This window comes from Roseateles cavernae (assembly GCF_040187885.1).
Lineage (GTDB): Bacteria > Pseudomonadota > Gammaproteobacteria > Burkholderiales > Burkholderiaceae_C > Roseateles_E > Roseateles_E cavernae.
In genome coordinates this window covers 165,369-219,394 of the sequence record NZ_JBDPLH010000008.1, presented here as the reverse complement: position 1 = coordinate 219,394, position 54,026 = coordinate 165,369, and the positions used below count along the sequence as shown (strand labels likewise).

57 protein-coding genes and 3 tRNA genes (2 of these 60 cut by a window edge) are annotated in these 54,026 nt (G+C 68.3%); 25 read left to right on the top strand and 35 right to left on the bottom strand.

The window, feature by feature from the left end:
* Positions 1-117, top strand: the end of a protein-coding gene (gene rpmB / locus ABGI63_RS19930) for a 50S ribosomal protein L28 (RefSeq protein WP_137945616.1). It extends 117 nt beyond the left edge of the window; 117 of the gene's 234 nt are visible here — the last part of the coding sequence; its start codon lies off the left edge, out of view; its stop codon occupies positions 115-117.
* Between the two features lie 30 nt (positions 118-147).
* Complete coding sequence (gene rpmG, locus ABGI63_RS19925; RefSeq protein ID WP_025564431.1) at positions 148-318, top strand: 50S ribosomal protein L33; 171 nt, start codon at positions 148-150, stop codon at positions 316-318.
* A 53-nt stretch (positions 319-371) separates the two neighbouring features.
* Here rpmG and ABGI63_RS19920 read toward each other — a convergent pair whose 3' ends face one another.
* From ABGI63_RS19920 to ABGI63_RS19910, 3 genes are all read right to left on the bottom strand, one after another.
* Complete coding sequence (locus ABGI63_RS19920) at positions 372-866, bottom strand: DUF3016 domain-containing protein (protein WP_349744169.1); 495 nt, start codon at positions 864-866, stop codon at positions 372-374.
* A 104-nt stretch (positions 867-970) separates the two neighbouring features.
* The gene (locus ABGI63_RS19915) at positions 971-2,191 is read right to left on the bottom strand and encodes a DesA family fatty acid desaturase (protein WP_349744168.1); all 1,221 of its coding nucleotides are present in this window, start codon (positions 2,189-2,191) and stop codon (positions 971-973) included.
* 120 nt (positions 2,192-2,311) lie between these two features.
* A complete protein-coding gene (locus ABGI63_RS19910) occupies positions 2,312-3,571 on the bottom strand; it encodes an RsmB/NOP family class I SAM-dependent RNA methyltransferase (protein ID WP_349744166.1) in 1,260 nt (419 codons plus the stop codon).
* A gap of 25 nt (positions 3,572-3,596) precedes the next feature.
* On the opposite strand from ABGI63_RS19910, the gene ABGI63_RS19905 reads away from it, so the two are divergent.
* Positions 3,597-3,836 carry a DUF1653 domain-containing protein gene (locus tag ABGI63_RS19905; RefSeq protein WP_137945619.1) on the top strand — a complete coding sequence of 80 codons (240 nt, stop codon included), beginning with the start codon at positions 3,597-3,599 and terminating at the stop codon, positions 3,834-3,836.
* Positions 3,833-4,486 carry a DUF1345 domain-containing protein gene (locus ABGI63_RS19900; protein ID WP_349744164.1) on the top strand — a complete coding sequence of 218 codons (654 nt, stop codon included), beginning with the start codon at positions 3,833-3,835 and terminating at the stop codon, positions 4,484-4,486. The genes ABGI63_RS19905 and ABGI63_RS19900 overlap by 4 nt, the downstream gene beginning before the upstream one ends.
* Here ABGI63_RS19900 and purN read toward each other — a convergent pair.
* Positions 4,479-5,105 carry a phosphoribosylglycinamide formyltransferase gene (gene purN, locus ABGI63_RS19895; protein ID WP_349744163.1) on the bottom strand — a complete coding sequence of 209 codons (627 nt, stop codon included), beginning with the start codon at positions 5,103-5,105 and terminating at the stop codon, positions 4,479-4,481. The genes ABGI63_RS19900 and purN overlap by 8 nt on opposite strands.
* Before the next feature lie 45 nt (positions 5,106-5,150).
* Between purN and trpS the strand changes: the two genes are divergently transcribed.
* From trpS to ABGI63_RS19880, 3 genes are all read left to right on the top strand, one after another.
* Positions 5,151-6,182, top strand: a complete 1,032-nt coding sequence (trpS, locus tag ABGI63_RS19890; protein ID WP_349744161.1) for a tryptophan--tRNA ligase — start codon at positions 5,151-5,153, stop codon at positions 6,180-6,182.
* Between the two features lie 82 nt (positions 6,183-6,264).
* Positions 6,265-6,720: a DUF3717 domain-containing protein gene (locus tag ABGI63_RS19885; protein ID WP_349744159.1), complete on the top strand. Its 456-nt coding sequence runs from the start codon at positions 6,265-6,267 to the stop codon at positions 6,718-6,720.
* The gene (locus ABGI63_RS19880) at positions 6,717-8,096 is read left to right on the top strand and encodes an MATE family efflux transporter (RefSeq protein ID WP_349744155.1); all 1,380 of its coding nucleotides are present in this window, start codon (positions 6,717-6,719) and stop codon (positions 8,094-8,096) included. Before ABGI63_RS19885 ends, ABGI63_RS19880 begins: the two co-directional genes overlap by 4 nt.
* An 18-nt stretch (positions 8,097-8,114) precedes the next feature.
* Here the strand turns inward: ABGI63_RS19880 and ABGI63_RS19875 are convergent, their stop codons facing one another.
* A complete protein-coding gene (locus ABGI63_RS19875; RefSeq protein ID WP_349744153.1) occupies positions 8,115-8,321 on the bottom strand; it encodes a hypothetical protein in 207 nt (68 codons plus the stop codon).
* Positions 8,322-8,450: 129 nt separating this feature from the next.
* Between ABGI63_RS19875 and ABGI63_RS19870 the strand changes: the two genes are divergently transcribed.
* Positions 8,451-8,657, top strand: coding sequence for a hypothetical protein (locus ABGI63_RS19870; protein WP_349744151.1), 207 nt, complete (start codon positions 8,451-8,453; stop codon positions 8,655-8,657).
* 61 nt (positions 8,658-8,718) lie between these two features.
* On the opposite strand, the gene ABGI63_RS19865 is transcribed toward ABGI63_RS19870, so the two are convergent.
* From ABGI63_RS19865 to uvrC, 7 genes are all read right to left on the bottom strand, one after another.
* Positions 8,719-8,794: transfer RNA gene (locus ABGI63_RS19865), tRNA-His, on the bottom strand.
* Between the two features lie 80 nt (positions 8,795-8,874).
* Positions 8,875-10,788, bottom strand: a complete 1,914-nt coding sequence (locus ABGI63_RS19860) for a SurA N-terminal domain-containing protein (RefSeq protein WP_349744150.1) — start codon at positions 10,786-10,788, stop codon at positions 8,875-8,877.
* A 145-nt stretch (positions 10,789-10,933) separates the two neighbouring features.
* Positions 10,934-11,009, bottom strand: a tRNA-Val gene (locus tag ABGI63_RS19855).
* A gap of 17 nt (positions 11,010-11,026) precedes the next feature.
* Positions 11,027-11,299 (bottom strand): HU family DNA-binding protein, encoded by a 273-nt coding sequence (locus ABGI63_RS19850; protein ID WP_137942461.1) that lies wholly within the window; start codon positions 11,297-11,299, stop codon positions 11,027-11,029.
* Positions 11,300-11,539: 240 nt separating this feature from the next.
* Complete coding sequence (gene pgsA, locus ABGI63_RS19845) at positions 11,540-12,106, bottom strand: CDP-diacylglycerol--glycerol-3-phosphate 3-phosphatidyltransferase (RefSeq protein ID WP_349744148.1); 567 nt, start codon at positions 12,104-12,106, stop codon at positions 11,540-11,542.
* A 74-nt stretch (positions 12,107-12,180) separates the two neighbouring features.
* Entirely contained in the window at positions 12,181-12,729 is a 549-nt protein-coding gene (locus tag ABGI63_RS19840; protein ID WP_349744146.1) for a hypothetical protein, read from the bottom strand.
* Positions 12,716-14,707, bottom strand: a complete 1,992-nt coding sequence (gene uvrC / locus ABGI63_RS19835; protein ID WP_349744144.1) for an excinuclease ABC subunit UvrC — start codon at positions 14,705-14,707, stop codon at positions 12,716-12,718. The genes ABGI63_RS19840 and uvrC overlap by 14 nt, the downstream gene beginning before the upstream one ends.
* 32 nt (positions 14,708-14,739) lie before the next feature.
* On the opposite strand from uvrC, the gene earP reads away from it, so the two are divergent.
* The gene (earP, locus tag ABGI63_RS19830) at positions 14,740-15,795 is read left to right on the top strand and encodes an elongation factor P maturation arginine rhamnosyltransferase EarP (protein WP_349744143.1); all 1,056 of its coding nucleotides are present in this window, start codon (positions 14,740-14,742) and stop codon (positions 15,793-15,795) included.
* Between the two features lie 125 nt (positions 15,796-15,920).
* Entirely contained in the window at positions 15,921-16,475 is a 555-nt protein-coding gene (gene efp / locus ABGI63_RS19825; RefSeq protein ID WP_137942436.1) for an elongation factor P, read from the top strand.
* Between the two features lie 47 nt (positions 16,476-16,522).
* Here the strand turns inward: efp and ilvB are convergent, their stop codons facing one another.
* A complete protein-coding gene (ilvB, locus tag ABGI63_RS19820) occupies positions 16,523-18,250 on the bottom strand; it encodes a biosynthetic-type acetolactate synthase large subunit (RefSeq protein WP_349744141.1) in 1,728 nt (575 codons plus the stop codon).
* A 99-nt stretch (positions 18,251-18,349) separates the two neighbouring features.
* On the opposite strand from ilvB, the gene ABGI63_RS19815 reads away from it, so the two are divergent.
* Positions 18,350-18,811 (top strand): Lrp/AsnC family transcriptional regulator, encoded by a 462-nt coding sequence (locus ABGI63_RS19815; RefSeq protein ID WP_137942434.1) that lies wholly within the window; start codon positions 18,350-18,352, stop codon positions 18,809-18,811.
* A gap of 3 nt (positions 18,812-18,814) precedes the next feature.
* Here ABGI63_RS19815 and ABGI63_RS19810 read toward each other — a convergent pair whose 3' ends face one another.
* From ABGI63_RS19810 to ABGI63_RS19770, 9 genes are all read right to left on the bottom strand, one after another.
* A complete protein-coding gene (locus ABGI63_RS19810) occupies positions 18,815-19,660 on the bottom strand; it encodes a 2OG-Fe(II) oxygenase (protein WP_269840738.1) in 846 nt (281 codons plus the stop codon).
* Between the two features lie 20 nt (positions 19,661-19,680).
* Complete coding sequence (yaaA, locus tag ABGI63_RS19805) at positions 19,681-20,463, bottom strand: peroxide stress protein YaaA (RefSeq protein ID WP_349744139.1); 783 nt, start codon at positions 20,461-20,463, stop codon at positions 19,681-19,683.
* A gap of 37 nt (positions 20,464-20,500) precedes the next feature.
* The gene (locus ABGI63_RS19800) at positions 20,501-21,394 is read right to left on the bottom strand and encodes an EamA family transporter (RefSeq protein ID WP_349744137.1); all 894 of its coding nucleotides are present in this window, start codon (positions 21,392-21,394) and stop codon (positions 20,501-20,503) included.
* A 151-nt stretch (positions 21,395-21,545) separates the two neighbouring features.
* Positions 21,546-22,922 carry a TolC family outer membrane protein gene (locus ABGI63_RS19795; protein ID WP_262968098.1) on the bottom strand — a complete coding sequence of 459 codons (1,377 nt, stop codon included), beginning with the start codon at positions 22,920-22,922 and terminating at the stop codon, positions 21,546-21,548.
* Between the two features lie 80 nt (positions 22,923-23,002).
* The gene (locus tag ABGI63_RS19790) at positions 23,003-23,344 is read right to left on the bottom strand and encodes a rhodanese-like domain-containing protein (RefSeq protein ID WP_349744136.1); all 342 of its coding nucleotides are present in this window, start codon (positions 23,342-23,344) and stop codon (positions 23,003-23,005) included.
* 5 nt (positions 23,345-23,349) lie between these two features.
* Positions 23,350-24,000: a protein-L-isoaspartate O-methyltransferase family protein gene (locus tag ABGI63_RS19785; RefSeq protein WP_349744134.1), complete on the bottom strand. Its 651-nt coding sequence runs from the start codon at positions 23,998-24,000 to the stop codon at positions 23,350-23,352.
* Between the two features lie 41 nt (positions 24,001-24,041).
* The gene (locus ABGI63_RS19780) at positions 24,042-27,275 is read right to left on the bottom strand and encodes an efflux RND transporter permease subunit (protein ID WP_349744133.1); all 3,234 of its coding nucleotides are present in this window, start codon (positions 27,273-27,275) and stop codon (positions 24,042-24,044) included.
* Positions 27,276-27,281: 6 nt separating this feature from the next.
* Positions 27,282-28,406 (bottom strand): efflux RND transporter periplasmic adaptor subunit, encoded by a 1,125-nt coding sequence (locus tag ABGI63_RS19775; RefSeq protein ID WP_349744132.1) that lies wholly within the window; start codon positions 28,404-28,406, stop codon positions 27,282-27,284.
* Complete coding sequence (locus ABGI63_RS19770) at positions 28,403-29,086, bottom strand: TetR/AcrR family transcriptional regulator (protein WP_349744131.1); 684 nt, start codon at positions 29,084-29,086, stop codon at positions 28,403-28,405. The genes ABGI63_RS19775 and ABGI63_RS19770 overlap by 4 nt, the downstream gene beginning before the upstream one ends.
* 143 nt (positions 29,087-29,229) lie before the next feature.
* Here ABGI63_RS19770 and ABGI63_RS19765 point away from each other — a divergent pair, with 143 nt between their 5' ends.
* The 7 genes from ABGI63_RS19765 to ABGI63_RS19735 are packed head-to-tail and all read left to right on the top strand — an operon-like array spanning position 29,230 to position 36,223.
* Positions 29,230-30,054: an undecaprenyl-diphosphate phosphatase gene (locus ABGI63_RS19765; RefSeq protein WP_349744130.1), complete on the top strand. Its 825-nt coding sequence runs from the start codon at positions 29,230-29,232 to the stop codon at positions 30,052-30,054.
* A 30-nt stretch (positions 30,055-30,084) separates the two neighbouring features.
* Complete coding sequence (gene map, locus ABGI63_RS19760) at positions 30,085-30,891, top strand: type I methionyl aminopeptidase (protein WP_137942423.1); 807 nt, start codon at positions 30,085-30,087, stop codon at positions 30,889-30,891.
* Positions 30,892-30,895: 4 nt separating this feature from the next.
* A complete protein-coding gene (locus ABGI63_RS19755; RefSeq protein WP_349744129.1) occupies positions 30,896-33,505 on the top strand; it encodes a [protein-PII] uridylyltransferase in 2,610 nt (869 codons plus the stop codon).
* Complete coding sequence (mnmH, locus tag ABGI63_RS19750) at positions 33,502-34,560, top strand: tRNA 2-selenouridine(34) synthase MnmH (protein ID WP_349744128.1); 1,059 nt, start codon at positions 33,502-33,504, stop codon at positions 34,558-34,560. The genes ABGI63_RS19755 and mnmH overlap by 4 nt, the downstream gene beginning before the upstream one ends.
* Before the next feature lie 48 nt (positions 34,561-34,608).
* Positions 34,609-35,382: a DUF2189 domain-containing protein gene (locus ABGI63_RS19745; protein ID WP_349744127.1), complete on the top strand. Its 774-nt coding sequence runs from the start codon at positions 34,609-34,611 to the stop codon at positions 35,380-35,382.
* 5 nt (positions 35,383-35,387) lie between these two features.
* A complete protein-coding gene (locus tag ABGI63_RS19740; protein WP_137942419.1) occupies positions 35,388-35,606 on the top strand; it encodes a DUF2788 domain-containing protein in 219 nt (72 codons plus the stop codon).
* A complete protein-coding gene (locus ABGI63_RS19735; RefSeq protein ID WP_349744126.1) occupies positions 35,603-36,223 on the top strand; it encodes a YitT family protein in 621 nt (206 codons plus the stop codon). Before ABGI63_RS19740 ends, ABGI63_RS19735 begins: the two co-directional genes overlap by 4 nt.
* A 3-nt stretch (positions 36,224-36,226) precedes the next feature.
* On the opposite strand, the gene ABGI63_RS19730 is transcribed toward ABGI63_RS19735, so the two are convergent.
* Positions 36,227-37,108, bottom strand: a complete 882-nt coding sequence (locus ABGI63_RS19730) for an alpha/beta hydrolase (RefSeq protein WP_349744125.1) — start codon at positions 37,106-37,108, stop codon at positions 36,227-36,229.
* A gap of 137 nt (positions 37,109-37,245) precedes the next feature.
* Between ABGI63_RS19730 and ABGI63_RS19725 the strand changes: the two genes are divergently transcribed.
* Positions 37,246-37,321, top strand: a tRNA-Ala gene (locus tag ABGI63_RS19725).
* Between the two features lie 60 nt (positions 37,322-37,381).
* Here ABGI63_RS19725 and ABGI63_RS19720 read toward each other — a convergent pair.
* Positions 37,382-38,539, bottom strand: a complete 1,158-nt coding sequence (locus tag ABGI63_RS19720) for a serine hydrolase domain-containing protein (RefSeq protein WP_349744124.1) — start codon at positions 38,537-38,539, stop codon at positions 37,382-37,384.
* A 163-nt stretch (positions 38,540-38,702) separates the two neighbouring features.
* On the opposite strand from ABGI63_RS19720, the gene ABGI63_RS19715 reads away from it, so the two are divergent.
* The gene (locus ABGI63_RS19715; RefSeq protein ID WP_349744123.1) at positions 38,703-39,377 is read left to right on the top strand and encodes a response regulator; all 675 of its coding nucleotides are present in this window, start codon (positions 38,703-38,705) and stop codon (positions 39,375-39,377) included.
* A gap of 47 nt (positions 39,378-39,424) precedes the next feature.
* A complete protein-coding gene (locus ABGI63_RS19710) occupies positions 39,425-40,777 on the top strand; it encodes an ATP-binding protein (RefSeq protein ID WP_349744121.1) in 1,353 nt (450 codons plus the stop codon).
* 76 nt (positions 40,778-40,853) lie between these two features.
* Here ABGI63_RS19710 and ABGI63_RS19705 read toward each other — a convergent pair whose 3' ends face one another.
* Both ABGI63_RS19705 and ABGI63_RS19700 read right to left on the bottom strand, forming a co-directional pair.
* Positions 40,854-41,201: a DUF1090 domain-containing protein gene (locus ABGI63_RS19705; RefSeq protein ID WP_349744119.1), complete on the bottom strand. Its 348-nt coding sequence runs from the start codon at positions 41,199-41,201 to the stop codon at positions 40,854-40,856.
* 239 nt (positions 41,202-41,440) lie between these two features.
* The gene (locus ABGI63_RS19700; protein WP_349744118.1) at positions 41,441-41,728 is read right to left on the bottom strand and encodes a hypothetical protein; all 288 of its coding nucleotides are present in this window, start codon (positions 41,726-41,728) and stop codon (positions 41,441-41,443) included.
* 317 nt (positions 41,729-42,045) lie between these two features.
* Here ABGI63_RS19700 and ABGI63_RS19695 point away from each other — a divergent pair, with 317 nt between their 5' ends.
* From ABGI63_RS19695 to ABGI63_RS19680, 4 genes are read left to right on the top strand one after another with little or no spacing between them, the layout of a single operon-like run.
* Positions 42,046-44,208, top strand: a complete 2,163-nt coding sequence (locus tag ABGI63_RS19695; protein ID WP_349744117.1) for a TonB-dependent siderophore receptor — start codon at positions 42,046-42,048, stop codon at positions 44,206-44,208.
* A gap of 16 nt (positions 44,209-44,224) precedes the next feature.
* On the top strand, positions 44,225-44,530 hold the full coding sequence (locus ABGI63_RS19690) for an iron uptake protein (protein ID WP_349744116.1): 306 nt from the start codon (positions 44,225-44,227) through the stop codon (positions 44,528-44,530).
* 25 nt (positions 44,531-44,555) lie between these two features.
* A complete protein-coding gene (locus ABGI63_RS19685; protein WP_349744115.1) occupies positions 44,556-46,220 on the top strand; it encodes a PepSY-associated TM helix domain-containing protein in 1,665 nt (554 codons plus the stop codon).
* On the top strand, positions 46,213-46,530 hold the full coding sequence (locus tag ABGI63_RS19680; RefSeq protein ID WP_349744114.1) for a DUF3325 family protein: 318 nt from the start codon (positions 46,213-46,215) through the stop codon (positions 46,528-46,530). The genes ABGI63_RS19685 and ABGI63_RS19680 overlap by 8 nt, the downstream gene beginning before the upstream one ends.
* 10 nt (positions 46,531-46,540) lie before the next feature.
* Here ABGI63_RS19680 and ABGI63_RS19675 read toward each other — a convergent pair whose 3' ends face one another.
* The 9 genes from ABGI63_RS19675 to ABGI63_RS19635 all read right to left on the bottom strand — a co-directional run.
* Positions 46,541-47,026 (bottom strand): hypothetical protein, encoded by a 486-nt coding sequence (locus ABGI63_RS19675; RefSeq protein ID WP_349744113.1) that lies wholly within the window; start codon positions 47,024-47,026, stop codon positions 46,541-46,543.
* Positions 47,023-47,217 carry a hypothetical protein gene (locus ABGI63_RS19670; protein ID WP_349744112.1) on the bottom strand — a complete coding sequence of 65 codons (195 nt, stop codon included), beginning with the start codon at positions 47,215-47,217 and terminating at the stop codon, positions 47,023-47,025. Before ABGI63_RS19670 ends, ABGI63_RS19675 begins: the two co-directional genes overlap by 4 nt.
* Positions 47,218-47,362: 145 nt before the next feature.
* Complete coding sequence (locus ABGI63_RS19665; protein WP_349744111.1) at positions 47,363-47,914, bottom strand: hypothetical protein; 552 nt, start codon at positions 47,912-47,914, stop codon at positions 47,363-47,365.
* Between the two features lie 234 nt (positions 47,915-48,148).
* Positions 48,149-49,339, bottom strand: a complete 1,191-nt coding sequence (locus tag ABGI63_RS19660) for an MFS transporter (protein WP_349744184.1) — start codon at positions 49,337-49,339, stop codon at positions 48,149-48,151.
* A gap of 5 nt (positions 49,340-49,344) precedes the next feature.
* Positions 49,345-51,123, bottom strand: a complete 1,779-nt coding sequence (arsN2, locus tag ABGI63_RS19655; protein ID WP_349744110.1) for an arsenic resistance N-acetyltransferase ArsN2 — start codon at positions 51,121-51,123, stop codon at positions 49,345-49,347.
* 3 nt (positions 51,124-51,126) lie between these two features.
* A complete protein-coding gene (locus tag ABGI63_RS19650; RefSeq protein WP_349744109.1) occupies positions 51,127-51,606 on the bottom strand; it encodes a MarR family winged helix-turn-helix transcriptional regulator in 480 nt (159 codons plus the stop codon).
* A gap of 108 nt (positions 51,607-51,714) precedes the next feature.
* Complete coding sequence (locus ABGI63_RS19645; protein ID WP_349744108.1) at positions 51,715-52,803, bottom strand: ArsO family NAD(P)H-dependent flavin-containing monooxygenase; 1,089 nt, start codon at positions 52,801-52,803, stop codon at positions 51,715-51,717.
* 6 nt (positions 52,804-52,809) lie between these two features.
* Entirely contained in the window at positions 52,810-53,541 is a 732-nt protein-coding gene (arsH, locus tag ABGI63_RS19640; RefSeq protein WP_349744107.1) for an arsenical resistance protein ArsH, read from the bottom strand.
* Positions 53,534-54,026 carry the 3' portion of an aquaporin gene (locus ABGI63_RS19635; protein WP_349744106.1) on the bottom strand. 203 nt of this gene lie beyond the right edge of the window, so only the last 493 of its 696 coding nucleotides appear in the window; its start codon lies beyond the right edge, outside the window; it ends in the stop codon at positions 53,534-53,536. The genes arsH and ABGI63_RS19635 overlap by 8 nt, the downstream gene beginning before the upstream one ends.

Here is a 54,026-nt window from a genome sequence, read left to right as displayed (position 1 = left end):
CTGGAAACTGAAAACCGCTGGGTGCGTCTGCGCATCAGCAATGCGGCTCTGCGTTTGATCGACAAGGTCGGCATCGACCAAGTCGTCGCTGACCTGCGCGCCAAGGGCGAGCTGTAAAAAGTCCACTAGGAATTAAGGAGCATCACCATGGCATCCAAAGGCGGACGCGAAAAGATCAAGCTGGAATCCACTGCGGGTACCGGCCATTTCTACACCACGAACAAGAACAAGAAGACGACGCCCGAAAAGCTCGAATTCATGAAGTTCGACCCCAAGGCTCGCAAGCATGTCCTGTACAAGGAAATCAAGCTGAAGTAATTCGGCCCGGTCTTGCGGCCAAGAAAAACCCGCCTTCGGCGGGTTTTTTCGTTTCAGGGCTTGCGGGCCGCGTCAGCCGCGAACTCGCCGGCAAACCATTCATCCAGCATGCGCTTCTCGTAGCGCAGCGGCTCGCCGCTGGTGTAGCGGTTGAGGCCCCACATATAGTTCATGTCGGACAGACTCACCTTGCCCTCTCGCAGCGTGGCCTGGCCATCGCTGAGCACATAACGCAGCTCGATGCTCGGCCAGGTCACCGAACGCAGCACGCGGATGCGATCCATCATCGCGCCGCGAGGTTCGAGCTGGCCCGCCAGATTCAGGTCCAGCACCTCGATCAACAGCTTCTGCGACGCCGGCACGTTTTTCTCGGCCAGGCTGCGCAGATGCGCCTCCAGCATCTCCAGCGTGCGCTCGCGATCGATGATCGACTCGCTGGCATCCTGGAACTTCTCGGGCTCAACGAACTTCACCTCGACCGCCGCCTGCGCCGACAGACACAAGCCCATCAGCAATCCCAGCATCGAGGCCTTGAACATTCTTTGCATGACGCGCTCCTGAACTGCTTGCTACGCACAAAGTATAGGCAGCCGCCATGAAAAAGGCGCCGACTCGCGGCGCCCTTTACCCGGGGGAAACCTGCCCGACAAGTTCAGGCACGCGCCGTGCGCAGCCCCATCGAGAAGGCCCTCAGCTCGGCAATGCCGCTCTCCTCGGCCCGGTGGCACCAGGCTTGCAGATCGCTGACCAACTGCTCGGCGGAGACATTGGTGCGGGTCCAGAGCTGGCGCAGCTCTTCGCGCATCAGCAGCAGCTTGTCCAGCGCCGGGCTGGCGGCGCGCACGCTGGCGATCTCGGCCCGATAGGCCTGCGGGATGCGATCCTGATCGCGGTGCAGCCAGCGCTTGGCCAGCTTGAACTGCTGCCACTTTGCGCTGTGCTGCTCACCCTGGGCCTTCAGCCGGGCGAGCTCGGTGGTGCAGGCCTCTTTCAGACCGCGGCCGTAATGGGCCATCACCTCGTAGCGGTTGGCGATCAGCGCCTCCAGCGTGTCCTTGTCGGCCGGCCGGATCGCGCCCAGACGCAGCTTGGGCGCGGTCTTGCGCACCTTGGCCCAGCCCACCATCTCCATCGCCCGGATATAGGCCCAACCGATGTCGAACTCGTAGGGTTTGATCGAGAATTTGGCCGAGGTCGGATAGGTGTGGTGGTTGTTGTGCAGCTCCTCGCCGCCGATGACGAGGCCCCAGGGCGAGATATTGGTCGACGCGTCCTGGGCCTCGAAGTTGCGGTAGCCCCAGAAATGGCCGATGCCATTGACCACGCCGGCCGCCCAGATCGGGATCCAGGCCATCTGCAGTGCCCAGATGCTCGCGCCGATGGCACCGAACAAGACCATATTGATGATCAACATCAGGCCCACGCCCTGCCAGCTGAAGCGGGTGTAGAGATTGCGCTCGATCCAGTCATCGGGCACGCCATGGCTGTACTTGGCGAGCGTCTCCTCGTTCTTGGCCTCATGGCGGTACAGCTCGGCACCTTCGCGCAAGACCTTCTTCAGGCCGCGGGTCTGAGGGCTGTGCGGGTCGTCTTCGGTCTCGCATTTGGCATGGTGCTTGCGGTGGATTGCGACCCATTCCTTGGTCACCATGCCGGTGGTCAGCCACAGCCAGAAACGGAAGAAATGCGAAGGAATCGGCCCCAGGTCCAGCGCCCGATGCGCCTGGGCCCGATGCAGGAAGATCGTCACCGCCGCGATGGTGATATGGGTCACGACCAGGGCATAGGCCACGACCTGCCAGATGCTGGCCTCCAGCAGGCCGAAGCCCAGCCACTGGACCAAGCCATCGTGGAGGCTCATGAGAAAGTTCATTCGTTCCTTACCCTGCCCGCAGCGGAGCGTTAACAGAAAACCACAATCCGGCTCGATTGTAGGCGGGTCGTGTTAAGAGTTTCTGTACGCAAGCGCGCACGCGACCTGCCGGCCTGCCATTCAACTCCGCTCCCAGACGGCGGCAAAAAAGCCATCGGTCTGGTGCTGATGCGGCCACAGGCGCAGATAGCCCCGGTCGACCAGGCGCTCGGCCTGCGCCACATGGGCCCGTGCCAGTTGCTCGCCGGCATCCAGCAGCTTGAACTCCGGATGGGCGGCACTGAAGGCCTCGGCAATGCTCTCGTTCTCCGCATCCAGCAGGCTGCAGGTCGCATAGACCAGGCGGCCGCCCGACTTCAGCAGGCGCGCCGCGCTGTTCAGGATGGCCGTCTGCTTGGCCTGCAACTCGGCAATCGCCTGGGGCGACTGGCGCCATTTCAGATCGGGGTTGCGCCGCAAAGTACCCAGCCCCGAACACGGCGCATCGACCAGCACGCGATCAATCTTGCCGGACAGGCGCTTGATGCGCTCGTCGCGCTCATGCGCGATCTGGGTCGGGTAGACATTGGACAGGCCGCTGCGCGCCAGCCGCGGCTTCAGCGCCGCCAGTCGGTGGCCGGACACATCGAAGGCATAGAGCCGGCCGGTATTGCGCATCGCCGCACCCAGCGCCAGCGTCTTGCCGCCGGCGCCGGCACAGAAGTCCACCACCATCTCGCTGCGCTTGGCATCGAGCAGCAGGGCCAGCAGCTGGCTGCCCTCGTCCTGCACCTCGACCGCGCCGCTGGTGAAAACCTCCAGCTTGTTCAGCGCCGGCTTGCCCTGCACGCGCAGGCCCCAGGGCGAGAACGGCGTGGGCTCGGCACTGACGCCGGCCGCACGCAGCGCCTCCTGGACCTCCTCGCGCTTGGCCTTCTGCACATTGGCGCGCAGATCCAGCGGCGCGCCCTCGTTCATGCTGGCGGCCAGCGCCCAGAATCCCTCATCGCCCAGGCGCTGCAGCAGCGGCTCGGCCAGCCATTCGGGCAGGTTGTGGCGCAGCTTGGGGGCCAGGCCGCTCTTGTCGATGGCCTGGACCTGGGCCAGCCATTGCTGCTCGGTCGGGCTCAGCGCGCCGCGCAGAAAGGTCTCGCTGCCCTGCCAGGCCAGGATGGCCAGGCGGCGCTCCAGCGGACCGGTGCCGGACTGGGCCAGATGCTGCAGCTGCAGGCGCTGGCGCAACACGGCATAGGTGGTCTCGGCCAGCGCATGGCGCTCGCGTTGGCCCAGGGCCTTGTTCTTGCGGAAAAACGCGGACACCACGCCATCGGCGGGTGCGTCCATTTTGAGCACCGCGCGCAGCAGCTCGCAGCTCATTTCTAGAAGGGCATTAGGATGCATAGCCCCGATTATCCCCGGCCCGCCCATGAGCGCTGACGATCTGCCCGAGCTGCCCCCGACACCGACCGGCCGCTACCGCCATTACAAGGGCGCCGACTACGAGGTCATCGGCGTGGCCCGCCATAGCGAGACGCTGGAGCCGCTGGTGGTTTACCGCCCGCTCTACGGGGCCGGCGGCCTGTGGGTGCGACCCCATGCGATGTTCTTCGGCATGCTGGACGTCGACGGCCGGCAGGTCGCCCGCTTCAGCGCCGTCGACCCATGAAGCTGCTGCGCCAGCTGCGCCTGCGTCCGCGCCTGCTGTCGGCCCTGGCCGTGGGCGTGGTCGTCGGCCTGACCCTGCCCGCCAGCCTGCCGGCGCTGACGCGCAGCCTGATCGGCTGGAATGTCGGTGTCTGGCTCTATCTGGGCCTGGCCTTGCAGATGATGTGGCGCTCCGACCATCTGCATCTGCAGCGCCAGGCACGCGCCCGTGCCGACGGCATGGCGGCGATGCTGCTGCTGGCCGTGGCCAGTGCGGCGGCCAGCCTGGGGGCGATTGCGCTGGAGCTGTCCCAGGTGCGGCATGGGCCGGGCGCCCCTCAGAGCTGGGCCTATCTTCTGCTGGCCATCACGACAGTGGCCGGTTCCTGGTTGCTGCTGCCGTTCGAGTTCGCGCTCGCCTATGCCAGCCTCTACCACAGCGGCGACGAAAGCCCGCATGGCCTGGAGTTCCCTGGTGACGAGCCGCAGCGCGACTATGTCGACTTCATGTATTTCGCAGTCACGCTGGCGGCCACCTCGCAGACCTCGGACGTGGCCGTCAGCTCGCGGCCCATGCGCCGCCTGGTGCTGCTGCACGCGGTGCTGTCCTTTGTGTTCAACACCGTCGTGCTGGCACTGACGATCAACATCCTGGCCGGCCTGATCAGCTGAAGAACTGGGCCTCGCCGGCCAGTTGCCGCACGCGGCCGTCCTCGACCACCAGCTGCCCCTGCACGAACCAGCGCACCGCGCTCGGGTACATGCGGTGCTCCAGCTTCAGCACCCGTGCGGCCAGCGCGTCCGCGTCGTCGCCATCGAGCACCGGCGCCACCGCCTGCGCAACAATGGCGCCGTGATCGAGCTCGGCGGTGACGAAGTGCACCGTCGCACCGACGAATTTGCAGCCCATCTCCAGCGCGCGCTGGTGGGTGTGCAGCCCGGTGAAAGCCGGCAGCAGCGAGGGGTGGATGTTCAGCATGCGATCCGCATAGTGGGCGGTGAAGGCCGGCGTCAGGATGCGCATAAAGCCCGCCAGCACCAGCAGATCGGGGGCAAAGCCATCGATCACCCGCTGCAGCTCGGCGTCAAATGCCTCGCGGTTCGCGAAGGCCTTGTGATCGAGCACAGCGGTCGCGATGCCATGCGCGGCCGCGAAGTGCAGCCCGGCCGCGCCGGGCCGGTTGCTGATCACCGCCGCAATGCGCGCCGGCCAGCCCTCGGCCGCGCAGGCTCGCACAATGGCTTCCATATTGGAGCCCCGCCCCGAGATCAGGATCACGATATTCTTCATCGGCCGGCAGTGTAACAATGCGCCTCCCCGCCCGAGCCGACCGCCATGAACCCCGAGATCGAATCCCAGCCACGCCCCCGCGTCCTCTCCGGCATGCGCCCGACCGGCGCTCTCCATCTGGGCCACTATCACGGCGCGCTGAAAAACTGGGTGCGGCTGCAGTCCAGCCATGACTGCTTCTTCTTCGTCGCCGACTGGCATGCGCTGACCACCCAGTACCAGGATCGGCAGAACCGCAACAGCATCGAACGCAATGTCTACGACATGGTGGTCGACTGGCTGGCCGCCGGCATCGACCCCGAGCAGGCCACCCTCTTCATCCAGAGCCGCATGCCCGAGCATGCCGAGTTGTTCACGCTGCTGGCGATGAGCACGCCGCTGTCCTGGCTGGAGCGCATCCCCAGCTACAAGGACCAAGTGGAGAAGAGCCGTCCGAATGCAGAGGGCGCCACCTACGGCCTGCTTGGCTACCCGCTGCTGCAGGCGGCCGACATCCTGATCTACAAGGCGGCCCATGTGCCGGTCGGCGAAGACCAGAGCGCCCATGTCGAGGTGACCCGCGAGGTGGCGCGCCGCTTCAATCGCATCTACAGCCCGGACCGGGCCATCCTGCCCGAGCCGCAGGAACTGCTGACCGAGACCGCCCGGCTGAGCGGTCTGGATGGCCAGAAGATGAGCAAGAGCTATGGCAATGCGATCGCGATGCGCGACGAGCCGGCCGTGGTCGAGGAGAAGATACGCACGATGCCTACCGACCCGCAGCGCGTGCGCCGCAGCGATGCCGGCGACCCGGCACGCTGCCCGGTCTGGCCGCTGCACCAGCTCTATACCGACGCCGCGACACGCGCCGACCTGCAGCAGGGCTGCACGAGCGCCGGCATCGGCTGCCTGGACTGCAAGCAGCCGCTGATCGAAGCGATCCAGCGCGAGCAGCAGCCCTGGCGCGAGCGCGCGGCCGACTACCTGGCCAACCCCAAGCAGGTGCACTGGATCGTCGAGGTCGGCACCGAGCGCGCCCGCGCGGTGGCCCGCAAGACCTTGCGGGAAGTCCGCAGCGCGATGGGCCTGAACTATTGAAGATCATGAACCCCCACGCTCACTTCGTTCACTGTCCCCCAAGGGGGCGCTCAGCGCCCTTCGGGCGGCCGGGCGGGCGCTGATGGCCGGCATCCACATCACCGACATCGAGTCCGCGATCAACTGGTGGCGGCAGCGCCAGCCTTCGCCCGACGGCGTCAGCGCCTGCGCCGAGGTGCGCGCGCTGGCCGAGATCTACGCCTTGATGGTGTACTACCGCGAGGACGACTGCGACGAGGACAGCATGCCGGCGCGGGCCAAGGAGGCCTGGCTGGCCTGGTATGCCAGCACGCCCGATGCGCCCTGCATCGCGATCTGCTCGACCAGCCAGGGTGACGAACTGTGCAAGGGCTGCGGCCGCACCTTCGACGAGGTCCAGCACTGGCCGGTGATGACGCCCGGCGAGAAACGCAGCACCTGGCGCCGCATCTCGATCGAGGCCACGGCCTGGCGCTTCAACCGCTATGCCGAGCGCGCCCGCGAACTCAGCGGCATCGATCATCCCCAGGATCCGGACAACACCGGGGTCAAGTCTTGAGCCAGGCCCACCTGGACAGCCTGCGCCGCATCGCGCCGCTGGCCTGGCCGGTGTTCGTCGGCCAGATCGCCGTGCTGGCCTTCAGCACGGTGGACACGGTGCTGGTGGCGCGCCACTCGGCCATCGATCTGGCGGCGCTGTCGGTCGGCGCGGCCGTCTATATGAGCGTCTTCGTCGGGCTGATGGGCGTGGTGATGGCGGTGGCGCCGGTGGCCGGCCAGCTGTTCGGCGCCGGCAAGCTGCGCGAGGCCGGCGATCAGCTGCACCAGGGCGCCTGGCTGGCGCTGGCCCTGCTGCTGCTGGGCGAGGCCGTGCTGCTGTTTCCCGACCCGCTGCTGGCGATCGCCCGCACCACGCCCGAGGTCGAGGCCAAGGTGCGAGCCTATCTGCAGACCCTGGCCTTCAGCCTGCCGGCCGCGCTGATCTTCACCGCCTATCGAGCCTTCAACACCGCCGTCTCCCGCCCCAAGGCGGTGATGGCGCTGCAGCTTTGCGGCCTGGCGCTGAAGGTGCCGCTGAGCGCGCTCTTCCTGTATGGTTTCGCGGTCCCGCTGACGCCCTGGCGCGTGCCGGAACTCGGCGCGGTGGGCTGCGCCGTCGCCACCGCCCTCGTGATGTGGAGCCAGTTGTTGATTGCGCTGCTGGTGCTGCGCCGCGATCGTTTCTACGCTCCCTTCGGCCTGAACACCGGCCGGCTGCAGCCGCCGCGCTGGGCCGATATCCGGCGCTTGCTGAAGCTGGGCGTGCCGATGGGCGGCGCCATCCTGATCGAGGTCACCGGCTTCACCTTCATGGCCATCTTCATCGCCCGGCTGGGGCCGACGGCGGTGGCCGGTCACCAGCTGGCCGCCAATCTGGTGGCCTTGATGTTCATGATGCCGATGGCGCTGGGCAATGCGGCCGGCACCCTGGTCGCGCAAAGCATCGGCGCACAGCGCCTGGCCGAGGCCCGGCGATTGGGCTGGCACGGGCTGGAGATCGCACTGGCCCTCTCCTGCCTGGTCGGCGCGCTGGTGTTCTTCGCGCGCGAACAGGTCTTGGGTCTGTACACGCCCGACGCCACCATCATCGCGGCTGCCCTGCCCCTGCTGCTATGGGTCTGGCTGTTCCATGTCGGCGACGCGGTGCAGACCGTCGCCGCCTTCGTGCTGCGTGCCCATCACATCGCCACCGCGCCAATGCTGGTCTATGCGCTGGCGATCTGGGGCGTCGGCATGGGCGGTGGCTACTGGCTGGCCTTCGGCAGCACCGCGCCGGCCTCGCTGCAGGGCGCCAGCGGCTTCTGGTCGGCCGCCACCGCCGGCCTGTTGATCGCGGCCGGTGGCCTCAGCGCCGTGCTCGCCTGGGTGCACCGCAAGGAAGCTGCGGGCGACTGAGCCCGCCCGGCGCCCGGCTCAGCGCGGATCGCTGTTGATCAGACGTTCCCACTCCGCCCAGGTCGATTCGCTGACCTCCAGGCCCTGCAGGGTCGGCGCTTCGACAGGCAGGCGGCGGCGAAACAGCTGTTCGCTGGCCCGCTTGAACTGCGCCAGCACCTGGCCGGCATCGAGTGGTCGGGCCGCTTGCGGCGGGCTGATCAGTGTCAGTTTCTCGTTTGGCATGCCGCCAGCATCGGTCATCCCGGCCGCCAACCCAATCCCGCTGGGGTGGGCCTACTTTTGGGGGAGCTCGCTTGAGCGGCTGGCCGCACGGCAGTGGTAAGGTGCGCGCCTTGATTCAGAGCCCATCCGATGAACCCGACCGACACTCCCCCGACCATCACGCTGACCCCCGAGGAGCGCACCGCGCTCTACTACATCCCCCAGGCACCGGGCGGCCGCGTCGTCTCCGAGGAACTGCAGCAGCGCCTGCAGGATCTGGGACTGGCCGCAAAACGCCCCGACGGCACACGCTGGCTGACGCAGCTGGGCGACCAGGTCAGGCAAGGCAAGCGCTGAGCAGCGCGAGCACAAAGCAAAACGCCGACAAGCAGGCTGCTTGTCGGCGTTTCTTATTTCTTGGGGTGGCTGATGGGACTCGAACCCACGACAACAGGAATCACAATCCTGGACTCTACCAACTGAGCTACAACCACCGCTGAGCCTATGATTATAAGCAGACTTCAGCGGTATGAGAAGAGATTTACCTCCAAACCGCCAAAATTTATTCAATCCATCAAGGAGCGGGTGCCGATGCGGCGGCAGCGGCAGGCACCGTGACCTTGGTCTTGTAGTGGGTCTTCAGCGCCTTGTAATAGGCCTCCGACTCGGCCGCCGTCCAGGCCTGCGCGTACTGCTGGCTGGCGCGTTGCTCGTCGATCACGACCGGGTCGCGCGGCAGCAGCTTGTTGATGCGCACCAGCACATAGGCGCCCTCGCCGCTGTCGACGCCGACATAGGCCGGCAGCTTGCTGGCATCGGCGCGCAGCACTTCGTTCAGCACCTTCTGCGACAGATTGGCCGGCTTGGCACGGGAAACGACGACGGGCGCATCCAGGCCGGCGGCATCGCCGGACTTCTGCAGCGCCGCCAAGCGCTCCTGGCCCTGCTTGATGGCCAGCTCGGTGGCGCGCTTTTGCATCAGCTGGGCGCGCACCTGCGGCTTCACATCGGCCAGGGCCGGCAGGCGGGCCGGGTTGTGCTGCACCACGCGGGCGGCCGTCAGCTGGTTGGGCGCCGTCTCGACCGCCTCGGTATTGCGCTTGTTGCGCAGCGCCTCGTTGCCGAACACGGCCTCCAGCAGCTTGGCCGAAGCCAGCGGACCGCTAGCGCCGGGCGCCGGAGCGCGCTGCACGATGGCGGTCTGGATGCTCAGCTTGAGCTTGTCGGCCGCCGGCTTCAGGCTGTCGGACTGCTCATAGACGGTGTTGCTGAACTGCTCGGCCACCTCGGTGTAGCGCTTTTGCGCCTGCTGGCGGCGCACCTCGTCTTCGAGCTCGGGACGCACCGCCTCGAAGCTCTTCTTGTCGCCGCCGCGCAGGCCGGTCAGCTGGATCACGTGGTAGCCGAAATCGGACTCGACCACATTGCTGATCTCGCCCTGCTTGAGCGCATAGGCGGCATCTTCGAAGGGCTTGACCATGGCGCCGCGGGCAAAGAAGTCCAGATCGCCGCCATTGGGCGCCGAGCCTTCGTCCTGCGAATTCTTGCGGGCCAGATCGGCGAAGCCGGCCGGGTTCTTGCGTGCCTCGGCCAGCAGTTCCTCGGCGCGGGCCTTGGCCTTGCTGCGCTCGGCGGCGGGCGCGTCCTTGTCGGCCTTGATCAGGATATGGCTGGCGCGGCGCTCCTCGGCCACGGTGTAGCGCGACTGGTTCTCGGCGTAGTACTTGCGCAGATCCTCGTCGCTGACGCTGACATCGGACTTCAGCGCCTGCAGGTCCAGCACCAGGTACTCGATGCTGGCGGTCTCGGGCAGCTGGAAGCGCGCGTTATTGGCCGGTTCCTTGTAGAAGGCCTCGATCTCGGCATCGCTGGGATTGACCTGGGCCAGGAAGTCCTTGGCCTCGATGCGCTGCAGCTGCAGCTCGCGCTGCTGCAGCAAGGCATCGAAGGCCACCGCCGCATTGGCCTTGCCGGCCAGCGCCGAGCCGCCCACACCCATCATCACCTGGCGCAGGGTCAGGTCTTGACGCAGGCGCTGGGCGAACATCTCCGAGCTCATGCCCTGGGCGATCAGCAGATTCTTGTTGACGGTGCCGTCCGGGTTGCGCAGGAAGGCGAACTGCGGGTCGCTGCGGAACAGCTGCTGCAGGCGCTCGTCGCTGACCACCAGATGCTGGCCCTGAGCGGCCGCCTGCATCACGCGCTCACGCACCAGCGAGTCCAGCGACTGCTGGCGCGCCTCGGGCGAGTCGAACAGTTTGACGTCGAGGTTGGGCATCTGGGCGCGCATGCGCTCCATCTGCTCGCGGTGCGTGGCGTCCCACTCGGCCTGCGTGATCTTGCGACCATTGACGCTGGCCACGCCGGCATTGCTGCCATCCATGAAGCTGCTGTAACCCTCCAGGCCGACCAGCACGAAGGCGGGCACGATCAGGATCAGCAGGATGAACTGGAACAGGCGATTGTGCTTACGGACGAATTCAAACATCAAGGACCTCAAACAGGCATTGCGGTGCGCGCCGGCATGGCCACGACCGGGCGCTGCTCAAACACGACAAAGGCGAACCTGGGTTCGCCTTTGCATCGGATGTGATTCTAGCCTCGGCCCGCGCCACCTCGGGGCGGGCAAGACTTGGTGGGTGCTAACGGGCTCGAACCGCTGACCTACTCCGTGTAAGGGAGCCGCTCTACCAACTGAGCTAAGCACCCGGTATATCCGGGATTCTTCAGTTCACCGCGTCCTTGAGCGCCTTGCCGGGACGGAACTTCGGGACCTTGGCCGACTTGATCTTGATCGTGTCGCCGGTGCGCGGGTTGCGACCCGTGCGCGCGGCGCGCTTGGTCACGCTGAAGGTGCCGAAGCCTACCAGAGAAACGCTGCCGTTCTTCTTCAGCGTCGTCTTCACACCGCCAATCAGCGCCTCCAGCGCACGCCCCGCCGCCGCCTTGGAGATGTCGGCCTGCTTGGCGATGTGCTCGATCAGTTCGGACTTGTTCACAAAGAATCCCCTCAAAAGGTTTTGCAAAAACGCGGCAACGAAGGCGACGTCCTGTCTGGGCCGCCAGGACACCTTGCCGCGTCCATCCTGGCACGCCAGCGCCGGCGAACCTGCGGGGAAGCGGATTCTAGACGCAATCATCCGGGCTGCTGAGCCGGGAAAAGTCCCGATACAAATGAGTGCGTCGGCGGTCGCCCAAGCGCCCAGAAAGCGCCCAACGGACAGCCCCAAAGCGCAGACTCACTTGGCCTTGGCGCGGATCTCGGGCAGGGCTTTTTGCAGGTAATAGACCATGGACCAGATGGTCAGCACGACGGCCGCATAGATCAGCCAGGTGCCCCACTCCCGGGTCGGAATCAGGTCGAACAGGCGGCCGTCATAAAGCAGGAAGGGGATGGCCACCATCTGCACCGTGGTCTTGAGCTTGCCCACCATGTGCACGGCCACGCTGCGCGAGGCGCCGATCTGTGCCATCCACTCGCGCAGCGCCGAGATGGTGATCTCGCGACCGATGATGACCAGGGCGACCATGGCATTGACGCGCTGCAGCTCCAGCAGCACCAGCAGGGCCGCGCAGACCAGGATCTTGTCGGCCACCGGATCCAGGAAAGCGCCGAAGGCCGAGGCCTGGTTGAGCTTGCGGGCCAGATAGCCATCCAGCCAGTCGGTCAGCGCGACCACCACGAAGAGCACGGTGGCAAACAGATTCTGGTGCGCCGGCAGCAAGTCGAGGTAGTAGACCCCGACGATCAGCGGGATCGCGAGGATCCGGGCCCAGGTGAACAGGGTTGGCAGCGTGAAGAACATGCGGGCATTGTGCCCAATTACCGTGCAGCGCCCGAGACGGGCACCGACTTTGTCTCATTAATGCCGAGCCTGGCTCACTGATCGAGCGTGCGCGGTTTGAACTTGCGCTGGTTGTTGAACAGAAAGGTCTCGCTGAACTTCCAGGGCTTGGGCATGCGCGAGACATCGCCGAACGGTGCGGCACGATGCACCGCATCGATCGCCAGCTGCACCGTGTCCAGCGCCTGGCCGGGCTTGCGCAGCACATGGATGTGCTTGACGCGACCGTCGGAAAACAGCTCGATCTCCAGCACCGGGATCGCCAGCAAGGGCTCGGGCACCTCGCCCATATAGACACGATCCGGGTTCGCGACGATCAGCCGGTAGGCCGCCTGCAGGCGCAGCTCCACGGCGCTGCGCACCGGCTTGGGCGGCTCCAGCACCAGCGGCGCCGGCTGGCCCGGCGCCTTGCCTGGCAGCTCGGGGCTGGCGACCGACGGTGCCGAGCCGCTGGGCTGGGCGCTCGATGCCGGCGGCGGCACCGGCGCGCGCGGGCCCGAGCAGCCGACCAGCGCCAGCAGCGCTCCCAGGCCCAGCCCGCGTGCGGCGCGTTGCCAGCGGCCCTCTTGTTCAGTGCAAAACACGATAGATCTCCTCTGCCAATTCTCTTGAGACGCCCTTGACCGTGCAGAGCTCGTCGACGCTGGCGCCGGCCACGCCACGCACACCGCCGAAACGCTGCAGCAGCTGCGCGCGCTTTTTCGGCCCCACACCGGGCACATCCTCCAGCTTCGAGCCGCCGGTGCGCACCGCCGCGCGCTTGGCGCGCATGCCGGTGATCGCAAAGCGGTGCGCCTCGTCGCGAATCTGGGCCACCAACATCAGCGCCGCCGAGTCGCGGCCCAGGTAGACCTTGTCGCGGCCGTCGGCGAACACCAGCTCTTCCAGCCCGACCTTGCGGCCCTCGCCTTTCTCGACGCCGACGATCAGCGCCAGATCCAGGCCCAGCTCCTCGAACACCTCGCGCGCCATCGAGACCTGGCCCTTGCCGCCGTCGACCAGCACCAGATCCGGCAGCCGGCCCGTGCCCAGCTGGGCGGCCTCGGCCATCTTGTTGTAGCGCCGCGTCAGCACCTGGCGCATCGCCGCATAGTCGTCGCCGCCGGTGATGCCCTCGATGTTGTAGCGCCGGTACTGGCCGCTCTGCATCTGGTGGCCCTCGAACACGACGCAGGAGGCCATCGTCGCCTCGCCGGCCGTGTGGCTGATGTCAAAGCACTCGATGCGGAATTTGTCGAGCTCCTGCACGCTCAGGTCCAGCGCCTCGATCAGGGCCTGGGTGCGGGCCTGCTGCGAGCCTTCCTGCGACAGCAAGCGTGCCAGCGCCAGCTCGGCGCCCTTGACGCACATCTCCTGCCAGATGCGGCGCTGGCCGCGCGGCTGGGCCTGGGTCGTCACCTTGTAGCCGGCCTGCAGGGTCAGGGCCTCGGCCAGCGCGGCATCGACCTCGTCGCTGACGACGATCAGCGAGGGCACCTGCGCGTCCAGATAGTGCTGGGCCATGAAGGCCTCCAGCACCTGCCGTTCCGGTGACTGGGCGGAGCGGCGCGGTGCCTGCCCCTCTTCTTCATCATCGGCCAGCGCCACCGCGGTGGCGTCCTCGACATGCTTGGGGAAATAGGCCCGGTCGCCCAGATGCCGCCCTCCCCGCACCATCGCCAGATTGACGCAGGCCCGCCCGCCCTGCACCTTGACGGCCAGGATGTCGACATCGCGGTCGCGCCCGGTGGCGCTGTTTTCGTCCATCGCCTGCTGCTGCAAGACCTTGGACAGCGCACTGATCTGGTTGCGCACCTCGGCCGCCAGCTCGAACTGCAGCGCGTCCGCATAGGCCATCATCTGCGCCTGCAGCCCGTCCATCACCTCCTGCGTCTCGCCCAGCAGAAAGCGCTCGGCATTGCGCACATCGCGACCGTATTCCGCCCCCTGCCCCTCGGGCACACAAGGCCCCGAGCAGCGCCGGATCTGGTACAGCAGGCAGGGCCGGCTGCGGTTGTTGAAGACCGTGTCCTCGCAGGTGCGCAGCCGGAACACCTTCTGGATCAGCTGTATCGATTCCTTGACCGCCCAGGCGCTCGGGAATGGCCCGAAATAGCGGTGCCGCTTGTCGACCGCGCCGCGGTAATAGCTGACCCGCGGGTAGTCATGGCCGCTGAGCTTCAGATAGGGATAGCTCTTGTCGTCGCGAAACAGGATGTTGAACTTCGGGTTCAACGTCTTGATCAGATTGTTTTCCAGCAGCAAGGCCTCGGCCTCGGTGCGCACTACCGTGGTTTGCAGCCGCGCGATGCGCGCGACCATCATGCCGATGCGGGTGCCGCCATGGTCTTTCTGGAAGTAACTCGAAACCCGCTTCTTCAGGTTCTTGGCCTTGCCGACATAGAGCACCTGGTCCTGGGCGTCGAAATAGCGGTAGACGCCCGGCAGGCCCGGCAAGGCTGCCACCTCGGCCAATACAGCGGCCAGCACCTGGGCGCGCAGCTCGCGTGCGGCCTGCTCGGCGTCGGCCGGCTCGGGCGTCGCTGCGGTATCGGTTTCGGAGGGGTTGCTGCTGCCTTGCATGGGGCGCGATTGTGCCGCCAGATAATCCGGCGATGAGATTGCAATGGGATCTGTTCTGCCGCGTGATCGACAACTATGGCGATATCGGCGTGAGCTGGCGGCTGGCCCGCGATCTGGCGGCGCGCGGCCAGACCGTGCGGCTGTGGCTCGATGATGCCTCGGCGCTGGCCTGGATGGCGAGCGACGGCGCGCCGCAAGGTATCGAGGTGTTGGCCTGGGACAGCGCCGATAACGCAGCGGCGGTCGGCGATGTCGTCGTCGAGACCTTTGGCTGCGAGCTGCCGCCGGCCTTTGTCGCGCGCATGGCGGCCCGGCCGGCGCCGCCGCAATGGATCAATCTGGAGTACCTCAGCGCCGAGCCCTATGTCGAGCGCAGCCATGGCCTGGCCTCGCCGCAATTCAGCGGCCCCGGCGCCGGGCTGTCCAAGCGCTTCTTCTACCCCGGCTTCACGCCGCACACCGGCGGCCTGCTGCGCGAGCCCGAGCTGCTGCAGCGCCAGCAGCGCTTCGACGCCCCCGCCTGGCGGGCCGCCCAAGGCATCGCGCCGCGGCCGGGCGAGCGCCTGCTCAGCCTGTTCGCCTATGCCAACCCGGCGCTGCCGGCGCTGCTGCAGGCACTGGCCGACACGCCGACCCTGCTGCTGGTCTGCCCCGGTGCGGCCCAGGCCCAGATCGCCGGGCTGGCGCTGCCGCCGACGCTGCGCTGGCAGGCCCTGCCCTACCTGAGCCAGCCCGAGTTCGACCACCTGCTGTGGGCCTGCGATCTGAACTTCGTGCGTGGCGAAGATTCCTTTGTGCGTGCCCAGTGGGCAGCGAAGCCCTTTGTCTGGCAGATCTATCCCCAGCACGACGGTGCCCATGGGCCCAAGCTGGAAGCCTTCATGGACTTGTGGCTGGCCGATGCGACGCCGGAGCTGGCAGCGGCCAGCCGTGGCCTGTGGCGCGCCTGGAATGGCTTGGCGGCCTGGCCGGCCGGCCTGCCGCAAGCCGAAGCCGCGCAGCGCCATGCGCAAAGCTGGCGTGCGCATTTGGCAGCGCAAGCCGATCTGAGCGCCCAGCTGCTGCGTTTCGTCGGCGTTTCAGGCTAAAATCTCGGGCTTTGCCGCGCCATGGGAGTTTTCGGGCGCGCGCTGGGCACCTGCTTTCACCTGTCCGAGAGCAAGCCAGCCCCCAACCACGACTCCAACGACTCCCTCAACGGACCCGAACACTCATGAAGATCGCTCAAGAAATCCGCGCCGGCAATGTGATCATGCACGGCAAGGACCCGATGGTCGTGCTGAAGACCGAATACAGCCGCGGTGGCCGCAATGCCGCTACCGTGCGCATGAAGCTCAAGAGCCTGCTGAACAACTCCGGCACCGAAGTCGTGTTCAAGGCCGACGACAAGATGGACCAGATCATTCTGGAAAAGAAGGAGTGCACCTACTCCTACTTCGCCGACCCGATGTACGCCTTCATGGACGCCGAATACAACCAGTTCGAGGTGGAAGCCGAGAACATGGGTGACGCCCTGTCCTATCTGGAAGACGCGATGCCCGTGGAAGTGGTGTTCTACGAAGGCAAGGCCATCTCGGTCGAGCTGCCGACCAGCCTGGTGCGCGAAGTGACCTGGACCGAGCCGGCCGTCAAGGGCGACACCTCGGGCAAGGTGCTCAAGCCTGCCAAGATCTCCACCGGCTTCGAAATCCCGGTGCCCATCTTCGTGGCCCAGGGCGACAAGATCGAAATCGACACCCGCACGCACGAGTACCGCAAGCGCGTCTAAGCACTCGCGATCCATGACAAGGGCACCTTCGGGTGCCCTTGTTCATTTCAGGCCATGTACTGGCGGCCCTTGCCGAGCAGAACCTCGTGATGCCCCGCGCCAGCGGGAATCATCGGGAAGCAGTTCTCCTCGGCCGCCACCACCACGTCCAGGAAGAACGGCCCCTCGCTGGCCAGGCACTCGGCCAGCGCCGCGTCCAGTTCCTCGCGCCGCTCGACCCGTCGTGCCTGCCAGCCGAAAGCCTGGGCCAGCGCGACAAAGTCCGGCAGCGCCTCGGTATAGCTGTGGCTCAGCCGGTTGCCGTGGATCAGCTCCTGCCACTGCCGCACCATGCCCATGCGGCCGTTGTTGCTGAGCACCACCTTGACCGGCGTGCGGTGCTGGGCCGCGGTCGACAGCTCCTGGATATTCATCAGGATGGACGCATCGCCGCTGACGCAGACCACCAGGGCCTCGGGGTGCGCGATCTGCGCGCCGATCGCGGCCGGCAGGCCATAGCCCATGGTGCCGGCGCCACCCGAGCTGAGCCAGCGGCCGGGCCGCTGCTGGCGCAGGTATTGCGCGGCCCACATCTGGTGCTGGCCCACATCGGTGGCGACGATGGCATCGCGGTCGGCCAGCTGCGCATCGAGCCGGCTCATCAGGGCCTGCGGCAGGATGCAATCGCTGCGGTCCTCGAAAGCCAGCGAGCGCTCGGCACGCCAGCCCTCGATCCGCGCCCACCAGTCGCCCAGATCACAGCCCCCCTGCCAACCCTGCTCCAGCGCCCGCAGGCTGGCGCCACAGGCACCCAGAAGGGCCACGTCGGCCTTGACCACCTTGCCGATCGAGCGCGGGTCGATGTCCAGATGGATGACCTGGGCCTGCGGACAGAAGGCATCGAGCCGGCCGGTCACACGGTCGTCGAAGCGCGCACCGACGCAGACCACCAGATCGGCATGGTGCATCGCCAGATTGGCCTCCAGGCTGCCGTGCATGCCCAGCATGCCCAGCGACTGCGGATCGTCGGCCGGGAAGGCGCCCAGCCCCATCAGGGTCAGCGTGCAGGGCGCGCCGCTGGCCCGCACCAGGCGCGTGAAGACCGCACAGGCCGCCGAGCCGGCATTGATCAGCCCGCCGCCGCCATAGAAGACCGGCCGGCGCGCCTGCGCCAGCAGGGCCAGTGCGGCCTGGACTTGAGAGGCCGCCGGCAGCACAGGGGCAGCCATGGGCAACACCGGTGCCCGCCACGCCGCCACCGGCGCCAGCTGCACATCCTTGGGCACATCGACCAGCACCGGCCCCGGCCGCCCGCCGGCCGCCTTGGCATGGGCCAGCGCCAGGGTCTCGCTGAGCGCGGCGGCCTCGCGCACCTGCACATTCCACTTGGTCACCGGCCGCGAAATCCCCAGCGCATCGCATTCCTGGAAGGCGTCGGTGCCGATGGCCGTGGTCGCGACCTGGCCGCTGATGCACAGCACCGGGATCGAGTCGCACAAGGCATCGAGCAGGCCGGTGGTGGTGTTGCTCATGCCCGGCCCCGAGGTCACGAAGACCACCCCGACCCGGCCGGTCGTGCGCGCATAGCCCTGGGCCGCATGGACGGCGGCCTGCTCATGGCGCACCAGCACATGGCGCAGCCGCGGCTCGGCGTACAGCGCGTCGTACAGCGGCAGCACCGCGCCGCCGGGATAGCCGAACACGGTGTCGACGCCCAGGCTCAGCAAGGTCGCGATCAGGGCCTCGGCGCCATTGGCAGGCATGGCGTGGGGCAGGTCTTGGAGAACAGCATTCATGCCCTCACTGTGCCCAAGCTCGCCCAGAAATTGCTGCTGAAATTTCCTGCACAAGACTTCAATTCAGGAAAACTTCCTTGATGAATAGAATCCGGCAGCATGAAACTCGATAAATTCGATCTGGCCATCCTGACCGAGCTGCAGCGCGACGCCCGCATCAGCCTGCAGGAGCTGTCCGGCAAGGTCGGCCTGACCAGCTCGCCCTGCTGGACCCGCATCAAGCGCATGGAAGAAGCCGGCGTCATCGAGGGCTACTCGGTGCGCGTCAATGCCGCCAAGATCGGCCTGGCCGACACGGTGATCGTGCAGGTGACCCTGAACGATCATTCGGACGCCGCGCTGTTCGAGTTCGGCCGCGCGCTGGAGCAGATCCCCGAGGTGCTGGAGGCCTTTCTGGTTTCGGGCGACTACGACTACTACGTGCGCATCGCGGTGGCCGACACCCGCGACTACGAGCGCCTGCTGCGCGAGCGGCTCTACAAGATCCCCGGCATCCGCCACAGCAAGAGCAGCTTTGTGCTGCGCCAGCTCAAGCAGAGCCAGCTGCCGCTGAATCGCTAGCGGTCATTCGAAGCGCCGTTCGCGCAGCCATTTGGTCGCCACCCATTTCTCGCCGGCCAGCACCGGCGCGCCGCCATGCAGGCTTTGCGTGATCGGGTGCGGCCGGTCATAGCTGAAGAACACCGCATTGCCCTTGATCGGCGCGACCTCCAGGCCGATGTCGGGAAAGATCGTCGCGCCGCCCTGCTCGGGCGTGTTCAGGTACATCACCAAGGTGGCGACCCGCTGGCCGCCGCGCTGCAGGATGGGCGGCGTGCTGGTGTGGCGCGGGTCGAAGTAGTCGTAGTGCGGCAGGTACTCGGCCCCGGGCCGATAGCGCAGCACCTGCAGGCCCTCGCCGTTCTCGACCGGCCAGTTCAGCAAACGGGCGATGCGGGCCTCGACCCGCCGGCAGATCTCGTTCTCGCCACGCTCGAAGAACATGCCCTCGCTGGTGCGCGCGGCATTGACCTCGCTGCCATCGGCCGAGGCCGCCACCGTCTCCGAGCGGGCCAGGCGGCTGGCCGCCGCCGCGCGCATCAGATCGCACTCCTCGTCGGACAGCAGGCCGCCGAACACCAGCAGGCGCGGCAGTTGCAGGCTGACCAGCACGCCGACCGCGCGGTCGCCGGCATTCAAGAGCGGCGGCGCACCGCTCAGGTCGGGCTCGGGCACCGCGCTGGGCACCGGCAGGACCAGGCCCTGGCCCGGCACGAAACCGGCGACGCTCTGCGCCAGCGCCTGGGCCGCGACGGTCTCGTCCCAGCCGCTCTTGAGCATGGCCTGCAGCACCTGTTCGGCCGTCAGCCCGGCCTTGGCCTGCTCGACGATCCAGCGCTGCAGCTCGGGCGTGATGGTCTGGGCACTCATGGTGGACTCCTCCGGCCCTTTCAGCCCAGGCGGCGGCGAAACAGCAGGCGCTCGGGCGTCGACAGCTCGGCCTGGTAGGCATAGCCGTCGAGATCGAAGTCCCTCAGGCCGGTCGGCGTATCAATGCGCCGCGTGATCGCATAGCGCGCCATCAGGCCGCGCGCCCGCTTGGCGAAGAAGCTGATGATCTTGTACTGGCCGTTCTTCCAGTCCTCGAACTGGCACTCGATCACGCGCGGCTGCAAGGCCTTGCGATCGGCCGCCTTGAAATACTCCTGCGACGCCAGATTGACGATCACCGGCACCTGCTGCTGGGCCGCGCGCGCATTCAGGTGCTCGGCCAGCGTGTCGCCCCAGAAGCCGTAGAGATGGCTGCCGCGCTCGGTGGCCAGCTTCGTGCCCATCTCCAGGCGGTAGGGCTGCATGCGGTCCAGCGGCCGCAGCGCGCCGTACAGCCCGGACAGGATGGCCAGATGCTGCTGCGCCCATTGCAGGTCCTCGACAGCCAGGCTCTTGGCGTCCAGACCGTCATAGACATCGCCGTTGAAGGCCAGCACCGCCGGCTTGCTATTGGCCTCGGTGAAGCGAGGCTGCCAGGCGTGGTACCGGTTCACATTGAGCTCGGACAAGGCCGGGCTCAGGTCCATCAGCGCGGCGATATCGGCCGCCGTCTTGGTCTTCAAGACCTTGATCAAGGCCTTGGACTGGGGCAGGAACTGCGGCTCGGTGGCGAGCTTGAGCAGCGGCGCGGCGACCGGGGTGTCGTAGTCCAGCGATTTGGCGGGCGAGAGCAGATAGAGCATGGCGCCATTTTGCCCGCTTCGGCAAGGCCTGACGGGGTCAGGCCTTGCGCCCGCGCAGCAGCAGCACGACGCCGACCAGCACCACCAGGGCCGCCAGCCACTCGTAGCCGCTGACCACCTCGCCGGCGATCACCACCCCGAGCAGCATCGCGATCACCGGATTGACGAAGGAGTAGCTCGACGCCAGGCCGGCCGGCGCCTCGGCCAGCAGCACCATATAAGCATTGAACGCGATCAGCGAGCCGAACACCACCAGATACAGCCAGGCCCAGACCGCCTCGCCGCGCAGCGGCAGGCTCAGGGTCTCGCCGCTGAGCAGGCTCAACAGCATCAGCACCGCACCGCCGGCCAGCATCTCGCTGGCAAAACCCATGGGCCCGGCCGCCAGCGCAAAGCCGCGCTGCGACAGGACGCTGCCCAGCGCCCAGCAGGCGCAGGCCGTCGTGATCGCGACCAGGCCCTGCGGCGAGGCGCCGAAACCCTGGCCCTGGGTCAGCATCAGCACGCCGAACAGGCCCACGACGATGCCGGCCAGCTCCAGCCGGCTGGGCAACACCCGCCACAGCAGGTTCAGCGCCGCAATCATCAAGGGCATCACCGCGATGAAGGCGACCACCAGGCCCGAGCCGACGGTCTGCTCGGCCGTCGCCGTGCCGCCCATGCCGCCGCCCAGCATCAGGCTGCCCACCAGCAGCGCATTGAGCCATTGGCGCGGGCCCGGCCAGGCCGCGCCGCGCCAGCGCATCCATGCGGCCAGCAAGACACCGGCGGCCAGGAAGCGCGTACCCATCTGGAAGAAGGGCGGAAAGCTCAGCAAGGCGTACTTGATGGCCAGATAGGTCGAGCCCCAGACCAGCCAGGTGGCGGCCAGGCAGGCGATCACGCGGGGGCTCAGACCGCCGCTGAGGCTCAGGGTGTTGCTGCGATCCATGGTGAGCAATGCGAGGGAGTTGAGGCGCCGGCTTGAGGATGAGTCGGATACTGGACGTGGACCGGTGTGACCTCGATCGCACAAGAAAAGAAAACGCCGACCACCGCGAAGCGGCGTCGGCGCAGTCCCCAGGCCTGAAGGCCTGGCCTTCTTACTTTGACAGCAGCGTGTTGACCGCCGCCACATCCTCGGGGCGCAGCTGGCCAGCGGCCTGGCGCAGGCGCAGGCCGGTCAGCACCACGTCGTAGCGGGCCTTGGCCAGGTCGCGCTGGGTCGCATAGAGCTGGCTCTGGGCGTTCAGCACATCGAGGTTGACGCGCACGCCGACCTTGTAGCCCAGCTGGGTGGCTTCCAGCGCCAGCTTGCTAGACGACTCGGCGGCCTCCAGAGCCTTGACCTGGGCGGCCAGCGACTGCACGCCGAAGAAGGCGCGGCGCGTGCCCTCGGCCACCGTGCGGCGGGCAAACTCCAGGTCATTGCGCGAGCGCTCCTGCAGCGCCAGGGTTTCCTTGATGCGGTTGCTGTTATAGCCACCCGTGTAGAGCGGCAGATTCATCTCCACCGCGACCGAGCCCTGCCCGCCTGTGCCGGGCAGCTGCGCGCCGCGGCCGCGGGCATTGCTGACGCCCAGATTGCCGCTCAGGTCCACCGTCACGCCGTCCGCCGCCCGCGCCTTGTCGGCTTCCAGGCCCGCCACATCCAGGCCCAGCCGGGCCTTGCGCACCTGGGGGTGCAGCTCGTCGGCCTGATTGACCCAGGGGTCCACCGTCAAGGGCGTCACGGCCGGCAGCGCCACCGGCACGGCCAGCGGCTTGGGTTCGACGCCGGAGCGGCCGACGATCTGGTCCAGCGTGATGCGCTTGATGCGCAGATCGTTGTCGGCCGCCAGCTCGCGGGCGCTTTCCACATCGAAGCGGGCCTGGGCCTCGCGGGTGTCGGTGATGGTGGCGGTGCCGACCTCAAAATTGCGCTTGGCCGAGGCCAGCTGCTCGGCGATGGCGGCCTTGCTGGCCCGTGTGGTCGACAGCACATCGCCGGCTGCCAATACATCGAAATAGGCCTGCGAGACGCGCACGATCAGGTCCTGCTCGGCGATCTCCAGATCGGCCTGGGCGACATTGAGCCCGCGCTTGGCCTGCTCGATCGTGATCTTGTTGCTGCGGTTGTACAGCGCATAGTTGGCACGCAGGCCGGCCTGCACCGTGCTCGATCCGACCCGGTCGCCGGCCACCTTGGCGCCACCGGCGCCATAGACCGTTGGCGGATCGCTCTGCAGATGGGTGCCGCTGACGCCCAGACCCAGCGTGGGCCGGTCCAGCGCATTGGCCTGCTCGGCCTTGTAGATGGCCGAGTCGGCCTGGGCCCGGGCGGCCAGATAGCCGGCGTCATAGACGCGCGCGGCTTCGTAGAGCTCCAGCAGGCTTTGCGCCTGGGCGCTGGCCGCAGCGCCGAAAGCCAGGGCCACGCACAGTGACAGTCGGGTCAATGAAGAACTCATGCGCGAATGCGGGCTTGTCTTCTTCTTCATTTTCTGATCAGCGAACATGAGGCTTCCTTGGCTTGCGATGAGTGTTGTGAAGGCCTGGGCCGGCACTTCGGGTGCTAGGGTCAATATCTGGGCACGGACGGATCGGCCTCGCAGGACCAGGCGTCAATGCCGCCGGCGAGGTTATAGACCGACTCGAAGCCCTGACGCTCCAGGAATGCGACGACCTGCAGACTTCGCACGCCATGATGGCAATAAACGACGACAGGCTGCGCCGGGTCCAGCTCCGCCAGGCGAGCGCTCACCTGCCCCATCGGCATCAGCGTGCTGGCCACCCCGTCCAGCCGGATGCTGGCCAGCGCGGCCTCCCAGGGCTCGCGCACGTCCAGCAGCAGCGGCGCCTGGCCGGACGCCCCGCCGGCGCACAGAGCCCGCGCGGCTTCAATAGACAGCTGCTGCGGCATGCGGCTCAGAACGAGAAAGCGGTGTGCTCGGCAAAGCCGGGCAGGCGCGGCGCGACGGTGTCAAACAGCACCGTGCTGCTGAAGCCCGCACCCGAACGGGTGTAGAGCGTGGCGCGCATCACCGGCAGTTCGCCGACGATGGCCGCCAGCCGGCCACCGGGCTTGAGCTGGTCCAGCAGGGCCTGCGGCACCTCGGCCACCGAGCCCGCCAGCAGGATCACATCGAACGGCGCCTCGGCGGCCAGGCCCTGGGCGCCATGGCCCTCGCGCACCTTGGCATTGCTGACACCGTTGCGCCTGAGCGTCTCGGCCGCCAGCTTGGCCTGCTGGGCATCGGCCTCCATGCTGATCACGCTTTGGGCCTTGTGGGCCAGCAGGGCCGTCAGATAACCGGCGCCGGTGCCGATCTCCAGCACCTTCTCGTGGCGCGCCACCTTCAGCTCCTGCAGCAGCCGGGCCTCGACCCGCGGCGCCAGCATGGCGCCACCGTGCGGCAGCGGGATCTCGGTGTCCATAAAGGCCAGCGCCCGGTGGGCCGGCGGCACGAAGTCCTCGCGCTTGACCAGGGCCAGCAGCGACAACACGCCCTGGTCCAGCACATCCCAGGGGCGGATCTGCTGTTCGATCATATTGAAGCGGGCTTGTTCGACGTTCATAAGGTTCCTCGAAGACGGTCTTTCTGACTGCAGCGCGGATTCTATTTCGGCGGCGCCACGCTTTGGCCCTGCCAGCGCCGCCGCGCCCACTGCGACAGATCATCCAGATAGCAATAGATCACCGGCACCACCACCAGGGTCAGCAGCGAGGAGGTGATCACGCCGCCGATCACCGCCTGCCCCATCGGCGCGCGCTGCTCCGAGCCCTCACTGAGCGCAAAGGCCAGCGGCACCATGCCGAAGATCATCGCCAGCGTCGTCATCAGGATGGGCCGCAGCCGCACCTGGGCGGCGCGCAGCAGGGCCGCCTCGCGGCCCATCGGCTCGGCGTCGACGCCATGGCCATGCTCGCCCTCGCGGGCGCGGATCGCGAAATCGATCAGCAGGATGGCGTTCTTGGTCACCAGACCCATCAGCATCACGATGCCGATGATGGAGAACATATTCAAGGTCGAGCGGAAGGCCAAGAGCGCCAGCACCACGCCGATCAGCGTCAGCGGCAGCGAGCTCATCAGCGCCAGCGGCTGCAGAAAGCTCTTGAACTGGCTGGCCAGAATCATGTAGATGAAGACGATGGCCAGGGCCAGCGCGCCGACCGCGTACTGGAAGGACTCGTTCATATTCTTGGTCGAGCCGCCGAAGCTGTAGCGGTAGCCGGGCGGGAAGGCGGTGTCGTCCAGCACCTTCTTGATATCGGCCGAGACCTCGCCCGAGCTGCGGCCCAGCGCGTTGGCGTCTATCGTGATCTCGCGGTTCAGGTCGCGGCGGTTGATCTGGTTCGGGCCGGTCGAGGGCCGGATCTCGGCCACCTGGGACAGGCGCACGACCCGCGCCGCGCCGTCGGCGGCCGGCGCCACCGGGATGGGCAACTGCGCCAGATCGGCCAGGCTGTCACGCCCCTGGGGCGCCAGTCGCAGCAGCACGTCGTAGTTCTCGCCATCGGGCGCACGCCAGTTGCCCACCGTCGTGCCGGCCAGCCAGGTGCGCAGCGAGCCGGCCAGCGCGTTGACATTGAGCCCCGCGTCGGCGGCGGCCTCGCGTTTGACCTCGATGGCCACGGTCGGCTTGTCGGGCTTGAGCGTGCTGTCCAGGTCGACCAGGCCGGGGATCTGCTGCAGCCGCGCGATCACGCTCTTGGACAGGCGCTCCAGCTCCTTCAGGTCGGCGCCCTGGATCGAGAACTGCAGGCTCTTGCCGCCGCCCAGATCGGTCTGGCCGATATTGGTCACCGTGATGCCCGGTATCGTCGCGAGCTTGTCGCGCAGCGGCGTCACCAGATCGTTGACGCTGCGTCGGCGATCCTTGCGATCCGTCAGCCGCACATAGATCGCGCCATAGATCTTGCCGGCCGCGAAGCCGCTGTTGATCGTGGTCACCGTGTAGCGGACTTCGGGCAGCTCGCGCAGCAGCGCGTCGATCTGCCGGGCGCGCGCCTCGGTGACCTCCAGCGAGGAACCGACCGGGGTGTAGAAATTGACCTGCGTCTCGGACAGATCGGCCTTGGGCACGAACTCCTTGCCGATGCCGCCCAGCAGCGCAAAGCTCAGCAGCAGGGTCGCCAGCGCCACCAGCAGGGTCAGGCCCTTGTGAGCCAGCGACCAGGCCAGGATTTTCTGATAGCCCTCCGACAACCATTCGGTGAAGCGCTCGAAGGCACCGGTCACCCGGCCTATGGTCTTGTCATACCAGCTCACCGGCGGGCCGCCACCATGGGCGGCCGGGTCGTGCCAGACGCTGGACAGCATCGGGTCCAGGGTGAAGCTGACAAACATCGAGATCAGCACCGCCGCGACGATGGTGATGCCGAACTCATGAAAAAACTTGCCGACGATGCCGCCCATGAAGCCGATGGGCAGGAACACCGCGACGATGGACAGCGTCGTCGCCAGCACCGCCAGGCCGATCTCCTGCGTGCCGTCCAGCGCCGCCTGCTTCGGACTGGCGCCCATCTGCACATGGCGCACGATGTTCTCGCGCACGACGATGGCGTCGTCGATCAGCAGGCCGACGCACAGGCTCAGCGCCATCATCGTGATGTTGTTGATCGTGAAGCCGAAGAGGTACATGAACAGAAAGGTGCCGATCAGCGCGATCGGCAGCGTCAGCCCGGTGATCACGGTCGAGCGCCAGCTGTTCAGGAACAGGAACACGATCAGCACCGTCAGCGCGGCGCCCTCGATCAGGGTCTGGCGCACATTGGCCACCGAGACACGGATGGCGCGCGAGTTGTCGCGGTTGACCTCGGTCTTCAGGCCCGCAGGCAGCAGGCCTTGCGCCTCGGCCAGCGCGCGCTGCAATCCGTCGACCACCGCGATGGTGTTCTCGCCCTGGCTCTTCTGCACGCTCAGAAGCACGGTGCGCTGGCCGTTGTAGAGCGCCAGGCTCTCGATCTCCTGCGGGCCGTCGACCACATCGGCGATCTGCCAGAGCTTGATCGAGGCGCCGTTCTTGCGCGCGACGACGATGTCGCGGAAATCCTCGGGCCGCTTGAGCCGCGCATTGATCTGTACCACCCGCTCCTGCACGGCCGAGCGGATATTGCCCAGCGGCAGCTCCTGGTTCTCGCTGCGCACGGCGGCCAGCGCCTGCTCCATCGTGATGCCCAGCGCCTCCATCGCGGCCGGCCGCAGCTGGATCTGGATCTGGCGCTGCAGCCCCCCGACCACGCTGACCGAGCCGACGCCGCGCACATTCTCGAGCCGCTTCTGCAGCACCTGCGTGGCCCAGGTGGTCAGCTCCTGGGTGCTTAGGCATGAAGCCCCCACGGTATCGCTGGCGATGCCTGCCCCCCGAGAGGGCGCGTCCGGCTTGGGGCGGCCCGGCGCCGGACAGCCATCGGTCGACAGCACAGCGACATTGAAGATCGGCACGCTCTGCGGGTCGAAGCGCGAGATGCGCGGCTCCTTGACCTCGTCGCGCAGCGTGGGTCGCATCAGCGCGACCTTCTCGCGCACGTCCTCGGCCGCCTTGCGGCCATCGACATCGAGATTGAACTCGACGATCACCACCGAGCTGCCCTCGTAGCTGCGCGAGGTCAGCGCGCTGATGCCGGCCACCGTGTTGACCGCCTGCTCGACCTTCTTGGTCACCTCGCTCTCGACGATCTCGGGCGAGGCGCCCGGATAGTCCATCTGCACGACCACGGTCGGGAAGTCGATGTTCGGGAACTGGTCGACCGAGAGACGCTGGTAGCTGAACAGGCCCAGCACGACAAAGGCCAGCATGACCATCACGGCCATCACCGGGTTCTGGATCGAGACGCGGGTGAACCACATGGGCGGTCAGCGCGCGGCGGCCGGCATCAGCTTGACCGCCGTGCCCTCGGCCACCTGGCCGGTCGCGCCGCGCAGCACCTGGGCGCCCTCGCCCAGGCCGCCGACAATCTCGATCACCGGCTGCCCGTCGACCTCGCCGCTGCGGCCCGGCTCCACCGTCTGCGCCAGCACCCGGCCCTCGCGCACCAGCAGCACATAGGGCCGCGCCTTGTCGATGCGCAGCGCATCGGCCGGCAGCACCAGCCCCTCGCGGGGATCCAGCACCAGGCTGCCGCGCGCGAACAGGCCGTGGCGCAGCCCCGGCTTGGGCTCGACCCGCAGATAGAGCAGCACCGCGCGCGAGCCGGCCTGGGCGGCCGGATTGATGCGCGAAAGCGTGGCCGTGATGGGCAAGTCCTGACCCTCGACCTGCAGCTGCGCGGTCGCGCCGATCTGCAGGCCGGCGATCTGCTCGGCCGGCACCGCCGCTTCCAGCTCCAGCCGGCTCAGGTCGACGATCTCCAGGATGCGGCCGTCCAGCGGCACCCGCTCGCCGGGCTGGGCCAGACGCTGCGAGACCTGGCCGCTGATCGGCGCGATCAGCCGCGCGTCGGCGCGGGCCTTGCGCGCCAGCTCGACCGCGGCCTGGGCCGACAGCCAGTTGGCCTGGGCCGCCGCCTCGCCGGAGGCCGAGGACTCCAGCGCGGTGGCCGAGATGAAGCCCTGGCCGACCAGAGCCCGGTTGTTGTCCAGCGTGCGGCGGGCAATTTCCTGCTGAGCCTTGGCGGCGGCTGCGCCCTGCTCGGCCTGGCGCAGCCGCCAGTCGAGCTCGGTGGCATCCAGTTCGCCGAGCAGCTGGCCGGCGCGCACGGGGTCGCCCTCGCGCACCGTCAGCGTCTTCAGCTCGGCCGCCACCTTGGCCTTGACCAGGGCCAGGTCCAGCGCCTTCAAGCCGCCCGACAGCGCCAGGCTGCGCGCAAAGCGCTGGCGCGTGGCGCTGGCCACATCGAGCGCGCCCAGTTCCAGCACCGCGCCGCTCTTGGCGGCCACCGGTGGCGCCGCCGGCCTGTCGCGCCGCGACAGCAGCACCAAGGCCAGCGCCAGCAGCGCCAGGCCCAGCAGCAGGAGCTTGAACTTGCGGCCCGCTGTCATCGCTCGCTTTCCCTGGCTTGGCTGCCGGGCGACTGGCTCAGCAGCCCGCGCAGCATCAGGTCCAGCTGCACGGCCAGCACGGCCTCGGGCTGTATCGGCGGGCTCAGCATCTGGCAGGCCCCGAAGGAGTGCTCGAACAAGACCATCTGCAGCATCGGGGCGATCAGCACCTGCACGGTCTCGATCACCGGCACCGGCCGGAACTCGCCGCTGGCGATGCCGCGCGCCACCAGGCCGCCGAGCAGCTGATGGGTCGGAACGATGACCTCGTCCAGATAGAACTGGGCCAGCTCCGGGAAGTTGCGCGCCTCGGCCATCATGATCTTGCTGATGCCGCCGGCCGGCCCCAGGCCGACCCGTTGCCACCATTCGCGCAGCACCAGCGCCAGCAGCTCGGCCATGCTGCCCTGGTGCTGGGCGGCGATCTGCATGCCCTCGGCGATATGGCTGGCCAGATTGGCCCGCACCACCGCCTTGAACAGCTCTTCCTTGCTGGGGTAGTAGAGATACAACGTGCCCTTGGACACGCCGGCGCGCGCGGCCACCTCCTCGGAGCGGGTGGCGGCAAAGCCCTTCTCGATGAAAAGGGCCAGCGCGGCCTCCAGCAACTCCTGCGGCCGCGCTTCCTTGCGGCGCTGGCGGGGGCTGGCGGAGGGGATGGAGGCGGGGGACGGCGGCATGCGGCTTGTACTGACTGACTGGTCAGTAATGTACGCAGCACCTACCCGCCGGTCAATCGCGGCTTGTCCGGGCCCCGTTCTTGCAAGCGGTGCTGTCATGGGGCGCCGTTATCATGCGGGCCCAATCAAGCAGGGAGTGAGTGTTGGACGCAGTGCTGTTGATCAAGGCCGCCATCATGGGTGTGGTGGAAGGCCTGACCGAGTTTTTGCCGATTTCTTCGACCGGCCACCTGATACTGGCCGGCGCCCTGCTCGGTTTCGACGACGCCAAGAGCAAGGTCTTCGACATCGCGATCCAGACCGGCGCAATCTTCGCGGTCATCCTGGTCTACTGGCAGCGCCTGCGCGAGGTGGCCGTCGGCTTGGGTAGCGAGGCCCGTTCGCGGCGCTTCCTGATCAATGTGGCGGTGGGTTTCGCGCCGGCCGTGATCCTGGGCCTGCTGCTGGGCAAGGCGATCAAGGCCCATCTGTTTACCCCCACCGTGGTGGCGATCGCGCTGATCGTCGGCGGCTTCCTGATCCTGTGGGCCGAGCGGCGCAAGCAGGCCGTCGTGCGCATCGAGCATGTCGACGACATGACACCGCTGGACGCGCTGAAAGTGGGCCTGGCCCAGTGCGTGGCGATGATTCCGGGCACCAGCCGCTCGGGCGCCACCATCATCGGCGGCATGCTGTTCGGCCTGTCGCGCAAGGCCGCGACCGACTATTCCTTCTTCCTGGCCATTCCGACCCTGATCGGCGCCGGCGCCTACAGCCTCTACAAGGACCGTGCGCTGCTGGCGCTCAGCGATGCGCCGATGTTCGGCGTGGGCCTGCTGTTCTCCTTCGTCAGCGCCTGGATCTGCGTACGCTGGCTGCTGCGCTATATCGCCAGCCACAGCTTCGAGGTGTTTGCCTGGTATCGCATCGTGTTCGGCATCGTGATTCTCGCCACGGCCTGGAGCGGCCTGATTGCCTGGACGGCGTGAGAGGTAAAAGCCGTCTGAGATAATCCGCGCATGACGATCACGATCAAATCCGGCGCCGATATCGAAGCCATGCGCATTGCCGGACGCCTGGCCTCCGAGGTGCTTGACATGCTGACCCCGCATGTGAAGCCCGGAGTCACGACCGAGCAGCTCGACAAACTGGCCCACGACCATATCGTCCATGTCCAGAAGGCCATCCCCGCGCCGCTGAACTACTGCCCGCCGGGCTACACGCCCTACCCCAAGTCGGTCTGCACCTCGATCAACCATCAGGTCTGCCACGGCATCCCGAACGACCGGCCGCTGAAGAACGGCGACATCGTCAATATCGATGTCACCGTGATCAAGGACGGCTGGCATGGCGACACCAGCCGCATGTTCGTCGTCGGCGAGGGCTCGATCGCGGCCAAGCGCCTGTGCGCCTTCACCTACGAGGCCATGTGGAAGGGCATCGCCAAGGTCAAACCGGGCGCGCGCCTGGGCGATATCGGCCACGCGATCCAGACCTTTGCCGAGAACGCCGGCTTCTCGGTGGTGCGTGAGTTCTGCGGCCACGGCATCGGCCAGGTCTTCCATGAAGAACCGCAGGTGCTGCACTACGGCCGCCCCGGCACGCTGGACGAGCTGGTGCCCGGCATGGTGTTCACGATCGAGCCAATGATCAATGCCGGCCGCCGCGAGATCCGCGAAACCGGCGACGGCTGGACCATCGTCACCAAGGACCGCTCGCTGTCGGCCCAGTGGGAACACACGGTGCTCGTGACCGAGACCGGCTACGAGATCTTCACGCTCTCCGAAGGCAGCCCGCCGCCCCCCGCCTTCATCACCGCCGGCTGAGCCCATGCTCGCTACGCCCGGCGGCGGCACCACCCTGGACATCGCCGAGCTGCGCCGCCAGCTCAAGCAGGGCAAGCAGGCGCTGATCGCCGACTTCCTGCAACACAAGGCCAGCGTCACGGCCGCCCACACCCTGATGCGCCAGCTGGCGCGCCAGGTCGACGCGCTGCTGCAGACGCTGTGGGCCCAGGCCGGCATGCCGGCCGGGGCCTGCCTGGCCGCCGTCGGCGGCTATGGCCGCGGCGAGTTGTTTCCCTACTCCGATGTCGATGTGCTGCTGCTGCTGCCCGACGGCTGCGAGGCCCACCAGCCCGGCGCCGTCAAGAGCAGCATCGAGGCCTTCATCACCGCCTGCTGGGACACCGGGCTGGAGATCGGCTCCTCGGTGCGCACCTTGGGCGAATGCCTGCAGGAAGCGGCCGGCGACGTCACGGTGCAGACCGCGATGCTGGAAGCCCGCCCGCTGGCCGGCGCGCGGCCGCTGTTCAAGCGCTTCGAGAAGGCGCTCGGCCAGGCCATGGATGCGCGCGCCTTCCTGCGCGCCAAGACGCTGGAGATGCGCCAGCGCCACACCAAATACGACGACACGCCCTATTCGCTGGAGCCCAACTGCAAGGAAAGCCCCGGCGGCCTGCGCGATCTGCAGCTGCTGATCTGGATCGCCCGGGCCGCCGGCCTGGGCAAGACCTGGCGCGCGCTCAGCGCCCGCGGCCTGATCACGCCCTTCGAGAGCCGCCAGCTGCAGCGCAACGAGGGCCTGCTGAACCTGATCCGCTGCCGCCTGCACGCGGTGGCCGGCCGCCGCGAGGACCGGCTGGTGTTCGATCTGCAGACCGCCGTCGCGCTGAGCTTCGGCTACGAGAACAGCCCCGGGCAGCGCGCCTCCGAGGTGCTGATGCGGCGCTACTACTGGGCCGCCAAGGCCGTCAGCCAGCTCAACCAGGTGCTGATGCTGAACCTGGAGGAGCAGATCAACGGCTCGCAGCAGGACCTGCGCCGCACGATCAACGCGCACTTCATGGAGCGGGCCGGCATGCTGGAGGTCGCCAGCGACGACCTCTACGAGCGCGAGCCCCACGCCATCCTCGAGACCTTTCTGGTCTACCAGCAGACGCCCGGCATCAAAGGCCTGTCGGCGCGCACCCTGCGCGCCCTCTACAACGCCCGCGAGCAGATGAACGGCGCCTTCCGCCGCGACCCGGCCAACCGCGCGATGTTCATGCAGATCCTGCAGCAGCCGGAAGGCCAGACCCATGCCTTCCGGCTGATGAACCAGACCTCGGTGCTGGGCCGCTATCTGTGGGTGTTCCGCCGCATCGTCGGCCAGATGCAGCACGACCTGTTCCATGTCTACACGGTGGACCAGCACATCCTGATGGTGCTGCGCAATGTGCGGCGCTTCTTCATCCCCGAGCATGCGCACGAGTACACCTTCTGCTCGCAGCTGGCCGCGCAGTTCGACAAGCCCTATCTGCTCTATATCGCCGCCCTCTTCCACGATGTGGCCAAGGGCCGCGGCGGCGACCACTCCGACCTCGGCGCGGTCGAGGCCCGGCGCTTCTGCCGCGACCACGGCCTGTCGCGCGAGGACAGCGCGCTGGTCGTGTTCCTGGTCGAGCAACACCTGACCCTGTCCCGGGTGGCACAGAAGGAAGACCTGTCCGACCCCGAGGTGATCGCCGCCTTCGCCCAGAAGATGGGCAATGCACGCCGCCTCACCGCGCTGTATCTGCTGACCGTGGCCGATATCCGCGGCACCAGCCCCAAGGTCTGGAACGCCTGGAAGGGCAAGCTGCTGGAGGATCTGTACCGGCTGGCGCTGCGCGCCCTGGGCGGCGCCAAGCCCAATCTGGCGGCCGATATCGAGGCCCGCAAGCAGGAGGCACGCGAGAAGCTGGCCCTGCATTCGATGCTGCCCGATACCGAGGCGCCGCTGTGGGCCACCTTGGAGCTGAGCTATTTCGCCCGCCACGAGGCCGGCGACCTCGCCTGGCATGCGCGCTCGCTGTGGCGCCATGTGCAGGCCGCCACCCCGATCGTGCGCGCCCGCCCCTCGCCGATCGGCGAAGGCCTGCAGGTGCTGGTCTATGCGCCGGATCGCCAGGACCTGTTCGCGCGCATCTGCGGCTATTTCGATGGCGCCGGCTTCAACATCCTGGACGCCAAGGTCCACACCACCCGCAAGGGCTATGCGCTGGACACCTTCCAGGTCACCAGCTCCGACCTCGAATCGCATCACCGCGATCTGGTGCCCCTGGTCGAGGCCAAGCTCGGCGAGGCGCTGAACGCCGAGGGGCCGCTGCCCGAGCCCAAGCGCGGCCGCTTGTCGCGCCGGGTCAAGTCCTTCCCCTTCACGCCGCGCATCGCGCTGCGGCCCGACGAGCGCGCGCAGCGCTGGCTGCTCTCGATCAGCACCAGCGACCGCGCCGGCCTGCTCTATGCAATCGCCCGCGTGCTGGCCCGGCACGGCATCAATCTGCAGCTGGCCAAGATCTCGACCCTGGGCGAGCGGGTCGAGGACACTTTCCTGGTCGACGGCGCCGCGCTGCAGCAGAACAAGGCCCAGCTGCAGATCGAAACCGAGCTGCTGGACGCCGTCTCGCTGCCTTCATGAGCACCCTGCCCTCCCATGTCGTCGCGGCGCCCGAGGCGCTGGCCGAGCTGGGCCGCTTCGACGCCATCATCGACGTGCGCACGCCGGCCGAGTTCGCCGAGGACCATCTGCCCGGCGCACTGAACTGGCCGGTGCTCAGCAACGAGGAGCGCATCGTCGTCGGCACGCTCTACAAAAGCTCGCCCTTCGAGGCCCGCAAGATCGGCGCGGCCATGGTGGCGCGCAATATCGCTGCCCATCTGGATGCGCATTCGGCGCCGCTGCCCAAGAGCTGGCGGCCGCTGGTCTATTGCTGGCGCGGCGGCCAGCGGTCCGGCGCGATGACCTGGTTCCTCGGCCAGATCGGCTTCAAGGCACGCCAGCTGCAAGGCGGCTACAAGGCCTACCGGGCCCAGGTGCGCGAGGACCTGGCGCAATGGCCGGCGGCGCTGCAGCTGCAGCTGCTGTGCGGCCGCACCGGCAGCGGCAAGACGCGCCTGCTGCAGGCCCTGGCCGCCGAAGGCGCCCAGGTGCTGGATCTGGAGGCCTGCGCCGCGCATCGCGGCTCGGTGCTGGGCGGCCTGCCCGGCGAGCCCCAGCCGAGCCAGAAGCGCTTCGACAGCCTGCTATGGCTGCGCCTGCGCGCGCTCGACCCATCCAGGCCCATCTACGTCGAGAGCGAGAGCCGCAAGATCGGCCAGCTGCGCGTGCCCGAGGCCTTGCATGAGCGCATGCGCGCCAGCCCCTGCCTGTGGCTGGAAATGCCCGAGGCCGCGCGGGTCGAGCTCCTGCTGCAGGACTATGCGCATTTCCGTGCCGATCCCGAGGGCTTCTGCGCCCTGATCGACGGCCTGATCACGCTGCGCGGCCGCGACACGGTGCGCAGCTGGCAGGCCCAGGCCCGCGCCGGCGACTGGGCCACGCTGTTCGCCGCGCTGATGCGCGAGCACTACGACCCCGGCTACGAGCGCTCGCTGCAAGGCCATTTTCCGCAGCTGGCCCAGGCGCGCCGGCTGGAGCTGGCCAGCGCCGAGCCGGCGGTGCTGCAAGACCTGGCACGACAGCTGCCGGCCTGATCCAGGTCAAGATGGGTGCACACTCGCACTGGCACTATCGGATCCTCGATGCGAACCCAACAAGCCCTGCAGGAATCGCGCCGTTTCGGCGTCAAGCCCATCCCCTTGCTGCGCCCGCTGGGCTGGCTGGCGCGCGGTCTGGCCGATCTGCGCCGCTGCCCCGGCCCCTCGCTGGCCCATGGCCTCGTGATGGCCGCCGGCGGGAGCCTGATCTTCTGGCTGGCGCGCGAGCGTTTCTGGCTGCTGGCCGGCGCCTTCAGCGGCTTTCTGCTGGTCGCCCCCATCCTGGCCACCGGGCTTTATGCGATCAGCCGTGCGCTGGAGCGTGGCGAGCGGCCCGGCTGGAGCACCGTGCTGCAGGCCTGGCGGCCGCATGACGGACGGCTGATCCTGTTCGGCCTGCTGCTGGCCCTGGCCGGCAGCGGCTGGGTGCTGACCTCGGCCTCGCTGATCACCGTGTTCGCCCCCGGCGCCATCGCCAAGCCGCTGGACTTTCTGCGCCAGGTGGTGCTGAGCGAGCAGTCGCTGCTGTTCGAGGCCTGGCTCGGGCTGGGTGCGCTGCTGGCTGCGCCGGTGTTCGCGTCCAGCGTGGTGGCCATCCCGATGCTGCTGGACCGCCGCGTCTCGGTGCTGGCCGCCGTGTTCACCAGCTGGCGCGTCGTGCTCGAGCACCCGGCACCGGTGGCGTTGTGGGCCCTGCTGATCATGGGGCTGACCCTGATCGGCATGCTCACGCTGATGCTGGGCCTGATCGTGATCCTGCCGCTGCTGGGCCATGCCAGCTGGCATGCCTACCGCGATCTGGTGAGCCCCAAGGACTGACGGCGATGTTCGGCTATAGCGAGGAGCAGATCGCGACCTTCGGCCTGAGCTTCGGCGTGGCCGCCTTCATGCTCTATATGGTCTTCATCATCCTGCAGCTGGCCCGCGAGTCCAAGGCCGGCAAGCTGGGCACCTTCATCCTGCTGCTGGGCCTGGGCTTCGGCCTGGTGGGCTTCGCGGCCAAGGGCGTGATCAAGTTCTTCCTCAGCGGCATCGTCGAATGAGCAATGCCAAGCTGAGCAGCCGCAGCTTCCGTCACAGCCTGTTCGAGGACGCACAGGCGCTGATCACCGGCACCTTGTTCGTCGCGCTGGGCGTGGCCCTGTTCAAGCAGGCCGGCATGCTGACCGGCGGCACGGTGGGCATCGCCTTCCTGATCCACTATGGCAGCGGCCTGGCTTTCGGTGCGCTGTTCTTCGCGCTGAACCTGCCTTTCTACTGGCTGGCCTATCGCCGGCTGGGCCGCGCCTTCACCGTCAAGACCGTGCTGGCGGTGAGCCTGATGTCGCTGCTGTCCGAGCTGCTGCCGCGCTGGCTGCGCTTCGCCGATCTGAACCCCTGGTTCGCTGCCATCGCCGGCGGCCTGCTGATCGGCGCCGGCATGCTGATCCTGTTCCGCCACCGCGCCAGCCTGGGCGGGCTCAATGTGCTGGTGCTCTATCTGCAGGAGCGCTACGGCTGGCGCGCCGGCTATGTGCAGGCCGGCCTGGACGCGCTCATCCTGCTGGCCTCGGCCGCCTTGGTACCGGCCGACCGCATCGGCCTGTCGCTGCTGGGCATGGCGGCCATCAACGCGGCGCTGGCGGTCAATCACCGGCCCGGGCGATACATGGCGGCTTGAGGACTACAAAAGGCCGCTGTACCAGCGCAACTCCAGCAGCTTGCGCGCCAGCTGATGGCTGCGGCCTTCCGGGTTGGCCAGATCGTGCAGGATGCTGAAATGGTCAAGACCTGGCACCTCCTCGCAGACCGGCACGCTGCGCGCCCCCCAGGCCTGGCGCAGCAGGCCGTTCTGGCGCTTGTACTCCTCGCTTTCCTTGGCGCCGACCACGCAGTAGACCGGCGTCTCGTCGGGCGCCGGAAAATTGACCGGGCTCAGGCGCCGCACCGCATCGGCATCCAGGCGCAGATCGCGCTGGAAGGACGGCGCATGGCGCAGCGGCTCCAGATCATGCAGGCCCGAGATCGACAGCACGCCCTTGACCAGATGGCGCGGCAGATCCGGTGCCACCGCCTTCCAGTCGCAGCAGGCCAGCATCGCCGCCAGCTGTCCGCCGGCCGAGTGGCCGACCAGCACGATCTGGTTCGGGTCGCCGCCGTGCTCGGCCGCGTGCCGCCAGACCCAGGCCAGGGCCTGCACCAGCTGCAGCGGGATGTGCTCCATGCTGACGCCGGGACACAGCGCGTAGTTCGGGATCACCACCATCGCCCCCTCGTCGGTGAAGACCGGGGCCAGGAAGGAGTGATCGGCCTTGTCCAGCGCCCGCCAGTAGCCGCCGTGGATGAAGACCAGCACCGGGGCCAGCGCCGAATGCTCGGTCTGGGCCGGGAACAGGTCCAGGCGCTCGCTGGCATGGAGGCCGTAAGCCAGGTCCAGCCGGCAGGCCGATTTCTCGCGCGACAGCTGGGCCGCCCGCGTCCAGCGCTCGAGAATCTGCGCGCTGTCGGCCACGCGGGCCCGGTTGTCGTACTGCGTGTCAAACCACTCGGGAGCGTGGTCGGCCATGGGGCATCCTTTGCTTGTCGTTGCGGACCGAGATGGCCGCAAGTGTCCCCCAGCCCACCCCACCCGCGCTCTCGCCGAAAACCCGCAGTGCCGCCCGGCCCCACGCGGCGCGGCGATTGCTATACTTTTTTCGCGTCGGGGGGGTAGCTCAGCTGGGAGAGCGCCGCGTTCGCAATGCGGAGGTCGGGAGTTCGATCCTCCTCCTCTCCACCACGCGATCTTTGCCTTGGGAAGAGGCTGCGCAGTTTCGACCCGACGGCCCGCCAGCGCCCATCAGCGTTCTTGCTGCAGATAGCGAGCCACCGGCAGCGCCAGGTCCAGATAGGTCGAGCCCAGATCGGATCCGTTGCGAGCGGCCACCACGACGAGACGACGGCTTGGATCGTAGAGGATGGCGCAGGAATAGCCGGCGCTGGCGCCCCCATGCCCGAGGAATACCCTGCCGTCCGGCAACTGGTGGCGCATGACGCCCAGGCCGTAGGCGTAGCCCATGTCGCCGATCGGCTCGGCGGGCACAAAGCGCAGCATGCGCTCCAGCGTGGCCGGGGATCGATAAAGCGCTCCGCCAAACAGCGCGGCCGCGAAGCGCGCCAGGTCTGCCGTGCTGGTGACCAGGGCATGGCCACCGGCAGCCCCGGCCATCGAGGGGGAGATTCGGCTGACATCCACCAGCCCCACGCCCTCGACCGACTCGTAGCCGTGCGCGAAAGGTGCCGGCATCTCCAGGTCGGCGGGTTCCGGCAGCGAAGAGTCCCGCATGCCCAAGCGGGCAAACAAGCGCTGCTGCACTTCGGCGCGCCAGCTCCGGCCCGCGGCCCGGTCGATGATCAGGCCGAGCAGGATGTAGTTGGTGTTGGCGTAGGCATGGGCACCGGGAGGCTGCTGCGGCTCCAGCAGCGCGGCGTCAAGATAGTCCTGCTCGCTGCGCAACTTGCCGGGATGACTCAGCACGTCGGCATCGTGCGCCGCGCCGGTGGCGGTATCGCCAAGCCCGCTGCTGTGGTTCAGCAGCTGCTCCAGCGTGATCTGCCCCCGGTAATTGAACCGTCCGACGCGGTCCGGCGGCAGCAGCTCGCCAAGCGGCGCTGCGAGCGAGAGGCGGCCCTCTTCGACCAGTTGCAGCACCACCGTGGCGATCAGCAGCTTCAGCACACTGCCGGCGCGAAAGCGGGCTTCGGCTCGCAGGGCGGCAGCCGGCTCGATCCGGCCGCGACCCGCGGCGAAACCCAGCGTCGGTCCGGAAGCCTCCCGCAGCGCCACCAGGGCTCCCGGCAGCGCCTCCGCAGGTACAGCCTTGTCCACCAGGGCCTGAACCGCCTTGCGGTCGAGCGGTGGCGTGGCCAAGGCCGCGTCGTTGCCGCCGCCACAACCCAGAAACAGGGTCGGCAGCAGCAGCAGGGCAGCGCCGAGCATTGCGCGTGAGATGAGCATGATGATGGGCCTCGTAGCTTGAAGGTTCGGAATGCCCCGGGTTGTTTTGGGGCTGGCTGACTCAAGAACCGCCGCACTCTAGGGGCGACTTCCTTTGCTTCGCCTTTGGGCCGCCTTCACAGCATTGGCATAAGCTGCGCCTGGCATCGCTTGGAGAGCCTGAATGCACATTCTTGTGGTCGAAGACGATCTGGACCTCGGCGCGGACCTGCAGAAAGCGCTGAAGGCTCATGGGCTGAGCAGCGAATGGGTGCGCACCCTCGCACAGGCGCGTGCCCTGTGCGGTCCGGCGGACGAATCCATGCCCTATGTCTGCGCCGTCCTCGACCTCGGGCTGCCCGATGGCGAGGGCTTGACGCTGCTCAGGGAGTGGCGGCGCGCTGCCCTGGCTTTGCCCGTGATCCTGCTGACGGCCCGTGATGCGCTGGAGGCGCGCGTCGCGGGCCTCGATGCGGGGGCGGACGACTACGTCATCAAGCCGGTGCAGGCCGCCGAGTTGGCCAGCCGCGTGCGGGCCGTCACGCGACGGGCGGCCGGGCAGGCCTCCAGCATCTGGACACTGGGCAGTATCAGCATCGATATGGGGCGCCGCGAGGTGCGCACCGACGAGGAACTGGTGTCGCTGTCGCCACGCGAGTTCGCCATCGTGGCCGAACTGGCGAGGCATGGCGGCGGCGTGGTGACCAAGCATCGCTTGGTGCGCGCTGTCGCACCGCTGGGCGAGGCGCTGGAGTTCAGTGCGCTCGAATGGCATATCCATAATCTGCGCCGCAAGCTGGGCGAGGACTGCATCCGCACGGTGCGCGGCGTCGGCTACGGCATGGCGGCCCCCTTGTGAAAGTGGGACTGCGTCCGTCCATCGCCAAGCGGCTGTGGCTGGCGCTGTTGCTGGCCTGCGTCCTGGTCTGGGGGGCCATCTACACCCTCGGGCATTGGATGGTCTATGCCGAGGAGTCGGGCAGCTTCGACCGCGAGATGCTGGCCCTGGCCCAGAGCCTGACGCGCTTGACCGAGGCGGCGACGGACGACGAGGGCCGTCTGGTCGCGATGCTGGAAGGCGTGGGTGCAAAGATCGCCAGCGACAGCGAAGTGCTCGGCTATCCGGAGGGTTTCCTGGCCTTCATCGTGCTGGATTCGCAAGGGCGTTTGCTGGCCCGTGCCGGCGCCGGGCCACAGCAGGTTCCGGACGGGCCGGATGGCTATGCGGACCTGGCAGGCGCGCAAGCCTATCGGGCCTACCGCACGCAATCCGCCGATGGGCGCTACCGCATCGTCGTGACCCAGTCGACGCGCAGCCGGCGGTTGAATTTCGACTCGGTGATGATCAGTCGCGAGGGCTTGCTGCAGCCGCTGCTGGTGGCCTTTCCGCTGGTCCTGTTGCCGGTGTGGTTGTCGGTGCATTCCGGGCTGAGGCCGCTGCGCCGCCTGTCCAGCGAACTGGCGCAGCGCCGCCCCGGGGATCTCGCACCGCTGCGCGTGACGGCTCGCTATGCCGAGCTGGAACCGCTGGTGCGCGAGCTCAACACCACCTTGGCCCGGCTGCATGCCCTGCTGCAGCGCGAGCGCAGCCTTCTGGCCGATGCCGCTCATGAACTGCGCACGCCGCTCGCGGTGATCAGCGCGCAACGCGACCGCTGGATCCACAGCAGCAGCGCCGAGGAGCGCCATCAGGCCACGCAGCGGCTGGATCTGGGCATCGCACGGGCCGGTCGCCTGGTGGGGCAGTTGCTCGCGCTGGCGCGGCTCGATGCCGAGGGCCCGCATGAGGCCGCCTCCGTGGATCTGGCGGATATCGCTCGCGACAGTCTTGCGATCCAGGCGGCCGAGGCGCACAGCCGCGGCATCGAGCTCAGCTACCGGGGCCCGGACCAGGCCCCCTGCCGCGGTCCGCAGCAGGCGTTCGAATCGATCATCGACAACCTCGTCAGCAATGCCGTGCGCTACGGTCGGGTCGGAGGGCGGGTGGAGCTGCAGCTGGAACGACAGGCCGGGCGGATGCGGCTGGAGGTCCGGGACGATGGTCCGGGCATTGCCCCGGCACTACAGGACAGGCTGTTCGAACGTTTTGTGCGTGGCGCCCATGACGGGCAGAACGGGTCCGGTCTTGGCCTGGCGATCGTCAGATCGGCGGCGCGACGGATTGACGCCGACATCGAACTGGGCCCAGGCCTTGACGGGCGCGGCGTGGCGTTCAGCCTGCAATGGGCCTTGCCATCGGATCCATCGGCGCCGGCCTGAACGGAGGTCGGCGCCAGAAGAACGCCATCGAGCCGCTGGATTGGCGTGCCGCCCGTCACCGGTCCACTCGACGCGATCAGGAGCCGACGGGCTTCTCCGCTTCCGTCAGCTCATGGCGGGCCTCATCGAGCTTGGTCTTTCTCGACGCGATCTTCTTCGCATCCCCTTTGTGCTCCGCTTCGCGCAGGCTCTTCTCGCGCTCGGCGACTTTGCGCTCCGCGGCCCGGATGCGCGTCTCCCTCTCCTTGGCCAGGGAGGCGTCGGTGCATCGGGCCTTGTTGGCGGCCAAGGCCCTGTTGAGGCCGGCAACTTCCTGGCTGCGGCCTCTGGCTTGCGCCTGGGTGATCTGGGTCTCGATGGCCGCCCGTTTCGCCTCGCAGGCGGGCGAGCGATCGGCCGCGAAAGCCGGCGCGGCGGAGGTCATCAGCAGACCAGCACAAAGCAAGAATCTTCTCATCATCACTCCCCCTGGATATGCACTCGGAAATTCGATGATATCGATGCCGTGGGAGCCTCCTCTTCATCGCTGATATCGGCAGGCCGGCTGAACAGCCTGGAACGCAAAAAAGCCCGACGGCCTCAGAAGGCCGTCGGGTAAACGCGCGGGTCGTGAAGAACAAACGCCCGGCAACTGCAAGGTAAAAAACGTGGGGAGCGCCGCGCTCAGTGCGAACCGTAGGCGCCGGGACCGAAGGCCTCATCGTCGACCTCGAGATCACGCGCCCGCGTCAGCAAGGCCGCCATCGCGCGCCGGCGATCCGCGCCCGAACTCACCGCCCGGTTCAGGATGGGCGCGAGCTGCGGATCGCTGCGGATGCGCAAGCGTGCTTGGCGCACGGCGGCCATGAACTGCGGCTGCTTGGCAAACACATCCAGATAGTCCCAGTGGCGCTCGGGAAACTCGCGCCACCAGGCAATGATGCTGTCTGGGTCGTTCAGATTGAGATTCATACTGATGCCCTCGCTCGGGTTTGTTGGCGAGATGACTCTCGCTCAATACTGTGTAAATATACAGTATTTTGCTAAGCTGGCAAGCGTGTGCAGAGCGCACGGTCGTTGCATCAACACCACCGGACCGGCTGACGAGTTCAATAACGGGAATCATTCTCAATTAAGATTACGCTTCTTGCGGTCTCGCTGCGCGTGACCGCCCGCCCGACACGCCAGCCATCGCCAGCCACGGAAATCTCCCGACAGCGGATGCACCTGCCCCGGCAGCATGCCCGCCCTCGTTTTCCGCCCCTGATTCCCGCTGGAGTTGTCCGCTGATGAGCCCCCAGAAGTCCTGGCGTCCCCACGCCATCGCCCGCGCCACCGCGCTGCTGTTTGTGCTGCCGTCCGCGCTGTGGGCACAGAGCAGCCCTGCCCCCGAGTCCTCCGAGGCCTTGCCGACGGTGCGCATCAAGGCTGCGGCCGACAAGGAAAGCGCCGGCGGTCCGGTCAACGGCTATGTCGCGAAGCGCAGCGCCACCGCCACCAAGACCGACACACCGCTCAGCGAGGTGCCGCAGTCGATCTCGGTGATCAGCGCCGACCAGATCCGCGACCAGAGCTCGCAGACCATGCAGGAGGTGCTGCGCTACAGCGCCGGCGTGCGCTCCGAGATGTACGGCCTGGACAACCGCGGCGACTGGTTCTCGCTGCGCGGCGGCAGCGAGGGCTCGACCCTGCTGGACGGCCTGCGCCTGCCGCTGAGCGGCTGGTGGGGCGTGGTGCGCAACGAGCCCTATGCCTTCGAGCGCATCGAGGTGCTGCGTGGCCCGGCCTCGGTGATCGCCGGCCAGAACGGCCCCGGCGGCGTCGTCAACCTGGTGTCCAAGCGACCGCAGGCCGAGAGCCTGCGCGAGCTCGGCGTCCAGTTCGGCAATAACGGCCACAAGCAGATCTACGCCGATCTGGGTGGCGCACTGAACAGCGACGCCAGCATGCTCTACCGGGTGGTCGGCCTGGTCAAGGACAGCGGCACCCAGGTCGACCATGCCTACGACGAGCGCCAGTATGTCGCGCCCTCGCTGAGCTGGACACCGTTCGCCGGCGCCAAGCTGAGCGTCTACGGCGAGTACCAGAAGGACAAGACCGGCAACACCAATGCCTTCTTCCCGATCGCCGGCACGCTGCGCCCCGGCCCCCAGGGCTATCTGTCGCCCTCGGTCTTCATCGGCGAGCCCGACTGGGACCGCTACGGCGGCGAACGCAAGCGCCTGGGCTACGAGTGGGAGCAGCGTCTGGACGAGCAGTGGAAGCTGACGCACCGGCTGCGCCATGACCGCGTCGACGGCCAGATGCGCACGATGTATGCCAATTGGTGGGAGGGCTACGTCGATGCCGACGGCACGGAAAATGACAAGGGCCAGTACCTGAAACGCACCTGGTCTGCCAACGACGACAGTAACCGCATCACCAACAGCGACCTGCTGCTGGAAGGCCGGCTGCAGTTGGGCGCCATCCAGCACACCGTGCTGCTGGGCGTCGACGCGATGCGCTCGCGCAGCGGCCACAAGTCCTGGGATGGCGCCGCCACGGCGCTGAATGTCTACAAGCCGGTCTATGGCAGCTTCCCGCTGCCGGCGCTGTCCGCCGTCAATGCCGACATCAGCCGTGTCAGCCAGACCGGGCTGCTCGTGCAGGACCAGATCAAGTTCGGCCCGCAGTGGGTGCTGGTGGCCGGCCTGCGCCACGACCAGGTCAAGAGCGGCGATGCCCGTGATTCCGCCACCTCGAAGAACCTGGGCCTGGTGCGCCTGATGGATGGCGGCTGGTCGCCTTATGCCAGTTATGCCGAGTCCTTTGAGCCGGTGGCGGGCAAGGACTTCGAGGGCAAGACCTTCAGACCCAAGCAGGGCAAGCAGATCGAGCTGGGCCTGAAATGGGCACCGGTCAACCGCAATATCACGGCGGCCGCGGCCGTCTACGAGCTGCGCGAAACCAACCGCCTGACCAATGACCCGGACCCTGCTCATGTCGGTTTCTCGGTGCAGCGCGGCGAGGTCACGGTCAAGGGCCTGGAGCTGGAGCTCAACGCCAGCCTGCGCCAGTGGGATCTGCTGGCCAGCTACACCTATATGGACGCCTACCAGTCCAAGGTCGAGGGCAGCGACCGGGCCTATCTGGGCAAGCAGCTCAGCAGCATTCCCAAGCACAGCGCCTCGGTCTGGGCCACGCACCGGCTCGACGCCTACGGCCTGGCCGGCTTCAAGGCCGGCGTCGGGCTGCGCCATGTGGGCAAGACCGCGGACGGCGCCGACATCACCAGCGTGCCCTCGACAAACCTGCTGGACCTGATGGTGTCCTGGGACCGGGGCCCCTGGCATGCCGCGCTCAATATCAGCAATGCCACCGACAAGACCTATATCGCCTCCTGCCTGGAGCGCGGCGACTGCTGGTTCGGCAGCCAGCGCAAGCTGGTGGGCTCGCTGGCCTACCGCTGGTGAGCGACGGCGACACGCGATGAGCCCAACCCCATTCACCCCTCCGTCCCGCCTGCACATCGTCGCCCGCATCGCGGCGGCGATGCTGGGCGGCTATGCCTTCTGCTGGGGCTTTGTCGCGCTGTTCATCGCGTCGATGTTCGCGGCCGGCATGCCTTTCCACGATGCCGAGTCGCTCAGCTATATGCTGGCCTTCCTCCTCTTCCTCGGGCTGTTTCTGTGGGCTTTCGCGGCCCGCAACCTGGCCCGCGTCTGGGGCGTGCTGGCGGGGGGCGGCGCGCTGATGACTGCGGCGGCCTGGCTGGTCCAGCGCGCGCTGCTCTGAATCCCTGACCCAAGGAGTAAGACCCGTGTTCCAGAACTTCCGGCTCACCATGGCCTGGCTGCACACCTGGTTCGGCCTGGTGCTGGGCTTTGTGCTGATGGTGGTGTTCTTCTTCGGCTCGCTGTCGGTGTTCGATCGCGAGATCGACCGCTGGGCGATTCCCGAATCGCGCTTCGCGCCGCAACCGATGCCTTCGTTCGACCGGGTGCTGCAACCGGTGTTCAAGGCCATGACCAAGCCCGACGCGGCCAATATCGAGGCCGCGCGCGAGCGCGTCAACGGTCCGATGGCCGACAGCTTCCCGGTCGTCAACAGCTGGGGCGCCTACACCACGCACCGCGACCCGGTGCTCAGCGTCTTCACCAGCTTTGTGCTGCCCAATGCCAAGCAGGCCGACGACCTGGTCTGGGGCAGCCTGACCATCGATCCGCGCGACGGCCGCCCACTGCCGCAAGACCATCTGAAGATCGGCAGCCAGTTCTTCTACCCGCTGCACTACAGCCTGAACCTGCACTGGAAAAACCTCGGCACCTGGATCGTCGGCTTCGCCGCGCTGATCATGCTGGTGGCCCTGGTCAGCGGCGTCGTGATGCACCGCAAGATCTTCCGCGAGCTGTTCACCTTCCGGCCGAAAAAGCATACCCAGCGCAGCGCGCTGGACCTGCACAACCTGACCGGCGTCGTCGCCCTGCCCTTCCACTTCATCTTCGCGCTGTCGGGGCTGGTGATCTTCGGCGGCATCTATTTCCCGGTCACCCACACCCAGCTGGAGCCGCTGCACGAGCTGCATGAGCAGCACGAGGCGATGGAAACCGGTTTGCCGGCCCAGCGCGCCGGTCAGCCGGCCGCGCTGGCCTCGGTCGACGCGATGGTGGCCGAGGCCCAGCGCCGCTGGGCCGCCAAGGGCATGGCCGGCGAGGTCGGCTTCCTGAGCGTGCAGCATGTCGGCGACGCCAATGCCTATGTCAGCATCTACCGCGCCGGCACCGACCGGGTCACGCTGACCGGCGAGGGCATGCATTTCAAGGGCAGCAGCGGCGCGCTGATCCGCGAGGACCCCCCGGTCACCGTGGTGGCCGGCATCAACAACTTCCTGACCGGCCTGCATCTGCAGCACTTCCGCCACTGGCTGCTGCGCTGGCTCTATGTGCTGGGCGGGCTGTCGGGCTGCGTCTGCATCGCGACGGGCTTCATCTTCTTCGTCGAGAAGCGCAAACGCCAGCATGCCAAGCAAGGGCTCAGCGGCGCGCGCTGGGTCGATGCGCTGGCCGTCACCACGGTGACCGGCATGCTGATCGCCACCATGGCCGTGTTGATCGCCAACCGCCTGCTGCCCGGCGATCTGCCGGCACGCGGCGACTGGGAGCAGTACGGCTTCTGGGGCGCCTGGCTGCTGGCTTTTGCCCATGCGCTGTGGCGCACGGCGCCGGTGTCCGAGGGCCGCATCGCACCGGCCTGGGGCGAGCAGTGCTGGGCGGTGGCTGCCCTGGCGATCACCGCCGTGCTGCTGAACTGGGCCAGCACCGGAGATCATCTGCTGAGCACCTTGGGCCGCGCCTACTGGCCGGTGGCCGGCGTCGATGTGGCGCTGCTGGCCAGCGCCGCGCTGGCCGTGCTGGCGGCGCGCCGGCTCGGTCGACGCGCGCGCCTGGCCAGCAGCAGCCCTGTGGCGGAGGCCGCCCATGCGTGAGCCCCTGATGCTGCTGGCGGCGCTGGCCGCCACCGTGGCCGGCCTGGGCTGGCTGGCGCTGGCCATGGAGGTGCATTGGCAGCAGGTGTGCGGCCCCAGGCCGCTCAAGCCCGCCACCGTGGGCGGCCTGCGCCTGCTGGGCGCCGCCGGTCTGCTGGGCTCGCTGGGGCTGTGCCTGAGCGTCGACCATGTCTCGATGGCCTCGCTGGTCTGGGTGATGACCCTGGCCGGCGCGGCCCTGCTGATCGCCTTCACGCTGAGCTGGCGGCCGCAGTGGCTGGCACTGCTGCTGCTTCGGTGCGCCGGCTGAGCCCCGGGTCTCAGTGCGGCCGGGAGGCCGGTGGGCCTTGCTGATCACCTCGCAGCTCGCCCCGCCAGCGCTCCAGCATCTGCTGGAACTCATCGGCGAGCCGGGCGTTGTCGAGCGGCCCGGCCTGGGTCGCCGAGGCCAGCGCGGCGCCGATGCGCTTGGCGCGCAGCATCGCGATGCCCTCGATCGCGCCCAGCACGATATGAGCGGCCGAGGCATCGAGCGTGTCGCTGGCCAGCATGTCGGCCGCCTCGCGCAGCACCTCCATCTCCTGCTCGATCTCGGCGGTATTGAGGCCGCTGCGGCGCAGCGCCGGCAGCAACACCAGCTCCTCCAGCCGCCAGCTGAGTTCCAGTGCCAGCAGCAGCTGACGCTGCGCCTGCGCGACTCTCTCGGACGGCGTTTGCCGCAGCGCATCGAAGCACTCTTCATTGGCGGCGCGCAGCTCGGCGAACAGCGCGTTCACATCATGCTGGAGCGGGCGCTCGGGGCTCATTGCGAGGGTGCCGGGCCGAGCTGGCTGCCACTGCCGCGCAAGGCGCCACCCTCGCCTTCCCAGGTATGGACCTCCTGGGGCTTGACGGGGCCGCCGGCCACCGCAGCGTGCTGCTGGCGGCGGGCCTGGCGGCGCCACAGCGCGATGCCGGCCAGCAGGGCCGAGACGATGCCTATGCGTTTGCTGATCATGGGGCTGCTCCTTGATGACTGCCTGGGCCACCACCGCGATGGCCCATGCACTGATCTTGGTCGAGCCCGGCCGGGCCGGCTATATCGGCACGCCGCTTCCTGCTGTAGGACAAGGCCGACCGTTGCAAGCCCGGGGGCCGCCGTGTCACCAGCGGCTTTGCACCGTGACGCCGATGCGGCCGCCGCGCGGCTTGAAGGACACGGTGGTCTGGCCGCTGAGCTCGACGCGCACGCCGCGGCGCAGATCCTCGTAGGGCTTGCGGCTGTCGAACACCAGACCCATGCGCAGCTGGCGGGCCTCGTCGGCCGACGCCAGCCCCGGCTCGGGCACGGTTCGAGGCGCATTCAGCAGCGGGGTCTGCAGGACCAGTTCGGAGCGCTGCCCGGTGGCGAGCGAGACGCCCACCAACAGACCGGCCTGGCGCGCGCCGCCGTTAGCGGGCAGCAGGCCCTCGCGCTGCTCCACACCCAGGCCCAGACCCAGCGCTCCCGCGCGAGGCCGCATCCACACCATGGTCTGGCGCGCGCTCGACGAGGCGAGCGCCCCGGGGCCCAGCGCCGGCACCGCGCCGCTGGTCGCCAAGGGCTCGCCCTGGTTCACGCTGAGTCTGAGTACCGAGCCATCGAGCGCGACCCGCTCGGACAGATCCTGCGCCAACGCCGGCGAAACCAGGGCTGCGGCGCAAAGACAAGCCATCAGGCAGCGACAGGCGCCAACCGAGGCAGAAGCTGCTGAGCCCGTCATGTCCGCACTCCTTCGCTGAGACGCCTCCATCGTAGGCAGGGAGGCGGTCCGGCGCTGTCGGCGGGCAGCGCCGGCCGGCGTCGGACGCCGCCGACAACGCGCAGGCGCCTTGTTCAAACTATGGAAGCAAGCCCGGGCAATTACCAGGCAGGCCGGCGGCACAAGATCGCGCAAGGCCGGCAAAAATCACGGTTCCTCGTGCGGCGGGTCCGCACTCAGCGCGGCCAGCGCGACAAAGGCCATCAGCCCCAGCCCGGCCGAGAACCACATGGCCTGCGCGCCCCAGCGCGCCAGCAGCAGACCGAACAACCAGGGCGCCAGCGCCTGGGCAAAGCGCGCCGGCACCGCCAGCAGTCCCTGCCGGTGGCCGTAGCCTTGCGGCCCGAACAGCACCAGCGGCAAGGTCCCCCGGGCAATCGTCAGCACGCCATTGCCACCGCCATGCAGCAGTGCGAACACGGCGGCCAGCGGCGCGCCGAAGCCGGCCAGCAGGACCGCGCCGGTCGGATGCATCAGCGCCGCCAGCCGCGCCGACAGCAGCGGATGGAGCCGCCGCAGCAGGCCAAACTCCAGCAACCGGCCGGCCACCTGCGCCGGCCCCACCAGGGCCCCGACCGCCACGGCCGCCGCCAGGCTGGCGCCCGCGGCCTGCAGCAGGCCCGGCAGATGGGCGGCCATCGCGGTGCTGATGAACATCGTGATGGCGAACACCACCGCCAGCAAGGCGGCCGCATGGCGCGAGCCGACCAGCGTCGGCCCGGCGGCAGCCGTCGCGGCCCTTGCGACATCCGGCTTCGGCCCGGCAGCGGGCCGGTCGACCTCGGGCAAGCGCCAGTTCAGCGGCAGGCCGAGCAGCAGATGCAGGCCGGCCCAGGCGAAGCAGGCACCGCGCCAGCCGAACTGCAGCTCCATCAGGCTCGACAAGGGCCAGCCCACGGTGCTGGCAAAACCGGCGATCAGGGTGATGCCGGTGATGCTGTTGCGCGCCTCGTGGCCATACAGCCGCACCAGGGTCGAGAAGGCCGCTTCATACAGCCCGCCACTCATCGCCAGCCCGAGCAGCAGCCAGGCCGCGAACAGTCCGACCCCGTCGCGCGCCAGGCCCAGCGCGGCCAGCCCCAGCGCGAACATCAGGCTGCTGCCCATCAGCACCGGCCGGCCGCCCCAGCGGTCGATGGCCCGGCCGGCATAGGGCCCCAGCAGCGCACTGGCGATCAAGGCCATCGAGAAGGCCGCGAACACCGTCGGCCTGCTCACCCCCAGGTCAGCGGCCATCGGCGCGGCCAGCATCGCCGGCAGGTAGTAGGACGAGGCCCAGGCCAGGGTCTGGGCCGTGCCCAGCGCCGCCACCGTGCCGCTGCGCTGCAAGGCCGCCATGCGCATCAGCCGCAACAGGCGGTGCTGGCGGCGCCGGCCTTGCTGCCGCAGCCACGGCGCACGGCCGGGCCGCTGCTGCAGACGCCGGTCTGAGGCAGCTCCAGCTCGACCCGGTCGGCCGCCTCGGTGTCGCCGGCCAGCGCCGCCGCGACCGAGCGCGCCTGCTCGAAACCGGTGGCCATCAAGAAGGTCGGTGCGCGGCCATAGCTCTTGACGCCCAGGGTGTAGAAGCCCGGCTCCGGATGGGCCAGCTCGCGATGGCCATGCGGGCGCACCGTGCCGCAGCTGTGCAGATTGGGATCGATCAGCGGCCCCAGGGCCTCGGTCGACTCCAGCCAGGGGTCGAGCTTCAGGCGCAGCTCGCTGCCCAGGCTCAGATCGGGGCGCTGGCCGGTGGCGACGATCAACTCGTCGAAGCCGCTCAGGGTCAGGTCTTGCCCTTGCACGGTCAGGCTGCCGTCTTCCTCCTGGCGCAGCGCGGCGATGCGCAGCCCGCCGAAGAACTCCAGCCGGCCTTCGTCGCGCAGCGCCCGCAGTGCGCTGCCGAGCTGGCCGCGGGCCGGCAGCGCGTCCAGCGCGCCGCCGCCGAAGGCACGCGCCGGCGCGGCCGTGCGGGTGGCCCAGGCCAGGCGGGTGCCGGGCACCTGCTGCGCCAGCTCGGCCAGGGCCAGCAGCGCATTGGCGGCCGAATGGCCGGCACCGAGCACCAGGGTGCGGCGGCCGGCATGGCGCGAGCGCGCCGCGCCCAGCACGTCGGGAATGCCATAGGCGATGCGAGCCGCCAGCTCGGGCTCGCCCAGCGCCGGCAGGCCGTTGGCGCCGGCCGGGTTGGGTTGGCCCCAGGTGCCTGTGGCGTCGATCACCGCGCGGGCGCGCAGCTCGAGGGTCCGGCCATCGCTCTGCGTGGCGCGGATCACGAACGCCGCCTGCTCGCGGCCGGTGGTCTTGACCTTGTCGAAGCCCTCGCGGCTGAGCGCCGTCACGCGGGTACCGAGCCGCAGCGCGGCCGCCACCGCCGGCAGCGCGGCATAGGGCTGGAGCACCCGCTCGACGATCTCGCGCGCCAGCGGCAGCTCGTCCTCGGGTGGCGCCTGCCAGCCGCCGCCGGCACGCAGCTGGCGGGCCATCGCGGCGTCGAGGTTGTAGCGCCAGGGCGAGAACAGGCGCACATGGCCGTAATCCAGCAGGTGCGCACCGACCGAGTCCCCGGCCTCAAGGATCAGCGGCGTGATGCCGCGCTCCAGCAAGTGGGCGGCAGCGGCCAGGCCCACCGGGCCGGCGCCCAGCACGGCCACCGGCAGATCGCCGGCGGAGCCAGCCTGGGTCGGGGCATCGTCCTCAACCAGCAGCAGCGCCATCGCGGTGGCCGAGGCCGGGCAGGCGCCGCGCAACTCGGCCGAAGCCTGCAGTGCGGCGGGCAGCGCGGCGCGTTCGACGTGCTCGAAGCCCAGACGCTCGAAATAGCCGGCGGCCGTCGTCGTCAGCAGGAAGAGCCGGCGCAGGCCACGCCGCCGGGCCTCATCCAGGAGCGTGGCCAGCAGGCGGGCGCCGATGCCTTGCTGCAGCAGCCCGGGCGCCACCGCCACCGAGCGCAGCAGGCCGATATCGCCGTAGCGCTCGATGCCGGCGCAGCCGACCAGTTCGCCGCCCTGCTGGGCCAGCAGGAAGTGCGCGAGATGCTCGCGGGCACCGTCCAGCGGCAGCCGGTGGGCGCCGAGCAGCGCGCTGATCGCGGGCCAGTCGGCCGGGCCGGCCTGGCGCAGGGAGATAGGGAGGGTGGTCATGATTTATCCGTCCTTGTTCCGTTCGCTGGCGGGCAGGCAGCACATCGCGCTGTGATCCGCCCGCAGGGTTTTGAGCAGCAGCAGCAGCGCGGTTTGCACCGCTTCGCGCTGCGGGGCTGGAAGCGTGGCCAGCAGTTGCTCCGCATGGCCGTCCAGCAAGCCGTTGAGCTCGCTAACCCGTGCCTCGCCAGCCGGGCTCAGGCCCACCAGCCAGCTGCGCGCATCGACGGGGTTGTCGGTCTTGAGGACCAGGCCCTTGGCCGCCAGGCCCTCGACGGCGCGGCTGACCCAGCTCTTCTCCAGCAGCAGCCGCGTGCCCAGCTCCGACATGGGCAGCGCGACACCAGCCCGAGCCAGCTCGGTCAGGATGTGGCACTGGGTCGGCGTGGTCTGGCAGCAGTCGGCCACCAGGCGCTGGGCCCGGGTGTAGAGCCGCGCCACTTCGCGCAGCAGTTCGCCGGCCGAGGCGGAGGAGGTATTCATGAGGTTGTGGATAGCAACTAGTTGCTCGCACGGTAGTCCTCGCGGATTTGGTTGTCAATAGCATCTATCTAGTCAAAGATGAGGGCGGCGCAGCGATGGGCTGCCGCCTCAGGGCGTCGGCCCGGCCGGCGCGTCCAGTTGGTTCAGGTAGTCGTCGATTTCCAGCGCCGTGCTGCGCGCGCTGCGCATCACGCCGACCAGGGTGGCCGAGGCCGCACCGACCCAGTCGCCATAGCCGAGCAGCCACAGCCGCGGCTCGACAATGCTGCGCGTGCCGTGCACCGCGATGCGGCCGCTGTCCGGCTCCGGCAGGCCCAGCGGCGCCAGATGGTCCAGCGCGGGCTGGAAGCCGGTGCACCAGATCACCGCGTCGAAGGCCTGCGCCTGGCCATCGGGCCAGACCACGCCCTCGGCCGTGAAGCGCTCGAAGGGCGGACGCGCCGTCAGCACGCCGCGTTCGCGCGCGGCCCGCACCGGCGGCACCATCACGATGTCGCCGAAGCCGCCGGGCAGCACCTCGGCCGGCTCCCCGCGCTGCTGGGCCAGCCAGCGCGCGGTGGCGCGCTCGAACAGCACCCGGCCGTCGACCTCGTCGGGCAGGAACTGCGGCGGCCGTTCGGTGACCCAGACGGTCTGCGCCGCATATTCCGACAGCTCGGCCAGGATCTGTGCGCCGGAGTTGCCGCCGCCCACCACCAGCACGCGCTGGCCGGCAAACGGGGTCGGGTCTTGATAGCGGGCCGAATGCAGCTGGCGGCCGCGGTAGGCGGCCTGGTCCGGGTAGACCGGCACGACCGGATGGCGCCAGCTGCCGGTGGCGCTGACCACGCTGCGGGCCCGCCACTGCCGCGCGCCGGCCCGGACGAGCAGGCCCTCGGGCGAGGCTTCGACGCTGTCGACCAGCACCGGCCGCTCAATCGGCAACTCATAGCGCTGCTCGTAGCGCGCCAGATAGTCCAGCAGATGCTCGCGCGAGGGATAGCTCTGGCCCGGCTCGGGCGGCAGCGGCCAGCCCGCCAGCGAACTCCACTGCGCCGGCGAGAACAGGCGCAGCGAGCGCCAGGCATGGCGCCAGGCACCGCCGGGGCCGTCCTCGGCATCGAGGATCAGGAAGCTGCGCCGGCTGCGGCGCAGGAAATAGCCCAGCGACAGCGCGGCCTGACCCCCGCCGATGATGAGGACGTCGGGGCGGTCCATGGCGCGCTAGATGCTGGACTGGTTGACGCGACGGCTCAGCGCCTCGGCGTCTTCCTTGCGCTCGCTGTAGCGGTCCACCAGATAGGGCGAGACATCGCGGGTCAGCAGCGTGAACTTCATCAGCTCCTCCATCACGTCGACGATGCGCTCGTAGTAGCTGGAGGGTTTCATGCGGCCGGCCTCGTCGAACTCCTGGAAGGCCTTGGCCACCGAGCTCTGGTTCGGGATGGTCAGCATGCGCATCCAGCGGCCCAGGATGCGCATCTGGTTGACCGCATTGAAGGACTGGCTGCCGCCCGAGACCTGCATCACCGCCAGGGTCTTGCCCTGGGTGGGCCGCACCGCGCCGCTGCTCAGCGGGATCCAGTCGATCTGGGTCTTCATCAGCCCGGTCATCGCGCCATGGCGCTCCGGCGAGCACCAGACCATGCCCTCGGACCACTGGGCCAGCGCTCGCAGTTCCTGCACCTTGGGGTGGGTGTCCGGCGCGCCATCCACCAGCGGCAGGCCGGCCGGGTCGAAAACGCGCACCTCGGCCCCCATGGCCTCCAGCAGCCGGCCGGCTTCCAGCACGGCCAGCTTGCTGTAGGAGCGCTCGCGCAGCGAGCCATAGAGCAGCAGGAAGCGCGGCCGGTGCCGGGACGGCGCGGCCACGCTCAGGCGCTCCTGGGTCGGTGGCTCGAACAGGGCCGCTTGCAGGGCCGGCAAGCTGGCTTGTGGAAACAGCGGATCAGACATGGCGCTCGGAGGCAGAAGGATGGGAAGACTGGCGGGCAGTCGCCGGCCGCAGCAGCCGATGCACGCCCAGCGCCAGCGCGGCGCCCAGCAGCTCGGCGAGGACAAAGCCCGGCGCGCTGGCCGGCGCGATGCCGGCAAAGCTGTCGCTGAACATGCGGCCGAACACAGCGGCCGGGTTGGCAAAGGCCGTGGAAGCGGTGAACCAGTAGGCCGCGCCGATATAGGCCGCGACCATGGCCGCCACCCGCGAAGCCGGCGCCCGCAGTATCACCAGCAGCAGGCCGAAGGTGGCGACGCCCTCGGCGATCCACTGCCCGGTGCCGCTCCTGGGCTTGCTGGAGAACTGCAGGATGCTCAGATCGAACATCGCATGGGCCAGCCAGGCGCCCAGCATCGCGCCCAGCAGCTGGGCGCCGACATAGGGCAGGAGGATGGCCGCGGGCAGCTCGCCGCGCCAGGCCATCACGGCGCTGACGGCCGGATTG

Excerpts from the sequence above, each read along its gene's own strand:
- rpmG (WP_025564431.1), top strand. The coding sequence starts at position 148 with ATGGCATCCAAAGGCGGACGCGAAAAGATCAAGCTGGAATCCACTGCG.
- ABGI63_RS19920 (WP_349744169.1), bottom strand. The coding sequence starts at position 866 with ATGCAAAGAATGTTCAAGGCCTCGATGCTGGGATTGCTGATGGGCTTG.
- ABGI63_RS19915 (WP_349744168.1), bottom strand. The coding sequence starts at position 2,191 with ATGAACTTTCTCATGAGCCTCCACGATGGCTTGGTCCAGTGGCTGGGC.
- ABGI63_RS19910 (WP_349744166.1), bottom strand. The coding sequence starts at position 3,571 with ATGCATCCTAATGCCCTTCTAGAAATGAGCTGCGAGCTGCTGCGCGCG.
- ABGI63_RS19905 (WP_137945619.1), top strand. The coding sequence starts at position 3,597 with ATGAGCGCTGACGATCTGCCCGAGCTGCCCCCGACACCGACCGGCCGC.
- ABGI63_RS19900 (WP_349744164.1), top strand. The coding sequence starts at position 3,833 with ATGAAGCTGCTGCGCCAGCTGCGCCTGCGTCCGCGCCTGCTGTCGGCC.
- purN (WP_349744163.1), bottom strand. The coding sequence starts at position 5,105 with ATGAAGAATATCGTGATCCTGATCTCGGGGCGGGGCTCCAATATGGAA.
- trpS (WP_349744161.1), top strand. The coding sequence starts at position 5,151 with ATGAACCCCGAGATCGAATCCCAGCCACGCCCCCGCGTCCTCTCCGGC.
- ABGI63_RS19885 (WP_349744159.1), top strand. The coding sequence starts at position 6,265 with ATGGCCGGCATCCACATCACCGACATCGAGTCCGCGATCAACTGGTGG.
- ABGI63_RS19875 (WP_349744153.1), bottom strand. The coding sequence starts at position 8,321 with ATGCCAAACGAGAAACTGACACTGATCAGCCCGCCGCAAGCGGCCCGA.
- ABGI63_RS19870 (WP_349744151.1), top strand. The coding sequence starts at position 8,451 with ATGAACCCGACCGACACTCCCCCGACCATCACGCTGACCCCCGAGGAG.
- ABGI63_RS19860 (WP_349744150.1), bottom strand. The coding sequence starts at position 10,788 with ATGTTTGAATTCGTCCGTAAGCACAATCGCCTGTTCCAGTTCATCCTG.
- pgsA (WP_349744148.1), bottom strand. The coding sequence starts at position 12,106 with ATGTTCTTCACGCTGCCAACCCTGTTCACCTGGGCCCGGATCCTCGCG.
- uvrC (WP_349744144.1), bottom strand. The coding sequence starts at position 14,707 with ATGCAAGGCAGCAGCAACCCCTCCGAAACCGATACCGCAGCGACGCCC.
- earP (WP_349744143.1), top strand. The coding sequence starts at position 14,740 with ATGAGATTGCAATGGGATCTGTTCTGCCGCGTGATCGACAACTATGGC.
- efp (WP_137942436.1), top strand. The coding sequence starts at position 15,921 with ATGAAGATCGCTCAAGAAATCCGCGCCGGCAATGTGATCATGCACGGC.
- ilvB (WP_349744141.1), bottom strand. The coding sequence starts at position 18,250 with ATGAATGCTGTTCTCCAAGACCTGCCCCACGCCATGCCTGCCAATGGC.
- ABGI63_RS19815 (WP_137942434.1), top strand. The coding sequence starts at position 18,350 with ATGAAACTCGATAAATTCGATCTGGCCATCCTGACCGAGCTGCAGCGC.
- ABGI63_RS19810 (WP_269840738.1), bottom strand. The coding sequence starts at position 19,660 with ATGAGTGCCCAGACCATCACGCCCGAGCTGCAGCGCTGGATCGTCGAG.
- yaaA (WP_349744139.1), bottom strand. The coding sequence starts at position 20,463 with ATGCTCTATCTGCTCTCGCCCGCCAAATCGCTGGACTACGACACCCCG.
- ABGI63_RS19800 (WP_349744137.1), bottom strand. The coding sequence starts at position 21,394 with ATGGATCGCAGCAACACCCTGAGCCTCAGCGGCGGTCTGAGCCCCCGC.
- ABGI63_RS19795 (WP_262968098.1), bottom strand. The coding sequence starts at position 22,922 with ATGAAGAAGAAGACAAGCCCGCATTCGCGCATGAGTTCTTCATTGACC.
- ABGI63_RS19790 (WP_349744136.1), bottom strand. The coding sequence starts at position 23,344 with ATGCCGCAGCAGCTGTCTATTGAAGCCGCGCGGGCTCTGTGCGCCGGC.
- ABGI63_RS19785 (WP_349744134.1), bottom strand. The coding sequence starts at position 24,000 with ATGAACGTCGAACAAGCCCGCTTCAATATGATCGAACAGCAGATCCGC.
- ABGI63_RS19780 (WP_349744133.1), bottom strand. The coding sequence starts at position 27,275 with ATGTGGTTCACCCGCGTCTCGATCCAGAACCCGGTGATGGCCGTGATG.
- ABGI63_RS19775 (WP_349744132.1), bottom strand. The coding sequence starts at position 28,406 with ATGACAGCGGGCCGCAAGTTCAAGCTCCTGCTGCTGGGCCTGGCGCTG.
- ABGI63_RS19770 (WP_349744131.1), bottom strand. The coding sequence starts at position 29,086 with ATGCCGCCGTCCCCCGCCTCCATCCCCTCCGCCAGCCCCCGCCAGCGC.
- map (WP_137942423.1), top strand. The coding sequence starts at position 30,085 with ATGACGATCACGATCAAATCCGGCGCCGATATCGAAGCCATGCGCATT.
- ABGI63_RS19755 (WP_349744129.1), top strand. The coding sequence starts at position 30,896 with ATGCTCGCTACGCCCGGCGGCGGCACCACCCTGGACATCGCCGAGCTG.
- mnmH (WP_349744128.1), top strand. The coding sequence starts at position 33,502 with ATGAGCACCCTGCCCTCCCATGTCGTCGCGGCGCCCGAGGCGCTGGCC.
- ABGI63_RS19745 (WP_349744127.1), top strand. The coding sequence starts at position 34,609 with ATGCGAACCCAACAAGCCCTGCAGGAATCGCGCCGTTTCGGCGTCAAG.
- ABGI63_RS19740 (WP_137942419.1), top strand. The coding sequence starts at position 35,388 with ATGTTCGGCTATAGCGAGGAGCAGATCGCGACCTTCGGCCTGAGCTTC.
- ABGI63_RS19735 (WP_349744126.1), top strand. The coding sequence starts at position 35,603 with ATGAGCAATGCCAAGCTGAGCAGCCGCAGCTTCCGTCACAGCCTGTTC.
- ABGI63_RS19730 (WP_349744125.1), bottom strand. The coding sequence starts at position 37,108 with ATGGCCGACCACGCTCCCGAGTGGTTTGACACGCAGTACGACAACCGG.
- ABGI63_RS19720 (WP_349744124.1), bottom strand. The coding sequence starts at position 38,539 with ATGCTCATCTCACGCGCAATGCTCGGCGCTGCCCTGCTGCTGCTGCCG.
- ABGI63_RS19715 (WP_349744123.1), top strand. The coding sequence starts at position 38,703 with ATGCACATTCTTGTGGTCGAAGACGATCTGGACCTCGGCGCGGACCTG.
- ABGI63_RS19705 (WP_349744119.1), bottom strand. The coding sequence starts at position 41,201 with ATGACCTCCGCCGCGCCGGCTTTCGCGGCCGATCGCTCGCCCGCCTGC.
- ABGI63_RS19700 (WP_349744118.1), bottom strand. The coding sequence starts at position 41,728 with ATGAATCTCAATCTGAACGACCCAGACAGCATCATTGCCTGGTGGCGC.
- ABGI63_RS19695 (WP_349744117.1), top strand. The coding sequence starts at position 42,046 with ATGAGCCCCCAGAAGTCCTGGCGTCCCCACGCCATCGCCCGCGCCACC.
- ABGI63_RS19690 (WP_349744116.1), top strand. The coding sequence starts at position 44,225 with ATGAGCCCAACCCCATTCACCCCTCCGTCCCGCCTGCACATCGTCGCC.
- ABGI63_RS19680 (WP_349744114.1), top strand. The coding sequence starts at position 46,213 with ATGCGTGAGCCCCTGATGCTGCTGGCGGCGCTGGCCGCCACCGTGGCC.
- ABGI63_RS19675 (WP_349744113.1), bottom strand. The coding sequence starts at position 47,026 with ATGAGCCCCGAGCGCCCGCTCCAGCATGATGTGAACGCGCTGTTCGCC.
- ABGI63_RS19670 (WP_349744112.1), bottom strand. The coding sequence starts at position 47,217 with ATGATCAGCAAACGCATAGGCATCGTCTCGGCCCTGCTGGCCGGCATC.
- ABGI63_RS19665 (WP_349744111.1), bottom strand. The coding sequence starts at position 47,914 with ATGGCTTGTCTTTGCGCCGCAGCCCTGGTTTCGCCGGCGTTGGCGCAG.
- ABGI63_RS19660 (WP_349744184.1), bottom strand. The coding sequence starts at position 49,339 with ATGGCGGCCTTGCAGCGCAGCGGCACGGTGGCGGCGCTGGGCACGGCC.
- arsN2 (WP_349744110.1), bottom strand. The coding sequence starts at position 51,123 with ATGACCACCCTCCCTATCTCCCTGCGCCAGGCCGGCCCGGCCGACTGG.
- ABGI63_RS19650 (WP_349744109.1), bottom strand. The coding sequence starts at position 51,606 with ATGAATACCTCCTCCGCCTCGGCCGGCGAACTGCTGCGCGAAGTGGCG.
- ABGI63_RS19645 (WP_349744108.1), bottom strand. The coding sequence starts at position 52,803 with ATGGACCGCCCCGACGTCCTCATCATCGGCGGGGGTCAGGCCGCGCTG.
- arsH (WP_349744107.1), bottom strand. The coding sequence starts at position 53,541 with ATGTCTGATCCGCTGTTTCCACAAGCCAGCTTGCCGGCCCTGCAAGCG.